We start from the raw sequence: 56864 nt of genomic DNA on the forward strand, positions 1-56864 counted from the left end.
GTCTCCCGAGTCGGCGGTTCTGCGCAGATCAAGGCGATGCGCAAGGTCGCCGGCACGCTGCGCCTGTCGCTGTCGCAGTACCGCGACCTGGAGGCCTTCGCGGCCTTCGCCTCCGACCTGGACGCGGCCTCCCGCGCCCAGCTGGAGCGCGGCGCCCGCCTGGTCGAGCTGCTCAAGCAGCCGCAGTACACCCCGTACCCTGTGGAGAAGGAAGTCGTCTCCGTCTGGGCCGGCACCAGCGGCGAGCTCGACGACGTACCGCTGGAGGACGTGGCCCGCTTCGAGGCCGAGTTCCTTGAGTACCTCTCGTCGCAGTACAAGGGCGTCCTCGACAGCATCCGCGAGACCAAGGACCTGAACGACGACACGGTCACGACCCTCAAGGACGCGATCACGGAGTTCAAGAAGACGTTCCAGACGTCGTCCGGCGAGCTGCTGGTCCAGGACGAGCCGGTCGAGGCGCTCACGGCGGACGAGGTCGGCCAGGAGAAGATCGTGAAGCACGTCCGCAAGACCGAGAAGAAGTAGCTCATGGGTGCCCAGCTAAGACTGCTGCGGCGGCGGATCAGGTCGGTCAAGTCCACGGCGAAGATCACCCGCGCCCAGGAGCTCATCGCCTCGTCCCGCATCATCAAGGCGCAGCAACGCATGGAGGCGGCCGTACCGTACGAGCGCGAGATCACTCGCGCGGTGTCGGCCGTCCTCAGCAACACGGCGGAGGTCGACCACCCGCTGACGGTCGCCAAGGAGCGTCCGGCCACGGCCGGCGTGCTGATCGTGACCAGCGACCGCGGTTTCGCCGGAGGCTTCAACGCCAACATCCTGCGCGAGGCCGAGGCGCTGGCCGGTCACCTGCGTGGCCGCAACGTGGAGATGAAGCCGTTCGTCGTCGGCCGCAAGGGCATCGGATGGCACCGCTTCCGCGGCAGGGAGATGAGCGGGGAGTGGTCGGGGTTCTCCGACAACCCGCTCTACGCCCACGCCAAGGAGATCGGCGACGCGCTGGTCAGCGCCTTCGCGGACGAGAACGGGATCGACGAGATCCACGTCGTGTACACCCAGTTCGTCTCGATGCTGACGCAGGAGGTGCAGGTCAAGCGGATCCTGCCGCTCGAGGTGGAGGAGACCACCGAGGAGCCGGCCGAGGGCCCGCTGCCGTACTACGAGTTCGAGCCGACCGCGGGTGAGGTGCTGAACCAGCTCCTTCCCCGCTACATCGAGTCGCGCATCTACAACGCGCTGCTCCAGTCGGCCGCCTCGGAGCACGCCTCCCGCCGCAGGGCGATGAAGTCGGCGACCGACAACGCCAACGAGCTCATCAGCACCTTCACCCAGCAGATGAACCAGGCTCGCCAGGCCGAGATCACCCAGGAAATCAGTGAGATCGTCGGTGGCGCCAACGCGCTCGCCGACGCCTCAGCGGGGAAAGAGTGAGAAACCACAATGACTGTTGAGACCGTCGCGACCGCCGTAGGTCGTGTGGCCCGCGTCACGGGTCCCGTCGTCGACGTGGAGTTCCCCGTCGAGGCGATGCCCGAGATCTACAACGCCCTGACCACCGAGGTCACCCTCGGCGAGGACACCAAGCTGCTGACCATGGAGGTCGCCCAGCACCTGGGTGACAACCTGGTCCGCGCCATCTCCATGCAGCCCACCGACGGCCTCGTGCGCGGCGCCGTCGTGAGCGACACCGGCGGCCCCATCTCGGTGCCCGTCGGCGACGTCGTCAAGGGCCACGTGTGGAACACCCTCGGCGAGGCGCTGGACACCCCCACCTCCTCGCTCCAGATCACGGAGCGCTGGGGCATCCACCGTCCCTCTCCGGCGTTCGACCAGCTGGAGTCGCGCACCGAGATGCTGCCCACCGGCATCAAGGTCATCGACCTGCTCACCCCGTACGTCAAGGGTGGCAAGATCGGCCTGTTCGGCGGCGCGGGTGTCGGCAAGACCGTTCTGATCCAGGAGATGATCCGCCGGGTCGCGCTGAAGTTCTCCGGTACGTCGGTTTTCGCCGGCGTCGGCGAGCGCACCCGTGAGGGCAACGACCTCTGGCTGGAGATGGAGGAGGCGGACGTCCTCAAGGACACCGCCCTGGTGTTCGGCCAGATGGACGAGCCCCCGGGCACCCGTCTGCGGGTCGCCCTCTCCGCGCTGACCATGGCGGAGTACTTCCGTGACGTCGAGAAGCAGGACGTGCTCCTGTTCATCGACAACATCTTCCGCTTCACCCAGGCCGGTTCCGAGGTGTCCACGCTGCTCGGCCGCATGCCGTCCGCGGTGGGTTACCAGCCGACCCTGGCCGACGAGATGGGCGTTCTCCAGGAGCGCATCACCTCGACCCGCGGTCACTCGATCACCTCCATGCAGGCGATCTACGTCCCCGCGGACGACATCACCGACCCGGCCCCGCACAACGCGTTCGCGCACCTCGACGCGCAGACCGTTCTGTCGCGGCCGATCTCGGAGAAGGGCATCTACCCCGCGGTGGACCCGCTCGACTCCAGCTCCCGGATCCTCGACCCGCAGATCGTCGGCGAGGAGCACTACCGGGTCGCCCAGGAGACCAAGCGGATCCTGCAGAAGTACCGCGAGCTGCAGGACATCATCGCGATCCTCGGCATCGACGAGCTGTCGGAAGAGGACAAGGTCGTCGTCCAGCGTGCTCGCCGCATCGAGCGCTTCCTCTCCCACCCGATGTACGCCGCCGAGGCGTTCACCGGCCAGCCGGGAGAGTTCGTGCCCGTCGAGGAGACCATCCGCTCCTTCAAGGGCCTGTGCGAGGGCGAGTACGACCACCTGCCCGAGCAGGCGTTCTTCATGGTCGGCGGCATCGACCAGGCCATCGCCAAGGCGAAGGAACTGGCCCGCTGACAACTGGGTGCCGGTACGGCCCGGCCGTACCGGCATTCGAGGAAGGTTTGTGATGGCAAAGCTCCGCATCGGCGTCGTGTCGCCGGAACGCGAGATCTGGTCCGGCGAGGCCGACATGGTGATTGCCAAGACCGTGGACGGCGAGATCGGTATTATGCCGAATCATGCGCCCGTGCTGGGTGTCCTCGTAGAGGGCGGTGTCCTCCGCGTGAAGCGCGCGGAGGGAGGCGACATCGTCGCCGCCGTCCACGGCGGGTTCATCTCGGTGGCCAACAACGACGTGTCGGTTCTGGCAGAGACGGCCGAGCTCGGGTCCGAGGTCGACGTGGCCGCGGCTCGTGACGCGCTGCAGCGTGCTCTCGCGTCCGTCGACGCCGACGGTGAGGACACCGACGCGCAGATCGAGGCCAAGCGCGCCAGGGCCAGGCTGCGTGCCGCCGGCGAAGAGGTCTGACCGACAGCGAACATGAAAGTGGGGGGCGACGATGGCGGCGCTGGACATTCTGATAAGCGTTGTGGTGATCGCCGTCCTCCTGTTCCTCCGCGGGCTCGTGCTCGCACGATCGCGGGGGAACGTCGTATGTAGCCTCCGCACGGGAGACCGCGCCTGGAGGAGTGGGGTGGCCCGCTATGCGGGCGGAGAGCTCCACTGGATCCCGTTTCTCGGACTGCGACTGAGGCCGCGCCACGCCATCGCGAGGCGCGGCCTCACCGTTTCCACCCGTCGTCCCCTCGTCGGCGAGGAGGGCCCCGCCGGCTACTGGACCGTCGACTGCGCGGGAGTCTCGCTCGCGATGAGCGAGGACGCCCTCACCGGCTTCCTGGCCTGGGTCGAGTCCGCCCCGCCCAGCGCCCACCTCGACGCGGCGTAGGGGCCCCAGGGGCCGCCTACCGGGTGCCGCCGGGCTTCCAGAGGAGCTCCTCGCCGTTCGCGGCCGTGCGGCAGATGATGAACATCAGGTCGCTCAGACGGTTGAGGTACTTCGCGGTGAGCGGGTTCACGTCGTCATGGACCTCCAGCGCCGACCACGTGGTGCGCTCGGCCCGCCGTACGATCGTGCGGGCCACGTGCAGGAGTGCCGGACCTGGCGCGCCGCCGGGGAGGATGAAGCTGCGCAGCGGCGTCAGCTCCGCGTTGAACCGGTCGCACTGCGTCTCCAGCCACTCGATGTAGGACGGCTCCACCCGCAGCGGGGGGAACTCCGGGTTCTCCGTCACGGGCGTACACAGGTCGGCTCCGACGTCGAACAGCTCGTTCTGCACCCGGGCCAGCACCTCCGCGATCTCGGTGGGGAGACCGCCCAGCGCCATGGCCACGCCGATGGCGGCGTTCGCCTCCTCGACGTCGGCGTACGCGGCCAGCCGGGGATCGGTCTTCCGCGTGCGGCTCATGTCGCCGAGCGTCGTGGTGCCGTCGTCCCCGGTGCGGGTGTAGATCTTGGAGAGCACCACCGGCTTGTCGTTGTCAGCTCGCGTCATGCCGCCCAGCGTAACGGCCGCCCTGAGACGGCCTCCGCCCGGTTTCGTCCCTGAAGAGGCATAGGTAGCGGAAGGGTGGGCAAGGGTCTGAGGCGGCCTGTCAAGGTCGCCGGCCAAGAGGAGGCGGCATGCAACGCCGGAGCGGTCCGGGACACCAGGTCGTCAGCGTCGGGTCGCGTCTCGACGCGGGCACGGTCGCCAGGTTGCGTCCGCGCCTGCACGACGCGGTCGACTCGGGCGACGGTGACATGATCGTCGATCTCTCCGGCCTTGAGATGATCGACGCCACCGGGCTCGGCGTGCTCGTCGGCACGCACCGCCGCGCGCTACGCGCGGAACGCCGCCTCGTCCTGAGGGCGGTGCCCCCGCGTGTCATGCGGCTGCTGGCCGTCACCCGGTTGCACCGGGTGCTCGCGGTCGAGCTTCCGGCCGCCGCGGCCGTCGCCTGAACGGCGCCTGTATGGGGCCTGTACGGGGCCTGATCGGCGCTCAGGGGCCAGATGGGCGCGCCGGAGGGTCAGGCGCCGAAGGAGCGCCGGAAGATGTGGACGGCGGTCTCGACGAGGTGGTCCAGGGGCGGCGTGGTAGGGGCCAGGACCCACTCGATCAGAAGCTCCTGGATGGCGCCCACCATCCCGAGGGCGAGAAGGTGGGTCCTTTCCGGCAGCCCGCCCGGCAGGTCTCCCAGGGTCTCTTCGATCATCTGGGTGAAGCCGGTCACCGCGCGCTGCCGGTGGACGGTGAGGATGTCACCGGCGCGCCGCACCTCAAGGTGCATGATCCGGGCGCGCCGGGGGTCGCGGGTGACGAAGGCGATGTACTCGCGGATGCCCGCCTGGATCCGGCTGTCGGCGTCGGGAGGAGCCTCCCCGATGGCCTTGGCGACCGCGAGGAGGGTCTCGCCGACGCAGCGTTCGTAGACCGCCCGCATCAGGTCCTCGCGCCCGGTGAAACATTCGTAGAAGGCGCGGTTCGAGATGCGTGCGGCCGCGCACAATCGTTCGATCGTGGTCGCGGTGAACCCCGCGCCGGCGAACAGTGTGTACGCGGCGGTCAGCAACCGCTCCCTGCGGTCGGCTAATCGCTGCTCCGCGGTCATTCCCCGGTAGTCGCGTCCCGTCGCCACTGCACACCTCGCGTCCTGCTGGCCCCGTAGGAACCCATCATTATGGACGCAAGATCGTTTTTGGGGAAGTATCGGGACAACTAGCTCTTACGCCGACCGTGGAGAAAGGTGACCATTTTCACGAGTCGGTCCAGGTCAGCGGGGTTTCGGGTGAAGGACGTCAGATTCATACCCGGTATGGCGAAACGCTGCCTGGAGATCGCCTTCGGCCGGGCGAACTCGCGCAACCCGTCCGCGCCGTGGATGCGCCCGAACCCCGACTCGCCCACACCGCCGAAGGGCAGCGAGGGCACGCCCGCGAAGGAGATGACGGAGTTGATCGCCGTCATGCCCGTGAGCATCGCGCGGGCGAGCTCCATGGCCCGGCGGGTGTCGCCCGAGAAGATGGTGCCGCCGAGGCCGTAGGCGACGGCGTTGGCCTTCTCCAGCGCCTCCTCGACCGTGGCCACCTTCCTGACGGTGATCGTCGGCCCGAAGGTCTCCTCGCGCACCGCGCTGGAGTCCTCGGGGACGTCCGTGAGTACCACAGGGTCGACGTACGGGGGCCGGACGGACTCCGCGCCCCCCACGACGGCCTTCGCGCCCTTGGCGAGGGCGTCGTCGACGTGGCGGCGGATGATGTCGGTCTGGGCGGGCATGGTGATCGGCCCGTAGTCCTGCCCGCCGCGCACGGCTCTCGCCCGCTCGGTGAGCTCGCGCAGGAAGTCGTCGTAGACGCGCTCGACCACGTAGACGCGCTCGACGCCCACGCAGGTCTGGCCGGCGTTGGACATCGCGCCCCACACGGCCGCGTCGGCCGCGGCGGCGAGGTCGGCGTCCACGTCGACGATCAGCGCGTCCTTGCCGCCGCACTCGGCCACCATCGGCGTGAGGTTGGCCGCGCAGGCGGCCATCACCCGCTTGGCCGTGGCGGTCGAGCCCGTGAAGGCGATCTTACGGACGCCCGGGTGCGCGGCGAGCGCGGCACCGGTCTCCCCGAGACCGGTGACCACCTGGAACACCTTGCGCTCCGGGACGCTCCGCGCGAACAGCTCGGCCAGCAGCGCGCCGACCCCGGGGGTGAGCTCGCTGGGCTTGAAGACCACGGCGTTCCCGGCCGCGAGCGCGTACGCGATCGAGCCCATCGGGGTGAACAGGGGGTAGTTCCACGGCCCGATCACGCCGACGACGCCCAGCGGGAGGTACTCCAGGGTGGCGGCGAGGTTGACCCCGATCAGGCCGGAGGAGACCCGGCGCGGGCCGAGGACCTTGCGCGCGTTGCGCGCCGCCCAGTCGAGGTGGGTGATGGCGAGCACCGTCTCCAGGGTGGCGTCGCCGATCGGCTTGCCCGTCTCCTCGTGGATCAGCGTGGCGACGCGCGTGAGGTTCTGGGTCAGGACGGCCTTGAAGTCCAGCAGCCGCCGCTTGCGCCGCTCGAACCCGAGGCCCGCCCACCACCTGGCCGCTTCGGCGGCGCTGTCCACGGCCGCCCGTACGGCCTCGGCGTCGTGGACGGGATGGGTGCCCACGACGGCTCCGGAGGCCGGGTTCAGGGAGTCGAAGGTGCGCTGCTCGGTAGCCGTTGACATGGCGTCTCCTTCTCGGGCCGTTCGCTCCCCGGATCCGGGCTCCCGGACCACGCTGTTCCCCGTTCAGGGGATCTGGAGCCACCCTAGCCCCATCGTTGCGGGGCAAACCATCTCTCGGCGAGCCCCGCGCGGTCCCACCGAGGGGCCGACCCCCCTGTCCGTTCGGTGGACAGGGACGCTACGCGGGGGTGCCGAGGGAGCAGTCGGGGGACTCCGGCGGGGCCACGGATTCGTCGAGGTCCGCCAGCAGGGCCGTCCACTCGGCGCCGATGACGTCGAGGTCGTACTTCGCGGCGGTGCCCACGGCGTTCGCGCCGAGCGTGCGGCGGAGCTCCTCGTCCTCGATCAGCCTGTTGATTCCGCCGCCCAGCGCGGCGGCCTTCTTCGAGCGGACGAGCAGGCCGTCGTACCCGTTGGTGATGATCTCCTTCGGGCCGTGCGGGCAGTCGAAGCTGACCACCGGCACACCCTTGCTCATCGCCTCCAGGATCGTCATGCCGAACCCCTCGTAGCGCGAGCTGACGGCGTAGATCGACGACTTGGCCAGCTCCACGCCGATCTCGGGCGTGCTGCCCATGAGGAAGACCTTGCCCGACAGCCCGGCGTCGTCGATGCGGGTCTGGAGCTTCTCCTCACGCTCGGGCGTGCCCCCTCCGTAGATGCGCAGCACCCAGTCGGGATGCGCCTCCGCCACGGTCTTCCAGGCGTTGACCAGCCGGTCGAACCCCTTGGCCCAGACGATGCGGCCGATGCCGACGACGACCTTCTCGTCCAGCGGTGAGACCTCGCCCCCGAGGTCGGGGATGGCGTTGGGGATGCGCAGCAGGCGTCCCGGCGGATGGGACCTCAGCATCTTGGCGTACTGCCTCAGATCAGCCTGGGTGAGCGTGGTGAACGCGTCGAGCCTGCCGTACCGCCTCTTGATCTGGGCCTGGAGGCCGGGCCCGTGGGATTCCAGGGTGACGTGCTCCTGGCCGATGGTGAGGACCTCGGGCGGCGCGAACAGGCTCATGACGAGGTTGAACCCGGGACGGGTCCCGATGACCACGCCACCTCGCAGGGACCGGAGGAATCGGACCAGCCTGAGATCGGTCAGCAGGCTCATGCTGAGATAGGCCTTCTCCTCCTGCGGGACCAGCCTGCTGGGGCGGCGGGAGAGGAACTCCGCGACCCGGCCGCGCGGCACGGTCCTGTCGTCCAGGAAGGACACCTTCACGCCGGGAGGCAGGTCGAAGAACGGATCCTTCGCCGTGCGGATGAGACTGACGATCTCCACCTCGCGCTCCCGTGACAGGTAGGCGGCGAGGTTCAGCACGGTGCGGATCGTGCCACCCATCCCGTAGGCGTGCAGCAGCAGGATCCGGATGGTCCCCGTACTCCGTACCGGTGCCCTGCGCGCCCTCCTCCTGTTCAGCGATTCGAGCAGCCCCAGGGCCGCGCGGGCGAAGGCCTGCCGTCCCCTTGCTAACACGCCAAAGGCTCCTTGCCTGGTGAAGTCATGGTTATGCCCCTCGTGTGTCATATGCCATGTATCGCCGGGAGCATGCCTAATCCGAGGTGAGAGTAGTGAGCCCCATCACCTCGGCAGGTAAGAATTCGGTTAGAGCGCCCCTTACCAACCCCCGCTTGCAATGATCTAGACGACATCGGCACCGGAAACGTTGCACCCGATTTCCACAAATTCGCCGAGTAGTCGGACAACTACCAGTCAGGCGGGGCGTCGGCGGGCAGGCTCGATCTCCGCGAGCGTGACGTGACGCGCGGCCGCCCCGTCGGGTGGCTCACCCGGGATCCCGATGTCAGCGCAGGCGAGAGCCCGCGCCGTCCGCTCGGGGAGCCGTTCGACCAGGCGATCAGGGGCGTGCCGGCGCTGCTCGCCTCCCAGGATCGGTCGCCTGTTTGAAACGACTCGACCTGAAGGTTCGCATGCGTGCCATGCGGTACGAGAAGTCGCCGCCCGCGGATTATGGCATGACCATAAATCCGTCATCGCGGAGAAACGGTTTCCTGTGGGGCGAGGGGTTCCGCGGGCTCAGCGCCGCCGAAACCGCCGGAACCGGTCAGAAGAGCGTGTCGGTGCGCTCGATGCCGCGCAGGGCGTCGTAGTCGAGGGTCACGCATCCGATGCCGCGGTCGGTGGCGAGCACCCGGGCCTGCGGCCTGATCTCCTGGGCGGCGAAGACGCCCTTGACGGGCGCGAGCAGCGTGTCGCGGTTGAGGAGCTCCAGGTAGCGCGTGAGCTGCTCGACCCCGTCGATGTCGCCCCGCCGCTTGATCTCGATGGCGACGGTGCCGCCGAACTGGTCGCGGCAGAGGATGTCGACCGGGCCGATCGCCGTGGGGTACTCCCTGCGGATCAGGCTCCAGCCGTCGCCGAGGGTGTGGATGTGCTCGGCCAGCAGCTCCTGCAGGTGGGCCTCGACGCCGTCCTTCTGGAGCCCGGGGTCGACGCCCAGCTCGTGGGACGAGTCGTGGAGGATCTCCTCCATCGTCAGGATGAGCTTCTCGCCCGTCTTGCCATGCGTGACGGTCCAGGTGCCCTCTTCCTCACGGACCTTGCACGGCGGGTTCATCCAGTTGAGCGGCTTGAAGGCCCGGTCGTCCGCATGAATGGAGACCGAACCGTCCGCCTTGATGAGGATCAGCCGGGGCGCCATCGGGAGGTGCGCCGTCAGTCGTCCCACGTAATCCACGCTGCATCGCGCGATGACCAGCCGCATGACCGCCAACCCTACCGCCCGCCCCGGTGGGGCCGGGCGGTCTTCGACGGGCCGCGCGCGGGTGGTCGTCCGGGGGCGTTTTGGGATGACGGCGAGCCCTCTGGGAGACTGGCCGACAACGGACAGGGAGGGACAGGATGGCGCGCGCGTTTGAGACCGTCGGAGTCGTCGGGCTCGGCACCATGGGTGCCGGGATCGCCGAGGTGTTCGCCCGCGCGGGGGTGAGCGTGATCGGCGTGGAGGTCGACGCCGCGGCGCTGGAGCGCGGACGCGGGCACATCCGCAGGTCCACCGACAGGGCGGTGAGCCGGGGCAAGCTGACCGAGGACGAGCGCGACGCGATCGTCGGCCGGGTGACCTTCACCGGCTCTCTGGACGACCTGGCCGGCGCCGACCTGGTGATCGAGGCGATTCCCGAGGTCATGGACTTCAAGCGCGCCCTTTTCACCGACCTCGACCGCATCTGCGGGCCCGGCGCGGTGCTCGCGACGAACACCTCGTCGCTTTCGGTCACCGCGATCGCGGCCACGACCTCCCGACCCGGCCGTGTCATCGGCATGCACTTCTTCAACCCCGCCCCCGTGATGAAGCTCGTCGAGGTCGTCCACACGGTCGTCACCGAGGACGGCCTTGCGGACGACATCGCCGCGCTCGCCCGGCGCCTCGGCAAGACCCCGGTGACCGTGGGCGACAGGGCCGGGTTCGTGGTCAACCGGCTGCTGCTCGGCTACCTCAACCACGCCGCGACGCTGCTGGAGCGCCGCGTGGCGACTCAGGACGACATCGACACCGCGATGAAGCTGGGCGCCGGCCTTCCCATGGGCCCGTTCACGCTGCTCGACCTGATCGGCCTGGACACCTCCCACGAGGTCTGCGAGGTGCTCTTCCAGGAGAGCCGCGACCGCGTGCACGCCCCGGCCCCAATCCTGCGGGAACTGGTCACCGCCGGGCTGCTCGGGCGCAAGACAGGGCGGGGCTTCCACGACTACGAGCGGCCGGGCGCGCGGGCGGGCACCGCCTCCGAGTTCGCGTCCAAGATGGGCGTGACGTCGGTCTGCGTCATGGGCGAGGGCGCGGAGGAGCTGTCGGCCAGGCTGACCACCGCCGGGTTCAAGCCGGGGGAGGCGCAGGACGCCGACGTGGTGATCGCGCTGTCCCGCACCCCGGTGATCGAGCACGCCGTGCGGCTCGCCCACCCCGAGCGCCTGGTCGGGCTTCACCTTGTGGGCGGCGACGTGGCCGAGCTTGTGTCGACGGCGCTCACCTCGCCCGACGTGGCCCTGGCCGCCCACGACCTCGTCAGGGTGCTCGGGCTGACCCCGGTGCCGTGCGCGGACCGTGCCGGGTTCGTGGTCGACGCGCTGCTGTATCCCTATCTCAACGACGCCGTGCGCATGTACGACTCCGGCTACGCCTCCATCGACGACATCGACACCGCGATGAGGCTCGGCTGCGGCTATCCCGCTGGGCCGTTCGAGACGCTGGACGCCATCGGGCTCTCCACCGTGCGCGACGGCCTGCGCGCCCTCTACGCCGAGTACCGCGAGCCCTCCTTCGCGCCCGCTCCGCTGCTCGACCGCCTGGTGACCGCCGGGGTGACGAGTATCCGGGGCCGGTGACGGAAGAACACCTCCGACATCGACGTTTGTGACGTTATGAGTCCCCGCCGCGCCCGCCGTGCCGACCCTTCAGGCAAGGGCCGGCGCGGCGGCGATCCCGCTCGCCCGCTGGACGGCGTTCTTCGCGGGATGGAACGGGTAGAGGACTGGCCGGACGGCGAGTGGAAGGTCCGCAGGGTCTCGGGCGCGGGCGCGGACAAGGTCTACAGATGCCCTGGCTGCGACCACGAGATCCGGCCGGGCCTGCCGCACGTCGTCAGCTGGCCCAACTGGACCGGAGGCGAGGGCGAGCGGCGCCACTGGCACACCGCCTGCTGGAGCAAGCGCGTCGACCGGGGCCCCGGCCGCTCGCGCTACTGAACGGCCCACGCCATGCGGGGAACGGACGACGGACCGCTACTGAACGGCTCGTGGGCCGCCGACGAGAGACCGCTGCACGGCTCGTGGGCGGTGACGAGAGACCGCCATCGGCGCCCGCGAGCCGCCGACGAGAGACCGCCACCGGACGGACGGCTCACGCCCCCGAGCCGCCGACGAGAACCGCTACTTTGAGGAGCCCGCATTGGAGATCCGCTCGTCGACCGTCCTGCCCGCTGTACGGCAGGACATCGAGTTGCACACGGCCGACGGGCTGACGCTGGTGGGCGAGCTGGCGCTCCCCCCGGAGGGCCGCCCGGTCGCCACGCTCATCTGCCTGCACCCGCTCCCCACGGCCGAGGGCATGATGGACAGTCACGTGCTGCGCAAGGCCGCCTACCGGCTGCCCGCCCTCGCCGGCGTCGCGGTGCTGCGCTTCAACACCCGGGGCACGGCCTCGGAACGGGGCAAGTCCGAGGGGGCCTTCGACGACGGCGAGGGGGAGCGGTTCGACGTGGCGGCGGCGCTGGAGTACGCCGAGTTCCACGACCTGCCGAACCCCTGGCTGCTCGGCTGGTCGTTCGGCACCGAGCTGGCGCTGAAGTGGGGGCACGACCCGCTCGTCCAGGGCGCGATCCTGCTGTCGCCGCCCCTCAACCGGGCGGGGGACGCAGACCTGGACGCCTGGGCGGAGTTCGGGAGGCCGCTGGTCGCGCTGGTGCCGGAGTTCGACGACTACCTCAGGCCCGAGGAGGCGCGGCGGCGCTTCGCCAGGGTGCCCCAGGCGGAGGTGGTGGGCGTCGACAACGCCAAGCACCTGTGGGTCGGCGAGCCCTACGTGCGCATCGTGCTGAACGAGATCGTCAAAAGGGTCAACCCGTCCGCCTTTCCGTTGCCGACCGAGGCGTGACGCCGCGCCGCGCGGACCCATAGAATCTTGTTCGGTTCTAGCGAGGAGGCTGCCGTGCAAGCGTTTGATCTTTCCGGGCGGAACGCGCTCGTCACCGGTGCGTCACGAGGCATCGGGCGGGCGATCGCCCTGGCCTACGCCGCGGCCGGAGCCGACGTCGCGCTGGTCGCGCGGTCGCCGGAGAGTCTGGCCGAGGTGGTCAAGGAGGTCGAGGCCCTCGGGCGCCGGGCGTACGCCATCCCGTGCGACCTCGTCGACAGGGACGCGGCGGGCGCGGCCGTACGGCAGGCGATCGAAAGCCTCGGCCACCTCGACATCGTCGTGAACAACGCCGGCGGCTCCAACTTCATGGTTCCCTTCAAGGACCTGCGGCTGTCCGGGTGGGACAAGCTCATGAAGCTCAACCTCGACTCGGCGATGGCCGTCTGCCACGCCGTCGCGCCGCACCTGCTGGAGCGCGGGTCCGGTTCGGTGATCAACGTGGCGTCCGTCGCCGCGCTCGGCGCCCCCTTCATGGCCCCGTACGCCGCGGCCAAGGCCGGTCTGGTCGCCCTCACCAAGTCCCTCGCGCTTGAGTGGGCGCGCGACGGCGTCCGCGTCAACGCCCTGTGCCCCGGCTGGACCGCGACCGACCTGAACCGCAACCTCTGGGAGGACGAGAACGCGAGCCGGGCCACCATCTCGTCGGTGCCCATGGGCCGCTGGGGCACCCCCGAGGAGATGGCCCACCCGGCGGTCTTCCTGGCGAGCGCCGCTTCCGCCTACATGACCGGGCAGGTGCTGTTCATCGACGGAGGCGTCACGGCCACCTGATCGGCGAGCGGGCCCGCCCTCTGGAGCCGGGCCCGCCCTCTGGAGCTGGGCCTGTCCCTCAGAGCTGGGCCTGGCGGGGGAGGACGACCTCGCGGACGATGAGCGCGACCGCGGCGGCGACCGGGATGGCCAGCAGCGCGCCCACGGCGCCGAGGAGCGCGCCGCCGAACAGGGCTGCGATCACCGACACGGCCGGAGCCACGTCGACCGACCGGCTCATCACGCGCGGGTAGATCACGTAGTTCTCGACCTGCTGGTAGACCACGAAGAAGATGACACAGGCGATGCCGAGGGTTCCCGACTGGAGGAACCCGACGGCGGACACCAGCACCGCGCCGACCGTCGCGCCCACCAGCGGGATCAGGTCGGTGACCGCCACGACCAGCGCCAGCGCCAGCGCGTACTTGGCTCCGGCGATCGTCAGGAACAGCCACGAGAGGCCACCCGCGATCACCGAGATCAGCACGTTGCCCGCCACGTACCCGCCGATGCCGGAGAGGATCTCGTCGCCGATGGCCCGCGTGCGGGGACGGCGGCTGGCGGGCACCAACAGGAGCAGGTACTCCTTGATCACGGGAAGCGACCCGAGGAAGTACAGCGTCAGCACAAGCAGGGTGAACCCGGAGAAGAACGCGTCGAGCACGACCGCGCCCGCCCCCAGGATGCCTCCGGCCACGGTCGCGCCGAGGCCGCCGCTGGTGATGTAGGTCTGGATGTTGGCGAGGATCTGGTAGTCGGCGTCGAGCTGCTTGATCGTGGGGTTCGCCATCAGGGACTGGACGTAGCCCGGCACGGCCCTGACGAAGTCGCTGGACTCCTGGCTGACCGGCGGCACGATCGCCAGCCCGAACAGCACGAAGAGCGCGATCACCCCGAGGAACACGATCGAGATGGCCCAACGCCGGTTCATGCCGCGCCTCTGGAGGGCCTCCACGACGGGGTTGAGCCCGACCGCCAGGAACGCCGCCACCACGATCAGCACGATCACGCTGCGGGAGCTGATCAGGGCCTGGGCCAGCGCCCACGCCGTGAGCACGCCGAGCGCCGCCGTGAGCCCCCACAGGAACGGCCCCCGGGCCAGCGGCTTGCCCGGTACTCCGTACGGCAGCGCGGCGTCCTCACCGTGACCGGCTGATCCGTCCGGTTCCGGGGAGGGCCTGGCGGGAGAGCCGGGCGCCATCCTGGCCTGGGAGGCCGGTCTGGGAGCAGCCGGGGACTCGGGTCTCGGCCCGGCCTGGGGGGCCGCTCCCGGCGCGGTCTGAGTGTCCGATCTCGGCGCGGCCGTCCGGGTCGGGTAGGGCACGCCCGACGCGGCGGGCAGGATGTCGGTCGCCTGCGCCGCGTCCGCGGAGGCGGCGCGAGCGGCTCCCGGCCTCTCATGGGCATCGGGTACGGGTACCGCGTCCGCGGCGGGATCGGGCACGTGTGCTCCTCGGCATCAGGGGGTCGTGAAAGTGAGGTGATGACGGCGGGAGGGTCACCCTGTGGGGGCACCGGGCCCCTCTGCGTGCCGTACGGGGGTGGAAACAGTGCGGACAACACAGGAGAGCCTAGCGACCATGGTTGATCGCCAGGCTCTCCCGACAGCCGTCCCTAACGCCCCTGAAGTGGTGAGGTGCCTACTCCTGCCACCACTCGGACTCGTCCTCAGCCGACGCGGCGGCCCGCTGCGGGGCCGGTGCGGGGCTGGGCTTCTCGGCCGCGGCCGGCGTGGCCGCGAGGGCGGGCTTCGGCGGGGCGGCGGCGACCGCCGGGGCCTCGTCCATGCCCGGCAGGGCCGCGCCACCGAGCAGCTGGCGCAGCTGCGCGAGGTGGCTCGTGATGCTGTCGCGCTGGCGGGTCAGCTCGTCGACCTGGCGCTGGGCGGCGGTCCGGTTGCGCTCGGCCTCGGACTTGGCGTCCGACACGATCGACTCGGCGCTGGTCTTGGCCTCGGCGACCAGCTGGTCGGCGTTCTTGCGGGCGTTCGCGAGCAGCTGCTTGGCGTGGGTGTCCGCCTCGCGACGGCTCTGCTCGGCCTGCTGGGTGGCCTTGGTGGCCCGCTGCTCGGCGGTCGCGGCGCGCTGCTCCGCCTCGGCGACGAGCTTCTGCGTCGCGGCCTGGGCGGTGGCGTGGCGCTCGGACTCCTGGCGCTCGGCCTCCTCGCGGCGGGCGGCGAGCTGGATCTCGAACTCGGCCTCGTCCTGGGCGCGCTTGGCCTCGGACTCCTCCAGGACACGCTGGGCCTGGGCCCGCATCTCGTCGGCCTGGCGCTTGGCGGTGGTCAGCACCTCGTCGCGCTCGCGCTTGGTCGAGGCGCGGAGCTGGGCCACCTCACGCTCGGTGGTGGTGCGCAGCTTGGCGATCTCACGCTCGGCGTCCGCACGCTTCTCGGCGACCTCGTGGTCGGCCGTGGCCCGGAGCTTGGAGACCTCGCGCTCGGTGGTGGAGGTCAGCTCGTCGGCTTCGCGCTTGGCGGTCGAGCGGATCTCCTCGGCCTCCCGCTCGGCCATGGTGCGCATCTCGTCGGTCTCGCGGGTGGCGAGCGCACGCTTCTCGGCGGCCTCGTTCTCGGCGGCAGCCCGTACGTCCGCAGCGTCGACCTTCGCCGCGGCCTTTATCTCGTTGGCCTCGGACCTGGCGGCCTGCACCAGCTCGGTGGCCTGCTCCTCCGCCAGACGCAGCAACTGCTCAATGCGGGCACCCAGACCGGAGTAGGTCGGGCGCTCCTGCTCCTGCAGTTGGCGCTGCGAGTCGGAAAGCTCCCGCTGCAACGCGGAGAGCTGTTCACGGGTCTGACGCAGATCGGTGTCGAGCTGCTTCAAGTGGTCGTGAACCTGGTGCCGGTCGTAGCCACGGAGAACCACGTCGAATTCCCGCGTGGGGGCGTCTTCAAAGAAATTGTTCAGCTGGGCGTCGATGTCGGACTGCATGAGGCTCGATCCTGGGTTGTCGAGACGGCTACACGGGCCGGACGGGGGGCGGACATCCGAGGCGGGGACCCGCTTCCAACGGTCGCGCTCGCTCGGGCACTCGCTAGCAGGGGCGGGCTCTCGCTCACCCCTGGATCCTTGTGCTCGGCTCGCCCGTCCATGGCGGGATCCACGTCCGGATGGTAGGCCAGCGTACTCCGGTGTTGCCGAATTGGAGGTCCCGTCCGACTTTCTGCGCGACTTGTTACGAATAAGCCATTGTTGAGTTTCGTCAGCTAGGACTGGCGCGTGGGGGACTCCACCAGCTCTGTCAAGACTCCTCCCACGTCTTTCGGATGAAGAAACGCGATTGAGGTGCCCATTGCTCCGTGGCGAGGATGTTTGTCGACCAATCGCACCCCCGCGCCGCCGATCTGTTCGATCGCCTCGGTGACGTTCGTCACCCCGTAGGCGACATGGTGGAGGCCCTCACCCCGTCGGGCGAGGAACTTCCCCACCGGGCTGTCGGGGCTCAGCGGCTCCAGCAACTGGATGTAGGAGCCGCCTCCCTCGCCGTCCGCCACGTGCAGCATGGCTTCTTTCACCCCCTGCTCCTCGTTGACCTCCCGGCTGACCACGGTCACGCCGAAGGTCGCCTCGTAGAACGCGATCTTCTCCTCAAGATTCTCGCAGGCGATGCCCACATGGTCGATTCTCAGCAGCATTTGCGTGTCCTCCCTGCTCGTGCGGCGGCCGACGCCGGCCCGGAACCTCACCGGGGGACCTCTTTGAGGCCGTGTGCTCCGTCCTAGGTATGGTGGCAAAGTCGCCGAAGACCCCATCATGGAGGCCCTGGTGTCCAGTTCTCCCGCCGTCCCGTCCGGCCCGTCGCGCTCCGTCATCGTGGCCGGGGCCCGCACGCCCATCGGCAGGTTGCTCGGCTCGCTGTCGGACCTGTCCGCCGTCGAGCTGGGCGGGCTCGCGATCAAGGCGGCCCTGGAGCGGTCCGGTGTCGCGCCCGAGCTCGTCGAGTACGTCATCATGGGGCAGGTCGTCCAGGCGGGCGCCGGTCAGATCCCGTCGCGGCAGGCCGCGGTGAAGGCGGGCATCCCGATGAGCGTGCCGTCGCTCACCATCAACAAGGTCTGCCTGTCGGGGCTCGACGCCATCGCCCTGGCCGACCAGCTCATCCGCGCCGGCGAGTTCGACATCGTGGTCGCGGGCGGCATGGAGTCGATGACCAACGCGCCCCACCTGCTGCCCGGCCTGCGCAAGGGCGTGAAGTTCGGCGGGTCCGACATCCTCGACTCGATGGCCTTCGACGGGCTCACCGATGTGTTCGACCAGGTGTCGATGGGCGAGTCGACCGAGCGGCACAACACCCGTCTCGGCCTTGAGAGGCAGGAGCAGGACGCCTTCTCCGCCCGCTCGCACCAGCTCGCCGCCGCCGCGGTCAAGGACGGCAGGTTCGACGACGAGATCGTCCCGGTGACCATTCCGCAGCGCAAGGGCGACCCCATCGTCTTCGCCGCCGACGAGGGCATCCGCGGAGACACCACCGTGGAGACGCTGGGCAGGCTGCGGCCGGCCTTCGCCAAGGACGGCACGATCACGGCGGGGTCGTCGTCCCAGATCTCCGACGGGGCCTGCGCGGTCGTGGTGATGTCCAGGGCCAAGGCCGAGGAGCTGGGCCTCACGTGGCTCGCCGAGATCGGTGCCCACGGCAACGTGGCGGGCCCGGACAACTCGTTGCAGTCCCAGCCGGCCAACGCCATCCTCCACGCCCTCGGCAAGCAGGGCATGAGCGTGGACGACCTCGACCTGGTCGAGATCAACGAGGCGTTCGCGGCGGTCGTGCTCCAGTCGGCCAAGGAGCTCGGGGTGCCGGAGGACAAGGTCAACGTCAACGGCGGCGGCATCGCGCTCGGCCATCCCATCGGCGTCTCGGGCGCGAGGATCGTTCTGACGCTCGCCCACGAGCTCCGCCGCCGGGGCGGCGGCGTCGGCGCGGCGGGTCTGTGCGGCGGCGGCGGCCAGGGCGACGCCCTGATCATCACCGTCCCCGCGCCCTGATCATCACTGTCGCGTCGCCCTGATCGCCATCGTTGGGTCGTCCTGATCCGAGGTGGTAGGCCCCCTTTCGGCACCTTGTGGCGGAGGCGGGCGGAACTCCCTAGCATCGTTCATCGTGGCGGAACGGCCGGGTGACCGCGTGCGGCGGCGATTCACGGGCACGGCCACCCCCTTGATCGAAGGGAAGCCCCGCCCGCCCGTCGACGTCGTCGTGGAGTGGGGCGGCTCGCCGCTGTTCATGCTCTCCTCTCCTCGCCAGGCCGCGGGCGGCCTGCTGTGGGTCGTCGCCGGCGACGACGACGCGGAGCTGACGCCGGACGAGGCGGGCGTGACGGTGACGCTCGGGCCGTCGCACGCCCCCACGGCGCCTCCGATCTGGTGGGCGGCCGTCGCGAGCCCGATGGGCGCCGGGTTCGACCGGCCGATCGAGGCCCGCACGGGCATCGCCCGGCTGTCCGTACGGGGCGATGACCTCTCCGGCACCGTGCGGCTCTCCGGAGTGGGGCTCGACGGCGGGCATGCGGGCTACGAGGCGACGATCACCGGCCACCCGGCCGAGGACGCGGAGGTCCCGCCGGGACCCGCGACGGCCGAGGGCGCCGGGATTCCGCCGAGGCCCGCGACACCCGGGGGCGCCGGGATTCCGCCGAGGCCCGCGACACCAGGGGACGCCGGGATTCCGCAGGGACCCGTGGCGGCCGGGGAGGAGCCGCACGGCCCCTTCTCACCGATCGAACGGCTCAACGCCCTCTCGCGGCGGATCTCCCTGGACTTCGCCGCCGGTCAGCTCGGCGCGCTCATCGGCCACCTGCGGGACGCCGCGGACCTGCGCCGCGAGCTGAGCGTCGGCGACGCGGCGACCGGGGCGTGGGGCCGCTTCCTGGCCGACGTGCGCGACTCTCTCGCCTTCGACCGGCGGGTGCTCGCGTCCATCGCGGAACGCGGTCATCTCCACGCCCTGATCGCGGCGGCGGACGCGGAGCTGGCGTCCGCCGCCGTGCTGATCGAAGGCCTGGACCCGGCGCCGCACGGCCTGGACGAGCTCGCCGCCGGAGTCGCCGAGGCGGCCGGGGTGCTGGCCAGGACCCCGGAGCGGCTCCGCGAGCTGCCGGCCCGTACTCCGGAGCCGCTCGGCGAGCCGCCGCCCCGGACCCCGGAGCCGCTCCGCGAGCCGCTCCGCGAGCCGCTCCGCGAGCCGCTCCGCGAGCCGCTCGACGGGGCGCTCGACGGGGCGCTCGACGGGGTGCCGGCCGCCGACCAGGCCACGGCGAAGGACGTCGCCGTGGCCCTGGCGGGCGCCGCCGCACGGCTTGAGCACTATCGCGGACACCTCGGCAGGCTCGACCCGGTCGGGCACGCGCGCCGTGCCAGGGCGGGCAACACCGAGGCGATGGCGCGTATGGCCCGCTACGTCGAGCAGTGGCGGGCGCGCGTCGAGACCGACTGGGACCGTGTCCTGATGATGGAGGAGGCCAGGCCGCTCCACGGAGCCCTCGTCGGGACCTTCCTCGACCTCGGCGGCCCCGGGGACGCCCTGGCCGCGTCCGAGATGGCCCGCGCCCGCGCGTTCGCCGACCTGATGAGCGGCGGCGGGCGGCGGGCCCCCGCGCTCACCCCTGCCCGGATGGCCGCGCTGCTGGAGCAGTACGGCGGGCCGGTCGTGGAGTACTTCCTGCACGGTGACAGGCTCATCGTCTTCGTGGCCCGGCCGGACGGCACGATCGAGACGGCAGACCTGCGGGTGGACGGCGGCGCGCTGCTGGGGTGGATCGACGAGCTGCACCGCCGTCTCAGGGCGGAGACGGTCGACCCGGTGCGGTCGCGGGAGCTGCTGCGCCTGCTCGGCGGCGTCCTGTGGGATCCGGTCGCCAGGTGGCTGCCCCGCGACGCCGAGACGGCCGTAGCTCTGGTGCCCCACCAGGAGTTGCTGCTCGTGCCGTTCCACGCGCTGGTCGGCGCCGAAGGGCGTCACCTCGCCGAGCGCCACACCACGGCGGTGCTGCCCGCCGCCTCGATCCTGCCCGCGCTGACGGCCCGGCGTACGGGTGTGCCGGCGGGGCCGCCGACACTGTGCGCGCTGGTCGACCCCGAGCCCATGCCCGGTGGCCTGCCGCCGCTCCCGCTGCTGCGCGAGCGCTTCGGCGTGGTCGGCGACCTGTTCGCCGGGGCGCAGGTCCACGTCGGTCCCGCCGCGACGCGGGCCGCCATGGTCGAGGGCGCGGCCGCACGGCCCTCGGTGCTCTGCCTGGCCACCCATGCCCAGGCGCTGCCCGAGGATCCCATGGCCTCCTACGTCGCGCTGGCCTCCGGCGCGCTCAGGGCCGACGCCGTGCTGGAGCTCGACCTGCCCGCGCGGCTGGTCGTCCTCGCCGCCTGCGAGACCGGGGCGGGGCGGGCGACCGGCGACGGGATCATCGGGCTGAGCCGGGCCTTCCTCGCGGCAGGACCGCTCGCCGTGCTCATGACCCTGTGGCCCGTGCGCGAGCGCGACAGCCTCCGCGTGCTGCGGCGCTTTCACGACCTGCACCTGAACGGCGGCCTCGGCACCGCCCAGGCCCTGCGGGCGGCGCACTGCTCGCTGCTCACCGGTCGCTCCGGCGATCCGCAGGGCTGGGCGGCGTTCACGCTGTTCGGCCTGCCCGACTGACCTGTTCGCCTGTTTTGGGAGGTATCAAGTGACCGACCCCGGGTACGCGGTGGAGGCACGGGTCGACCTGGTCGCCGAGGAGACCCTCCAGGGCGCGGGCACGCGGTTCACCCGTGAGGCGGGGGCCGTGCTCGGCCGTCCCATGGTCGTCGCCGTACGGCCCGGCGACCTGCCGCCCGAGGTGGCGGCGGCGCGCGCCGCCGGGGGGTGGTCCTACACGCAGGTGCTGTTCCCCTTCGACCTGGAGGAGGCTGCGCCGGGCCTCGGCTACGTCGAGGCCGTCTTCGAGGTCGCGCTGGACGACGGTGACGTGGTCGCGCGGCAGCTCACCGCCGTCCGCTACGACGACCCCGAGGCTCTCGGCACCCTGACCACGTTCGGGGACGGCCGGGGCGACTTCCGCTGGCGGATCCGCCCCGCGCCGGGCGCCTCCCTCGTCGAGGGGAGCCGCGTGGCCAGAGTGCTGCTGGAGGTGCCCCAGGGCACCACGTCGCTCACCGGGACGATCGGGGTGTCGGCGAGGCTCGCCGACACCGAGCTTGGCGTCGACGTTCCCGTCACGACCCGGGAGCCCGTGCCGTTCGTGCTCAGCCTGCCGGACGACACCTTCCCGGCGGTCTCGCCGCCGGGTCCGCCGGGTCCGGCGGCCCGCGAGGCGCCCGCACGCCGTGGCGCCCGGCGCATGTGCGTCACGGTCGACGTCGAGGGGTACAGCAAACGCGACGCGGCCGAGCAGGGGAGGGTGCAGGCCGTCCTGGTGCGGGTCCTCGACCTGGCCCTTTCCGCCACGCAGGTCGCCCCGGGCGAATGCGGCCGCCAGGAGCAGGGCGACGGCCACCTGATCGTCATGCCCCCCGGCATCGACGAGCCGAGGGTGATCCGCCGGTTCCTGCGCGAGCTGGCGAGCGAGCTGGCGGAGGCCAACCGCCACGTGCGGCCCGAGTACGCGGTGCGGGTGCGGATCGCGCTGGACGAGGACATGGTCTACCCGGAGGTCAACGGGTTCGGCGGCGACGGGGTGGTACGGGCGCACCGGCTGCGCGACTGCGCGGAGGCCAAGGCGGCCCTGGCCGGCGCTCCCGGCCACCACATCGTGATCGTCTCGGAGGGGCTCTACCTCAGCTCGGTGAAGACGGCATTCGCGGGCGACCCCGGCTGGCGCTTCGAGCGGACCGTCGCCAGGGTCCCCGACAAGGACTTCTCCGAACCGTGCTGGATCCACGCACCGGTGAGCTAGGGAGTGGTGGAGAGGTCCAGTGGGGCGGTGAACTCCAGAGCTGGGGCCGACATGAGGGCGGCGAGGTCCGTGCTCGCGGGGGCCCACTGGGCGTTCATGACGGCCGGCTTCCGGGTGAGGTCCACGTCGCCGCCGATCTCGGTGGTCACGGTCGCGCCCTGCACGTCCAGCTCGACGGCCAGCCAGAAGGTGATCCTTTCGTCCGCGCGCAGCCAGTGGCCCGCCCCCGGTCGCAGGCCCGGACGGTTCGCCAGGGTGGAGAACGTCAGCCGCCCGTCCTGCTCGGCCCGCCATACGCCGCTTCCGAGCCAGCCGGCCGCGATGCCCTTCCACTCCGATGGCCCCGACCGCTGGATGAGCGGGGTGAAGGCCGTGATCCGCATCTCGACGGGGAGCGGACGGCCGTCCCACGGGCGGTCGTCGACCGGGCCGGTCCGTAGGGGTGAGGGTGCGCCCGCCGTGGGGAGGGGCACGCCCGTGGCGGCGGGGACGGCCCCCGCGACCGTTCCCGCCGACGGGCCCCCCGCCGTCAGACCCCCTGTCACCAGGGCCCCCGGGATGAGAGCCGACAGCAGATAGGGCGCGAAACGCTGCCGGACGGTACGTACGGAGGTCCAGATCCTCATCCACAACGGCGCGAGAATCGGCCAGTTGACCAGCAGGACGATCATCTCGAACAGCGTCGCCTGGGCGGACGCCAGATCGGCCCGCAGATCGCGCGCCACCGAGCCGAACGCGTCGCCGAGCGAGTACCCGGTCAGCAGGTACGTGAGCAGCGCGAAGACCGCTATGGCGCCGATCCGGACGACCACCGCGGCGGGCCACAGGGCGGCGAGGGCGACGGCGGCGCCGGGGCGCGGGCCGGTGGCCCACAGCCGCAGGCGAAGCGGCGGGTGCGTGAGGCCGTCGAGGATCCTGCCGATCAGGCGACGGCTTCGTACGGGGCCGAGGGCGCGGCGCAGCGCGTCCGGTCCCGCCTCGTGCAGCGCGAAGCGGTCGGCGCTGAGCTCGGCGACCCAGAGACCCGCCACGGGAAGGATCAGCCCGATGGGGATCAAGGCCGCGTCGTGGAGCAGGGAGGCGAGCAACGCGGAGCTTTCGTACCCCCCGGCGAGCAGCGAGAACGCGGACACCACCACCACGAGGGCGAGGAGGATCACGCTCCACACCCGGACGAACCATCCGAACGGGCCGGCGAGGCCGACGATCAGATGGTCGCCCTGCCGCAGGTGGGCCACCTCGTGGAGCAGTACGGCCTGAGCCGCCTCCCGATCGTCATGCCACAGGCGCAGGAGAGGGGGATAGACGGCGATACGCGCCTCCCGCCGGCCGACGGGGTGGACGCGGGCCGTCCGATCGTGGCGCTCGCCGAGCCGGAGCTCGATCGCGGAGGCGTGGCGCCGTACGAACGCGGACATCTCCTCGATCACCGGATCGCCGCTCGGCTCCAGGTGGTGCCGCCGCTCGGCCCACCGCCCGCGCAGGCCGGGGAACAGGACGCCCGCGATGCCGGCGAACAGGAGGGCGGCGGGGAAGAACTCCAGGAGGCCCGTTCCGGTGAGCAGGGCGACGGCCGCCCGCTGCGCACCGGAGGCCAGGGCCGCGACCAGCGCGGGCATGCCGTCGGTGTCGGCCTGGAAGCCCTCCACGAGCCCAGGTACGGATGGGGCGGTGACGCCGAGGAGGTAGAACCAGAGCCAGGGAGGCAGCATCCATCCGGTGGAGTCGCCACGGACGGCGGGAAGGTGCACGGGCGGCGGGCCGCCCCTCAGCGGCGCGGCGGGAGGGCTGCCCGCGAGAGCCCGGAGGAACGCCTCGATCTCGGGCGTGTCGCGATCGTGCTGGAAGACCAGCTTGAGGGTGTCGTAGGTGAGCTCCCGGGCGCGGTCGGGGGCGACCCCCTGGGCTCGAAGGCGGTCGCCGAACGCCCCGATCACGCGATCGAGCTCCGGTCCGGCGGAGTTCTCCTCTCGCGGCGGGCTCCCCGGTTCGGCGGCGTTCTCGTCCTGCGACGCGGCCCCCGTGATCCCGCGCAGGACCAGGAGCGCGAGCAACTCGGCCAGCGGGTGACCGGAGGCGAGGCCGAGCAGGTGGTCGGCGAGGTAGCGGAGGCCGTCCAGGATGACCGGGAGCTCGCCGGGGCCGAGAGCCCCGCCGAAGCCTCCGGGCTCCGCGCCCGTCGCGGCCCGCAGCAGGTCGCGGCGGCGCCTGCCTCCCGCGAGGTAGGCGGCGGCGATCCGCTCGGCGGACGTGGCCTCCGCGGGGGTGACCCGCTCGGCGATGCGCCGGGACCAGGTGGCGACGGTGTCGGGGGAGCCTGCCATGTGTGAGTCCGTTTGTGAATCCGTCAAGAGAGGTCGCCCGTGAGGGGCGCGGCCGCCGGGAGTTCGCCTCGTGCGCGGCGGGCCGCCCCGGTCATCGGGACGGCGCGCCGCGTGAGGTCAGCCCGAGAAGTCGACACGGAAGGCATAGAAGCCCTCGTTTGTCGCGCCGGTCAGCGTCAGGCGGGCCCGGCTGCTCCCGATCGTGCCGCTGATGCGGGTGCCGGTCTGGAGCGCGTAGACCATGGGGATGGTCCCGAGGCCGGAACGACAGGGGATCAGATCCTGCTGGCCGAAGAAGGTGTTGTAGGTCGTCGACTTGTCGGCGTGCGAGGCCACGAGGCGTCCGGAGAACCTGCCACCGCTGTAGGAGCTGGTCCAGTAGTTGAGCAGCACACCCGGAGGCTTGGCCACCGCCGCCCACCCGACCTGGAACGATCCGGTCGCGCCGATGGACCCGACGTAGAACAGCCAGGTGAACGGGTTGCGCTCGATGTAGCCGCCGTAGGTCTTGCGTGGGCCTGTGCTGAACTGCGCGGAGGTCGTGTAGGAGGTGCGGCCGGTCAGGCGGCCGCCGCCGCTGCCGCAGTAGTCGTAGCTCTCCAGGGTCACGGTGGCCCGGCCCCGGAAGACCTTCGCCGCCGAGGCCCGCGCCGCCGACGCGGGGGCGACCAGTGCCGTCACGAGACTCAGTGCGATCAGGGTGCCTAGGGTGATCAGCCTCTTCTTCATCGGTGTCCTCCAGAGCCGGAGCGGGGGCACGAGCGCACGGCGATGATGTCAGCTCTGGAACGGTTCAACCCCATCAAATGATTGGATTTCCGCGCCTGGATTCCGATGGGCATTCCGGTGGATGGCGATGCCCTTCGGGAACCAGCTAAGGCCGGATTTATCATGACTTAGGGGAGAGTGCTGATCTTTACCGAGTTGTCAATATGTGAGGGAGGTCGCCGTGCATGGCGGCCGGTCGGGCGGTGCCATTGCGCAGCGACGACACTCAGTCGAAAGTCATCGAAACCATGCCAATATGCCCAAAAGTGACCGAATGTTCTGGCTGTCCGCTTCTAGTCGTGAGCCCTTGATCCCGCTCCCGGGGTCGGGGTTTCAGGCGGCGTCATCAACTCCAGTCAGGAAAAATCGCTACTTACAGGGTGCCGGGGCTCATCTGGCTTTCGCTATCGCTCTTGTAACCAGGCGCCGATCCTCTGGGGCACGGGGAACCCATCCGCGTAGGCGCCCGTACGCGGCAGGCATCCCGGATGCCTCGCCGGCGCGACGCCGAGCGTGGCCTGGCCCGGCCGGCAAGGGCGCCGGGTTGTGCGAGGCGCGCGGTGAAACGGGCCGCTCGCGGAATCGACCGTCTGTCTTCGGATGGTCAGGACCGGACGTCAAATCGCTATTGACGGCCGGGGCCGGCTGTTTTATCGTCCTCTCGATATTAAAACGTTTTTGAGTGGGCTGCCCCTGGAGGGCTCATGGTCGGCAAGGCGAGCATGCGCGTGTTCACCTGCCGGCGCCGTGGTCCCACCACGGCAGCGTTCGCGAGGCGACGTCAGAGCCCGGAGCCCCGGCATTCTTCCCAGCGGGCCGGAGTCCCGGCATGGCGGTCCACGAAGGTCGCCTCTGCTTAAACCGTTTTACCAGCCACTGATCCACCTGTTCCGTACCCCCACGGATCTCCAGGAGAGTCGGCATGCCCCCCACATCCGCTCGTCCACACCGGCTACGCAAGCTGGCGACCGCCGTCCTGGCCCTGGTCGCGTTGCTCCTCGGCCCCATCCCCGCAGGATCGACGGCCGCCCAGGCCGCCGCCGTCGTCGACCTGTCGGGCGCGGCCTGGATCTGGTACCCCGAAGGGAGCCCGAGCCAGTCCGCCCCGGCCGGCACCCGCTACCTGCGCCGCGCCTTCACCGTCCCCTCAGGCGCCGTCGGCGACGCCCAGCTCGTGGTCACCGGTGACGACACGGTCGACGTCTGGCTCAACGGCGTGCCGCTCGCCGGCTCGCCCCGCAGGACCGACTCCTGGCAGCAGGCGCTGTACGTCGACCTGGCGCCTGCCGTACGCGCCGGCGCGAACACGATCGCCATAGCGGCGCGCAACACCTCGGCGGGCCCGGCGGGCGTGATCGCCAGGCTCAGGGTGACCACCGCGGGAGGCACGGTCGACCTGGTCACCGACGGCGCCTGGAAGGCCGCGAGCACGGTCACCCCCGGCTGGATCGAGCCGGGGTTCGCCGACGGGTCCTGGCCCGCGGCGGCGGTCTCCGGCACCTACGGAGCCGCTCCCTGGGGCACCGGTGTGGCGGCTCCCGACCTGTCCGCGGCCTCGCCGCTGACCGTCGGCGCCCCCACCGCCGAACGGCGGCCCACCCCCATCGGCATCGACGTGGCCGGCCCTCGCTTCGGGTGGCAGCTCACCGGAGGCTCGGGCGAGCAGGTCCAGGCGGCGTACCAGATCATCGTCGCCTCCACGGAGTCCGCCGCCCAGTCCGGCACCGGTGACGTCTGGAACAGCGGCCGGGTGGTCTCCGGCCGGTCCGTGGACGCGGTCTACGCCGGCGGAGCGCTGGCGTCCGGCACGCGTTACTACTGGCGGGTGCGGGTCTGGGACACCCAGGGCAGGGCCGGTGGCTGGGGGCCGGTCACCTGGTTCGAGACCGGGCTGCTCGACCCGTCGGCCGAGTGGCAGGCCGACTTCGTCGGTGCTCCGTCAGGCGCGCCCGCCCTGGCAGGGGCGAGCTGGATCTGGTACCCCGAGGGTGACCCGGCGTCGAGCGCGCCCCTGGGCACCCGGTTCCTCAGGCGCGTGCTCACGCTGCCCGCCGGGACGATCACCCGGGCCAGGCTCACCGTCACCGGTGACGACACCGCCGACGTGTGGGTGAACGGAACGCAGGTCAGCTCCTCGCCGAGGGCCGTCGACTCCTGGAAGACCGCGGCCGTCGTGGACGTCGCGGCCCGGCTGCGTGCGGGTGCCAACACCCTCGCGATCTCCGCGCAGAACACCACCGTCTCCCCGGCCGGGGTGATCGCCGCGCTGGAGGTCGACGTTGCGGGAGCGGGCACGACCAGGCTCGTCACCGACGCCGGGTGGAAGGCCGCGCAGACCGCGCCGTCCGGCTGGCAGGACGCGGGGTTCGACGACTCGGGCTGGCCCACCGCCCGTGTCGCCGCCGCCTACGGCTCCGGGCCGTGGAGCTCGAACGTCATGGTGGCGGAGCCCGCGCCGTACCTCCGCAAGGGGTTCGCCCTCGGCAAGCCGGTGGCCTCCGCGCGCCTGATGGTCACGGCTCTGGGCCTGCACGAGACCCGCCTCAACGGGGCGAAGGTCGGCACCGAGGCGCTGGCACCTGGCTGGACCGACTACAACAAGCGCCTGGCCTACCGCACCTACGACGTGACCTCCATGGTGCGTCAGGGTGACAACGCCCTCGGCGCGCTGCTCGGCAACGGCTGGTACTCCGGCTCCATAGGCTTCGCCGGAAGCCAGAAGTACGGCAGCCGGCCGTCGTACTCCGCCCAGCTTCGCGTGCGCTTCACCGACGGCACCACGCAGACCGTCCGCACCGACTCGTCGTGGCGCACGGCGCCGAGCCCCATCAGCGTGGACGACCTCTACCAGGGCGAGGAGTACGACGCGCGGGCCGTCCGCGCGGGATGGGACACGGCCGGGTACAACGACGCCGGTTGGGCCCCGGTCACGGTACGCGGCGGCGCCAAGCCGCGCCTCGTCGCCGCCGTCGATCCCGGCGTCACCGTGCAGGCGAACATCACCCCGGTGTCGGTGACCCAGCCCAAGCCCGGCGTGTGGGTCCTCGACCTGGGACAGAACTTCGCGGGCTGGAACCGGCTGCGCGTGCGAGGAGCGGCGGGCGCCACGGTGACGATGCGCCACGCCGAGGTGCTCAACTCCGACGGCACCATCTACACCGCCAACCTGCGCGCGGCCCGCGCGACCGACCGCTTCACCCTCGCGGGGACAGGCGCCGACGAGGTGTACGAGCCGAGGTTCACCGTCCACGGTTACCGCTACGTCGAGCTCACCGGCTTCCCCGGCACCCCCACGACCGCCAGCGTCACGGGGCTCGCCGCGTGGACCGGCGGCCAGGCGACAGGAACCTTCACCTCCTCCAGCGCCCTGGTCAACCAGCTCCAGCACAACATCCTGTGGGGAGCGCGCTCCAACATGCTCTCGGTCCCGACCGACTGCCCGCAGCGTGACGAGCGGCTGGGCTGGACGGGCGACATCGGCATCTTCGCCGCCACCTCGACCTTCAACTTCGACGTGTACGGGCTGCTCGACAAGTTCGCCGACGACCTGGCCGACGCCCAGCACGCGGACGGCGCCTTCACCGACGTGGCGCCCGACGTCTGCTGCGGGGCGGGCAAGGCGGGCTGGGCGGACGCGGGCGTCATCGTCCCGTACACCGTGTGGCAGCGCTACGGGGACGTGCGGGTCGTCGACGAGCACTTCACCGCGATGAAGCGCTGGGTCGACTATTCCAGGAGCACGGCGGGGTCCGACCTGATCCGCAACCAGGACACCTACGGCGACTGGCTCAACGTCAACGACAACACCGCCAACGATCTGATCTCCACGGCGTTCTTCGGCCACAGCGCCCGGCTGCTCGCGCGGATGGCCGCCGCGACCGGGCGGACCTCGGACGCCGCCACGTACGGCACGCTCGCCGACCAGGTGGCGCAGGCGTTCACCAGCAGGTTCGTGGCAGCGGACGGCACCGTGTCCGGGAACACCCAGACCGGCTACGTCCTCGCGCTGGCCTTGGGCCTGGTGCCCGACGCCCGGGTGCAGGCCGTCGCCGACAAGCTCGCGGCCAAGGTGGCGGCGAGCGGCGGCCACCTCAGCGTGGGCTTCCTCGGCGTCGAGAACCTCCTGCCCGTGCTGGCCGACCACGGCCACCTCGACACCGCCTACCAGGTCCTGCTGCAGCCCGGCTACCCCGGCTGGGGCTACATGAACAGCCGCGGCGCCACCACCATCTGGGAGCGCTGGGACGGCATCCGGACCGACGGCTCCCTGCAGGATCCCGGCATGAACTCCTTCAACCACTACGGTCTCGGTTCGGTGGGCGACTGGCTGTACCGCTCGGTGGGCGGCGTCGGCCCCGATGCCCGCGATCCCGGCTACCGCCGGATCACCATCGCGCCCCGGCCGGGCGGCGGCCTCACCTCCGGCAAGGCCGACCTGCGCACACCGTACGGCAGGGCGCTGAGCGACTGGTCCATCACCGGTGGAACGCTGACGCTGCGGGTGGAGATCCCGGCCAACGCCACCGCCGCCATCCGGGTCCCGGCTCCGTCGTCCTCGGCGGTGACCGCACCTCCTCAGGCGGCGCCGATGGGCTACACGGACGGCGCGGCGACCTTCCAACTCGGCGCGGGCACCTACACCTTCACCGCCCCCGCCTGACCGATGGCCTCCGTACCGAGGCAACCGGTGCTCCCGCCTCCTGCCCCGTGTGCCGAGGGGTCAGCGTGAGCGCGCCGGGAGCCTCGGTGGCCGGGGCGGGAAGGACGAGCGGTCCCGCACCCGGAGTGAGAGTGCCGAGCACGCGGGCGGCCCGTGCGCCCGTACCCGCGGGAACGGTTCCCGGCAGGCCGTGCATGGTGTGCCAGCCGATGAGGGCGAAGGCGATCGCCTCCTTGTCGTCGGCGGGGGCGCCGTACGCGTCCGAGAGCGCGACGGTCACGCCGGGAAGGGCGTGGCGCAGGCCGTCCATCAGCACCGGGTTGCGGCACCCGCCCCCGGAGGCGACGACGAGGTCCGCGCCGCCCGCCGTCAGGTCGCCCGCGACCGTACGCACGGTGAGCTCGGTGAGGGTCGCCACGAGGTCGGCCGCGCCGGGCCTGCTGCCGGCCCTCGCCATCGCGTCCTCGACGTAGGCCAGGTGGAAGAGTTCCTTGCCCGTGCTCTTGGGGGCGGGCCGCCGGTAGTAGGGGTCGTCGAGCAGGACGGTGAGAAGGCGCTCGTCGACCGTTCCCGAGGCGGCGATCCGCCCACCCTCGTCGAACCCGGGCTCGCTGAGCCCGTAGCCCACCACGACGGCGTCGATGAGCGCGTTCGCGGGGCCGATGTCGTGGGCGACGAGGTCGCCGGCGCCGCGCACCAGCGTCATGTTCGCGATGCCGCCCAGGTTGAGCGCGGCGGCGGTGCCCTCGTGGCCCGCGAGCAGGAGGGCGTCGAGCAGGGAGACCAGCGGAGCGCCGTGGCCGCCGGCCGTGATGTCGCGGATGCGCACGTCAGAGAGCACCGGCGTCCCCGTGCGCTCGGCGATCCAGGCGGGCTGGCCGATCTGCAGGGTGCCGAGGGCGTGCGCGCCTTCGACCCAATGGAACACGGTCTGGCCGTGGGAGACGATGAGGTCGACCGCACCGGCTTCCGCGATCGCCGTGGCGGCGGCCTCGGCGAAGCTCTGCCCGATGAGGGTGTCGAGCTCGCACATCTCGGCCAGGGTCGTCGCCGCCGGGGGGAGCGCCTCGATGAGGCGGGCGCGGAGCTCGGCCGGGTAGGGCGTGCTCGCCGTGTACTCGACCACCCCTCTGAGCGTGCCGCCGGCCTCGCCGAAGCCGACCAGGGCCGCGTCGATGCCGTCGTGGGACGTGCCGGAAATCATTCCGAGGATTCTCATGACTGTTCTCCGAGTGCGACCCGAAGCCGGCCGCTGCTCGCGACGAGGCGGGCCATGGCACCGAGGAAGCTCAGCGACGCCTCGGTGAGGACCGCCCATGACAGGGACATGCGCAGCACCTGCACCATCGTCCACGACCGCACACCCGCCGGCGGCCCTGACGCGAGGGACACGCCTTGCGTCTTCGCCGTTGACCCCGGCCGCGTGAATGGTCAGGATCGAGGCGACACGGATCGCGGAGGTGTTACACGATGGCGAAGGTGCTGATCGTCACAGGTGACGCGGCGGAGGACCTGGAGGTGATGTACCCCTACCAGCGGCTACTGGAGGAGGGGTACGAGGTGGACATCGCCGCTCCGAGCGCCAAGAAGCTCCAGTTCGTGGTCCACGACTTCGTCGAGGGCTTCGACACCTACACCGAGAAGCCGGGACACACGTGGGCGGCCGACATCGCGTTCGCGGACGTCGACCCGGAGCAGTACGTGGCGCTGGTCGTACCAGGGGGACGCGCGCCGGAGTACATCCGCAACGACCGCGACTGCCTGGAGATCGTCAGGCACTTCGCGGGCAGCGGCAAGCCGATCGCGGCGCTGTGCCACGGGCCGATCGTGCTGGCGGCGGCGGGTGTGCTGAAAGGGCGGGAGACCAGTGCCTACCCGGCGTGTGCCCCGGATGTCGAGCAGGCGGGCGCGACCTTCGTCGACAGCGAGGCTCACGTGGACGGCAACCTCGTCACCGGACGTGCCTGGCCCGACCACCCGGCGTGGATGCGCGCCTTCATGAAGATCCTCCGTGGCGCGACCGGCTGAGAGCCGGAGGCCGCTGTCGGCGGTCCAGCGCGCGGAGGGCCTCCAGGGGTTCATCAAGGACGCGAAGATCGACGGACTCAAGCAGGAAGCACAGCGGGCCCCGCAGGAGGGGCGATCGGTGCGCTTCCGAGGTTGGCTCAGGGCTCGTCGGCGAACTTCACCGTCACTTTCTTGAAGCCGAGGGATTTGAGCATGCCTTCGAGCATGAGCTTGGTGTTCTGGTCGGCGCGGTTGCGGAGGTCGCTGGCCTGGGCGGCTTCGGCGATCTTCTGTTCGGCCAGGACGTAGAGCTCCTGCTGGTTCTGCGGGGAGTTCGACAGCATGCCCTGGACGCGGTCGAGGATGCCGCGCTCCTGGGCGTAGACGTAGGATCTCTTGTTGTCGAGGTTGGTCTTCTCCAGTTGCGCGCGCGGCAGCCGTACGGTGACCTCGGTGCGGTCGGGGGAGACGGTGAGCGCGTCCTTGCCCATCGCGGAGAAGTCGACGTACGCGTCCACGCTGCCGGCGCCGACGAACAGGGTGCGCGAGCCCTTGATGGCGTCCGGCAGGAAGGCGGCGTCCTTCTCCAGGTCGACGATGACCTGGAAGTTGCCGCTGGCGGCCTGGAAGCGGCTCATGTTCTGGATCGACTGGAGCAGCACCGGCTGGCTGCGGTCGACCGTCGTCTCGCCGAAGGGGTTGAGATAGGACCAGGTCAGCCTCGCGCCCACGAAGAGGAGGACCAGCAGTGTGAGGAAGCCCGCGAGGTAGCGCCAGCCGCGTCGGGACCGGGGCCGAGCCGGTTCCGCGGCCGCCGCCGTCTGGGGGGTCGACGTCTGGCGGTTCACGGGCACTCTCCTTCCCGAGATGAGCGTCTTCTCACATCATGTACGGGAACGGGAGTCCGCGTGGCACCCGAGAGCCAGCCCCCTGTGGTGATGGCCCAGCAGGCCGAGTCCGCGCCGGCCCGGGGCCATCGCGGAGCTCTCCCGCCCGCCCGGGGCGATCACCGGGCCGGGACGGCCGGCGGGCCGGCGCCAGTGCCGGCCGGTTCCCGCACCGGCGTCGGTGGCCGGCTCCTCCCCGGGACCGGACGTACCTGGACCGGACGTATCGGGATCGGACGTACCGGGACCGGATGTGGTCGCGGACGGAGGCCCGGAAGGGCCTGGCATCGTGGGGTAGGGGGAGCCGGGGACGGGGGACTGGGCGGGGTAGCCGCCGGCCGTCTGGTCTCCCGGTGGGGAGGTCGCAGGCCCGCCGCTCCCCCGGGTCATGGGACGGGGGAGCGGCTGGGTCGCCACCCCTCCGAAGTGCGACGCCTTCAGCCGGCAGGTGGCGAAGTCGGTGTAGAACATGCGCAGCCAGTCGCGGCGCTGGCTCTCCGTCAGCGCGGAGAACCACGCCGCCGCCGCCTGGTGACCCGGCAGTGGGCCGCTGGGCAGCGGCTCCCCGCGCAGCCAGGCCGTCACGATGGCGCGGTAGCCGCCCGCGGGGCCGTCCCCGCACGGGCTCGCGAGCCGTTCCACGAACTCCGCCGCGGCCCGCGAGGCGAACCCCGGCGACAGGTCGTCGACGTGGATGGGCACCACGCCGGGTCCGGGCACGCCGTCGTCGTCCCGTGGACGCTGCTCGACGCGTGCGAACGCGCCGGGCGTGCCGGTCAGGCGGGCGGCGATCGTGGTGAAGGTGGCGCCCAGCTCCGTGAGCCCGCTGCGCATCCCCGGATGCACGCAGACCGTGATCGGCCACTCCTGGCAGCTGTAGACCATCGGCTCGGTGGCCGCGACGGCCTGCGGCTCGCTCAGCAGCCGGGCCATGCCCGCACCCGCCACGAGGACCGCCACCATCGCCCCTGTCAGCGCGAGGACGCGCCGGGTCACGATCGCGGTCCAGGTGAGCAGGATGGCGGAGGTGACGCCGAGAAGCCACAGCGTCTGGTTCTCGAAGGCGGCCGGGCTCAGCCCCTCGAACGGGTCGTACGGCTCGGACGTGCTCGGCGCCAGCCGGCTCGCCCAGGCCGAGCCACCGGCCAGCGGCGTGAACAGGCCGTAGCAGGCGACCCCCGCCAGCAGTGGAGTGCCGGTCCAGGGCAGGGCCCAGCCCGTGACCCACCCGATCACCGCGTAGAGGGCCAGACCCGCGGCCCCCACGGCGAGCCCGGTGGGCGCCAGATGGCCCGCCTGCTCGGTCAGGACGGCCTTCATCGCCAGCAGTGTCACGGTCGCGCCGAAGGCCCCCACGACGACCACCAGGATCGCCAGCGGGGCTCTCAGCACCTGCCAGGTGCCGAGCAGCCTGCCGCGCAACGCGCGCCGCTTGCGCACCGCCACCCACGCGGCGAACGCGGCGGCGACGGGACCGGTCAGCCGGAGCGAGCCGATGACCGCGACGACGATGTTCTCCCATGCGGAAATGCCCGGGACAAGGACGCTCCAGGCGGCGAGCAGGCCCAGCGCGAGCAGTATTCCTACCGCCACCAGCGCGCTGTGCTTCAGCTCCTCGCGTGAAACGCCCCTCTGCTCAAGCACGGTCCCGCGTGGGCCGGAAATACGGCCACGCCGCCCGTGCGGCTGCACTAATGATCTTCATTCAGGACCCCCCGTGCCTGGATGAGCGGCGCTGACGGCACTGGTGCCGGCCCCCTGGCACCCCGTGCCCGATCCAACCCGCCACGCCGTGCGTCCACGGGATCGCATAGCCGCGCCTCGTGTCGCACGGCGCGGCTTTCCCCATGCTTTGGACCAGGCTTTGCCGCGCCTCACCTCTTGACATGAACACCATAACGGAGCGTGATGTTTGTCGTCCCGCTTCTTGGGTAACCCATGAGACTCAGTCACCCTGCGTCAGAGCTCGGGGCAGGCGCTAGCGTAGCGTTGTGTCCATCGGTGTACCGAAGCCGCTTAACTTGCCGTTCGACCCCATTGAGCGCGCCGCCGAAACGTGGCGTGTCCGTTTCGGGCCGTCATCTGCCATGGCGGCCGTCACATCGATCATGAGAGCGCACCAGATCCTGCTCGGGCAACTGGACACGCTGCTCAGACCGCATGACTTGACGTTCGCCCGCTACGAGGCGCTGGTGCTGCTGACGTTCAGCAAGACGGGCGCGCTGCCCCTGTCGCGCATCGGCGAGCGGCTCATGGTGCATCCGACGAGCGTGACCAACACCGTCGACCGCCTGGAGCGCGCGGGGCTCGTCCGCCGCATGCGCAACCCGAAAGACGGGCGCGGGGTGCTCGCCGAGATCACCGACAAGGGGCGCGAGGCGGTGAGCCGGGCGACCGCCGACCTCATGGCCGCCGACTTCTGCATGACGATGTACGGCGAGGCCGACCTCGCCGACATGTTCGGCCTCATGCGGACAATCAGGGTGGCCGCCGGCGACTTCGAGCCCGCCCCCGAATGACCCCGGTCCGGCGCGGCTCCTCAACACCGGAAGGGACCCACCCCCCGCGGGGATGGGTCCCTCCGTACCGGATTGAGCCGGGTCACAGGCGCACGGCGCGCAGGGCGTCGACGATGCCCTTGCCGTAGAAGCCGTTGGACGGCGTGGTCCCCTCACAGGTGTGGGTGGCCGTGACGGTCGGGCCGGTGGGCAGGATGCGGGTGTAGGTGTAGGCGGGCGGGTTCGGGCAGGACGTCTTGGTGGCCGTGCCCTTCATGATCGCCTCGACGGTGTCGGGGTCGAGCGTCTTGCCGTTCCGCCCGTCGCGGTGCCCGTACTTGCTGACGATCAGCGCCGCGACGCCGGCCGCGCGGGGCGAGGCCATCGAGGTGCCCTGCAGGTACTGGTAGTACGCGCAGGTCGTGCCGGCGCAGTCCTTGACCACGTAGTTCACGGTCGGGTTCCCGTCGGCGTCGATCTCGCCGTTGGCGATGGCGAGAGACTTGGGATAGGCCGACAGGGTGGCCTTGGTGATGTCGCGCGTGTTGTCCGGGGTGTCGTAGACGTCCCCGCCGGGGGAGGCGATGTCGACGAAGCCGTTTCCGTAGCTGGAGTAGTAGGCCTTGCGCTTGCTGATGCCGGTGGCGGACACCGAGATCACGTGCTCACCCTCGGTGGGCATGGACACGCAGCTCGACGGGATGGTCCGGCTGTACGGGGCCTGGCCGGGCACACTGGCGAAGTCGGGGCTGGAGGTGTCGAGGTAGTCCTTGGTGTAGTCGGCGGCCTGGTTGCCCGCGGCGGCCACCAGGGTGACGCCGTGCCGGTGGGCGTAGTTCAGGGCGCGCTGGGTCGCCTTGATGATGGTCGCCTGCTCCAGCCGGCTGTCGGGCGAGTCGGCGGGGTTGTCGGTGCAGTTGAACAGCCACGGGTCGATGTAGTAGCTCATGTTGACCACGTCGACGCCGATGTCGCCCGCGTAGGTGAGCGCGTCCACGGTGGGCTGCAGGAAGAAGTAGCCCGAGTCCTGGCCGGCGCGCAGGTTCACCAGGGTCACGCCGGGGGCGACGCCCGAGATGCCGAGCTTGTTGATCGGCGAGGCGATCGAGGAGGCCACGTGGGTGCCGTGCCCGCCCTCGTCGACGTCGTTCGGGTCGTTGCAGGACTGGTCGGGCTCCTCCTCGCACGGCCCGTCGACCACGTCTCCGTTGGCGTCGTAGGGGACGTCGACGGTGAAGTTGCGGCTGAGGGACCGGCTGAAGTTCGGGGCGATGTCGGGGTGCGAGCCGTCGACGCCGGTGTCGAGGACGCCGACCAGCACCTTGGAGTCACCCTTCTCGTACTTGTGGGCCTCGTCGGCGTGGATCTGCTTCATGTCCCACTGAAGGTCCGACAGCGGCTCGGCCTTGGGGTTGCGGCCCCGCTTGACGGCTCCGTGCTCGCGGCCCTCCTTCTCGACGGCGTTCGCCTGGTCGGTGGCCCGGGCTCCGAACGCCGTCTTCGCGGCCTTCGGGACACTGCCGATGATCCGGTCGCGGGCCACGCCGTCGATCGCGGCGTTGTCCTTGATCGCGGATAAGAAGGCGGCGTTCGTTGTGGTGACCGTGGCGAGGCCGACGGCCGTGTTCACCTTGACGACGGTTCCACCTGCGGCCCTGATCGCCTTCTGGGCGTCCTCAGCGGCGGCTCCTTCCTTGAAAAGTACGACGTACCCTGTCGCGGCCGCAGGGTCGGCCGTCGTTCGGACAGCCTGTGCCGGAATTGCCACGGTCGCGGCGATCACGGCTGCAGCGGCGGTGACGACGAAGACGCGTCTCACACCCACCTCCAAGTGAGCTGAATTCATGCCGAGCCCATCGTTCGCGATAACTGCTCCGCATCACAGTTCCGTGGGAATTTGCGACAAAGGCGTGACATATCGATGGCAAGCCCGTGTGGCACGGTCGCGACCATGAGCACGCGCCGGATGCGCACGATGAGGGTGGCGGCGGGCGACTTCGCGTCGCACGAGGACCGGTGGGCGCGAATGAGAAGGGGACCCGCCCCTCGCGGGACGGGTCCCCTTGATCGTGCTGAGGCCGGTTATCCTCTGACGGCGCGCAGGGCGTCGACGATGCCCTTGCCGTAGAAGCCGTTGGACGAAGCGGTCCCCTCACAGGTGTGGGTGGTCGTGACGGTGGCTCCGCTCTGCAGGTGGCGGGTGTAGGTGAAGGCGGCCGGGTTCGGGCAGGGCGTCTTGACGGCCGTGGACGTGAGGATCCGCTCGACGGTGTCGGGGTCGAGCGTGATGCCGTTCCGCCCGTCGCGGTGCCCGTACTTGCTGACGATCAGCGCGGCGACGCCGGCCACGCGGGGCGAGGACGCCGAGGTGCCCGACATGTACACGTAGTACCCGCACGTGGCGCCCGCGCAGTCCTTGACCACGTAGTTCACGGTCGGGTTCCCGTCGGCGTCGATCTCGCCGTTGGCGATGGCGACGGACTTGGGATAGGCCGACAGCACCCCCAGGGTGAGGTCGCGCTTGTTGTCGGCGGTGTCGTAGACGTCACCGCCGGGGGCGGCCAGGTCGATGTAGCCGTTGCCGTAGTTGGAGTAGTAGGCCTTGCGCTTGGTGACGCCGGTCGCGGACACCGCGATCACGTGCTCGCCCTCGCTCGGCAGCTGCGTGCAGCTCGCCGGGATGTCGCGTGTGTAGGGGGCCCGGCCGGGCACCATGGGGGGCGTCGGGCTGAGGGTGTCGACGAAGTCCTTGGTGAAGTCCGCGGCGATGTTGCCCGCGCCGGACACCAGGGTGACGCCGTGCCGGTGGGCGTAGTTCAGGGCGCGCTGCGTGGCCTTGATGATGGTCGCCTGCTCCAGCCGGTTCTCGGGCGAGTCGGCGGGGTTGTCGGTGCAGTGGAACAGCCACGGGTCGAGGTAGTAGCTCATGTTGACCACGTCGACGCCGATGTCGCCCGCGTAGGTGAGCGCGTCCACGGTGGGCTGCAGGAAGAAGAAGCCCGCGTCCCCGGCGACGCGCAGGTTCACGATCGTGACCTTGGGCGCCACGCCCGAGATGCCGAGCTTGTTGATCGGCGCGGCGACCGAGGCGGCCTGGTGGGTGCCGTGCCCGTCCTCGTCCACGTCGTTCGGGTCGAAGCAGGACCCGTCGGGATCTTCCTCGCAGGGGCCGTCGAGCACGTCTCCGTTGGCGTCGTAGGGGATGTCGACGGTGAAGTTGCGGCTGAGGGATCGGCTGAAGTTCGGGGCGATGTCGGGGTGCGAGCCGTCGACGCCGGTGTCGAGGATGCCGACCAGCACCCTGCGGTCACCCTGCTCGTACTTGTGGGCCTCGTCGGCGTGGATCTGCTTCATGTCCCACTGAAGGTCCGAGAGCGGCTCGGCGGTGGTGCTACGGCCCCGCTTGACGGCGCCCTTTTCGCGGACCTCCAGTCCGACGTCTCTCGTCTGGCTGGACGTGCCTGTGCTCAAGCCCTTCCGGCCGGCGTTGGGAACGCCCCCGATCGAGCGGTCACGGGCGACGCCGTCGATGACGGGGTTGTCCTTGATCGCGGATAAGAATCCTTCGTTCGCGGTGGTGACCGTGGCGAGGCCGACGGCCGTGTTCACCTTGACGACGGTCCCCCCTGCCGCCTCGATCGCCCTCTGGGCGTCCGCGGCGGCAACCCCTTCCTTATAAAGTACGACGAACTCGGTCGTGGCCGTGGGACTGGCTGTCGTTCGGACAGCCTGTGCCGGTACGGCCTGTGCCGGAACTGCCGCTGTCGCGGCGATCACGGCTGCAGCCGCGGTGACGACGAAGACGCGTCTCACGCGTACCTCCATGTGAGTTGAACCCTTGCGAGCCCAATCGTTCGCGATCACACCGACGAACCGCAAATTCAGGCGAATTTGCGATCAAAGCGTGACATTTTGATCGCAAGCCCGTGTGGCACCGTCGCGACCCGGAGCACGCGCGGGATGCGGCAGGATTGGACTATGAGCCCAGCGGACTTCACTCGACCGGCATCGTTGCAGGGGGCTGTGGACCTCGGCGCGCGCAAGCAGGCACTGGAAGCCCAGGCCCGTCGTGAGGCGGCCGCGGCGCAGGCGGCTTCAGGAGGCGCCCCGGCCACGCCGGGCGGCGCCGTGGTGATCGACGTCACCGACGAGACCTTCGCCACGGAGGTGATCGAGCGCTCCATGCGCGTCCCGGTGGTCCTCGACCTGTGGGCCACCTGGTGCGAGCCGTGCAAGCAGCTCAGCCCGATCCTTGAGAAGCTCGCCGCCGAGGCGGCAGGCAGGTGGGTGCTCGCCAAGGTCGACGTCGACGCGAGCCCCCAGATCAGCGGCGCGCTGCAGGTGCAGAGCCTCCCGACCGTGCTGGCCGTCTTCCAGGGCCAGGCGGTGACCGGCTTCCAGGGCGCGCTCCCCGAGGCGCAGGTGCGGCAATGGCTCGACCAGTTGCTGCAGGCGCTCGCGCAGTACCTCCCACCCGAGGGGGAGGCGCCCGAGGGCCAGGAGGCCCAGCCGGCCCAGCCGGCGGCCGACCCCGACCTGCTCGCGGCCGAGAAGGCCATCGACGAGGGCGACCTCGACGCCGCGGCCGCCGCCTACGAACGCCTGCTCGCCCGCGCCCCCGCCGACCCCGACGCCAAGATCGGCCTGGCCGGGGTGGGGCTCGTGCGCCGCACCCAGGGCCTCGACCCCGACACCGTGATGCGCCGGGCCGCCGAGAGCCCTGCCGACGTCGAGGCGCAGACCCAGGCGGCCGACGTCGAGATGCTCGGCGGCAGGGTCGACGAGGCGTTCGACCGGCTCGTCCAGCTCGTCCGCCGCACCTCGGGCGACGACCGCGACCGCGTACGCCGTCGCCTGCTCGACCTGTTCGACGCGCTCCCCGCCGGGGACCCCTCCGTCGCCAAGGCCCGCCGGGGTCTCGCCAGCGCCCTTTTCTGACCCGGGCACTCCTTCCGGCATGCGACGGCTCCCGTGCCCCATCGGGGCACGGGAGCCACTGCCGCGCACCGCGGGGGCCTGAACTGTGATCCTTTGTCGCGGGACGGCGGAAGCTCCCGGCCGGGTCTGGCACGATGGATATCCCCGATATGGAGCAGGCGAGCCGGATGCGCGACATCGAGCACCCGAGCGAGCGCGACCACAAGCACCCGCAAAGGAGCGGATTGACGTGGCCACCGTGCCGAGCGTGTCGTACTCGATCACCGTCCGTCTGGAGGTGCCGGCGGGCGGCAAGGCCGTCAGCCAGCTCACCCACGCGGTAGAGAACGCAGGCGGCGTGGTGACCGCCCTCGACGTGACCAATGCCGGTCACGAGAAGCTGCGCATCGACGTCACGTGTGCGGCCAAGGACACCGACCACGCGCAGGCGATCGTCGACAGCCTCGACGCCGTCGACGGCGTCATCCTGCACAAGGTCAGTGACCGCACCTTCCTCATGCACCTCGGCGGCAAGATCGAGATGCAGTCCAAGGTGCCGCTGCGCAACCGTGACGAGCTGTCCATGGCGTACACGCCGGGTGTGGCGCGGGTCTCGCTGGCCATCGCCCGCAACCCCGAGGACGCCCGCCGCCTGACCATCAAGCGCAACACTGTCGCGGTGGTCACCGACGGGTCCGCCGTGCTCGGCCTCGGCAACATCGGGCCGGCGGCGGCGCTGCCCGTCATGGAGGGCAAGGCCGCCCTGTTCAAGCGGTTCGCGGGCATCGACGCCTGGCCGCTCTGCCTGGACACGCAGGACGTCGACACCATCGTGGAGGTCGTCCGCTGCATCGCGCCCGGCTTCGGCGGCATCAACCTTGAGGACATCTCGGCGCCGCGGTGCTTCGAGATCGAACGCCGGTTGCGCGACCTGCTCGACATCCCCGTCTTCCACGACGACCAGCACGGCACGGCCATCTGCGTGCTGGCCGCCCTGACGAACGCGCTGCGGGTCGTCGGCAAGGCGCTGCCCGATGTGAAGATCGCGATGGCAGGGGCCGGAGCCGCGGGCACGGCCGTGCTGCGACTGCTGCTGGCGGCGGGGGCGCGCAACGTCGTCGTCTGCGACTACCTGGGCGCGGTCCACAAGGGCCGCGACGACCTCGACGACTCGCTGCGCTGGATCGCCGAGAACACCAACGCCGAGGGGTACGGCGGTGACGTGCGGGGCGCGGTGAAGGGCGCCGACGTGTTCATCGGCGTCTCGGCCCCGGGCATCCTCAACGGCGACGACATCGCCACCATGGCCGACAGGGCGGTGGTCTTCGCGCTGGCCAACCCCGAGCCCGAGGTGTCGCCCGACGACGCCAGGGAGCACGCGGCGGTGGTCGCCACCGGCCGGTCCGACTACCCGAACCAGATCAACAACGTGCTGGCCTTCCCCGGCGTCTTCCGCGGCCTGCTCGACGCGCAGTCGCGCATGGTCACCGAGGCCATGCTGCTGGCCGCGGCCAACGCCCTGGCGAACGTCGTGTCGGTGGAGGAGCTCGGGCCGAACTACATCATCCCGAGCGTCTTCCACCCCGACGTCGCGGGCGCGGTCGCGGCGGCGGTCCGGGAGTCCGCCGGCGGCAAGGTGCGGGGCTTCACGGAGGCGTAGGCACGGAGGCGTAGGACCGGTGCCGTGCCCCCCTTACAGCTCGGGGTGGCGGCGCCGGCCGTACGGCGAGCGCGGGCGCATGAGCGGCTCGGCGGGCGTGCGGCGCGGCCAGATCATGCCGACCCACCACAGCATGCCGCCGAAGACCACCAGGCCCACGGCGGTCGCCATCTTGCCGTACAGATCGGCGGGCGGCCCGGTGTAGGGCAGGTGGCGGGCCTGCTGCCCGCGGAGCAGAGGGTTGTACCTGTGGGCGCGAAGGCTGTTGTGATGCTGCTCGCCGCTCTGCCGCTCGTCGCTGTCCCCGCTGCTCTCGCTGTAGACCGACTCGCGGTACTCGCCGTAGGACTCCTCGCCGGTCTCACAGCGCGACCAGACCTGGTACCTCGTGGTGCCCTGGTCGGCCAGGGTGACCCCGATGCGCTCGGTGGAGCGCGGTTCGACGTAGACGGGGATGGTGCGCTCGACGCCCGGCCACAGCAGGCCGTTGCGCACCAGGGTGTTGCCCCGGTAGACGGAGTACTCCACGGTGCCGTGGTCGCGCGGGGCGGTCATGACGACGTTGGCCCTGCTCGCGGGACACTCGACCCGGGAGACGGCGACGTCGACGCGCCCGTCGCCCCCGTCACGGTCGTCCCCGGCTGTGCCGGCGGCGTGTGAGGTGCGGGCCGCGGGGACGCCGACGGCGGCGCCGACCGCCATCAGCGCCACCAGTATCAGGCGGGTCATTCGGGCCCTCCCTTCGCTTCGCGGCTCTCTGCGCGGCGCGGATTCCGCAAACTGATCCTCCAGCGGGTGATCTCTGACACGGAGAGTTCCCACTTGATCGCCATGAGTAACATAAGGCGAGGTGAAAGCCGTCTCTCATGGGGGTCAGGCGCGCGTTTGGGGCATCACGCGTCATGATGGATGCATGGCGGAGGCGATCTACGTCGGCGGGCTGCTGGTGGCGACGCCACTGCTGGACGATCCGAATTTCCGGCGCGGTGTCGTGTTGGTGCTCGAACACGACGAAGACGGAGGGACCCTCGGCGTCATGCTCAACCGGCCGAGCGAGGTCACCGTGACCCAGGTGCTCCCATCGTGGGACTCGCTCGTGAGCGGGCCCCCTGTGCTCTTCGAGGGGGGCCCTGTCCAGACCGACAGCGCGCTGGCCCTGGCCTCGGTGCCGAGCGGGGAGGAGCCTCTCGGGTGGCGAAGGCTGCACGCGGGCACCTCGGCGGTCTCCAAACTCGGCACGGTCGACCTGGACGCTCCCCCCGAGATCCTCGCCGGTGAGATCACGCAGATGCGCATCTTCGCGGGGTACGCGGGCTGGACGGCCGGCCAGCTGGAGGCCGAGATCCGCGAGGGCTCGTGGTACGTCGTGGAGGCCGAGCCCGGTGACACCTTCGACTCGCGGCCCTCGAACCTTTGGCGGTCGGTGCTGCGCCGTCAGCCCGGCGAGCTGGCCTTCGTGGCGACCTGCCCGGACGACCCCAAGCTCAACTGATCCCAGCCGGGGCGCAGCGCGCGCTCGGCGAGGGTCAGGGCCCTGTCGACGTTGGCGACCAGGGTGGCGAGGTGGGCGGCCCCGCCGACCGAGCACTCGAAGCCGACGCGGATCGCCGATGTGATGAAGCCCACAAGCAGGCGGGGTCGCGGGTCGGTCGCCGGATCCGTACCCTGGCGACGGGCCATCTCGACCGTGAGCAGCTTCTCGGTCTCGGACATGCGGGCGAAGCTCGTGGCCAGCAGTGCGGGGTTCCCGTCGATCACCTGCCTGTGCTTGAGGAACCGCTCGGTGTCCTCCTCGGCGGTCCTCTCCATCGTGTGGATGAACTCGCGGAAGGACTGAACGAGGGCCGCCAGCGGGGGCTCGTCGTCGGGCCGGGCCGCGAGGGCGGCGGTGATGAGTTCGTTGTACTCGACGGTGAAGTCGAGCGCGAGGTCCTCCTTGCTGCCGAAGTAGCGGAAGAACGTGCGCGGTGAGACGTCCACGGCCGCGGCGATCTGGTCGACGGTGGTGGCTTCGTATCCCTGGGCCAGGAACAGATCGAAGGCGGCGTCGGTCAGAGCCAGCCGGGTCTGGTGCTTCTTGCGCTCCCGAAGACCCATGCCGGACACCTCCTAGAAACGTTCACTTCACATTCTGCCACAAGTCACCATCTGTCGTATAAAAGAGTTTGTCATCTGTCATGGACTGACATAAATTACCGGTTGCTGACCACTCATCGAAACAGGGGGACCTTTCCATGGCACAAGCGCTGGCCGCGCCACCAGACGCGACGGCTCGACGTGGCCACGGCCATCCGTGGCTGACGCTGCTCGCGGTCGCTTTAGGCGTGATCATGGTAATGCTCGACGGCACCGTCGTCGCCATCGCCAACCCGGTGATCGGCAAGGACCTGGGGGCATCGCTCTCGGACCTTCAGTGGATCACCAGCGGTTACCTGCTCGCGCTGGCCGTCTTTCTCATCACCGCGGGCAAGCTCGGTGACCTCTTCGGGCACAAGAGGGTCTTCATCGTCGGCATCGCCGGTTTCGCCCTCACCTCGCTGGCCATCGGCCTCACCTCGTCCATCGGCGTGCTGATCGCCCTGCGCGTGCTCCAGGGCCTGTTCGGCGCGCTGCTCCAGCCGGCCGCGCTCGCCCTGCTCCGCGCGGCGTTCCCGGCCGAGCGGCTCAACATGGCGATCGGCATCTGGGGTGCGGCGATCGGCGTGTCGAGCGCCGCGGGCCCCATCGTCGGCGGCCTGCTGGTGGAGAACGTCAGCTGGCAGTCGGTCTTCTTCATCAACGTGCCGGTCGGCATCGTCGCGCTGATCGTCGGCCTGTGGGTGATCAAGGAGAGCAAGGCCGAGTCGCTGTCGAAGATCGACATTCCGGGCGTGGTCCTGCTGTCGGGGGCCATGTTCTGCCTGGTGTGGGCGATCATCAAGGCGCCGGGCTACGGCTGGGGGGACGCCAAGACGATCGCGTTCGTCGCCGGCGCCGTGGTCCTTGGCGCCGCCTTCGTCTTCTGGCAGCGCAAGGCGGCCGAGCCGCTGCTGCCGCTCAGCCTGTTCCACAACGCCTCGGTGTCCATCGGCACCGCGTTGATGGTGCTCATGGCCTTCTCGATGTTCGGCGCGATGTTCTTCCTCACGTTCTTCTTCCAGGGCGTGCACGGCCTGTCCCCTCTGGAGTCGGGCATGCGCATGCTCCCGATGAGCGCCGGCATGATCGTCGCCTCGCCCCTGGCCGGCTTCGCGCTGAGCAAGTTCGGCCCGAGGGTGCCCATCGCCGCGGGCATGCTCATCACCGCCACCTCGATGTTCCTGCTTTCCCGCCTCGGGATCGACGCCGGGTACGTGGACACCGCGATCCCGTTCGCGCTGCTCGCCTTCGGCCTGTCGCCGGTCATGGTGGGAGCCACCGAGGTCATCGTCGGCAACTCGCCGGTGGAGCTCAGCGGCGTCGCCGGAGGCATGCAGCAGTCCGCCATGCAGGTGGGCGGCTCGCTCGGCACCGCCGTGCTCGGCGCGCTGATCACCGCCAAGGTGGCGGACGTCCTGCCCGGCCACCTGGCCGACGTCAAGATGCCGGCCACCGGCGCCCAGGTCGACGCGATGAAGGACCTCGTCGCGCTCGGCGTGGCGCCCGTGCCGCCGGGGGCCGCCAAGCCCGTCGCGGACGCGATCACGCAGGCCGCGCACCTGTCCTTCCTCGACGGCATGCACTTCGGCTTCGGCGTGGCCGTGGCGGTGGCCGTCGTCGCGGCCATCCTGGGCCTGTTCGTCAAGGCGGGCCGCAAGGTCGAGGACGCCCCCGTCCACGTGGGCTGACCGCCCGTACGGGCCGCTCTCTTCCGGCCCGGCACTGGTGTCGTCCGGTACGGCTCGCGCCCTTCGCGCGGGCCGTACCGTCATGAGTGAGGCGTTCGTCAGCCTGAGCGCGCCCGCGCGCACGTAGACTCGGATGTCGTGAGCACGAAGATCCTTCCCGAGAGCGAAGTGCGCCCGAACCTCTCGCATGGCGACGAGGGGGACCACGAGCGGTTCTCGCACTACGCCGACAAGAACAAGATCACTGAGAGCATGGTGACCGGCACGCCGATCAGGGCTCTCTGCGGCAAGGTGTGGGTGCCCAGCCGCGATCCCAAGAAGTATCCCGTGTGCCCCGAGTGCAAAGAGATCTACGAAGGGCTCCCGCTGGGCGGCCAACCGGGCGACGGCAAATGAGTGTTGCTCCCGGCTGATCGGCGCCACTGAAGCTACCGTCAGCACTCCGACCAGGAACAACGGGGGAGTGCATGGTGCGGCGCACGGTTGCCGTGTCTTTGGTGTGCCTGTTCACGCTCGCAGGCGTGCCCGGCTCGGCTCGCGCGGCGGCCACGCGCTCCTGCGGGCATGCCCGGCCACCGGGGGCCGAAACCCGGGAGGCCGGGCGGCGCACCCCCGATGCCCGCGTGCCGAGACCCGGCACGCGCGGGGCCGAGCGGCGCGCGTCGCCCTCCCGCGTGATGAGGCCTGAGACGCGCGGAGCCGAGCCGTACACGATCGGCGCCCGCGAGGCCGCCCGTATGCTCTCCGGCATGCGCCGGCGACTACGCTCCCCGCACGCCGAGCCGCCGGCCGTCACGGTCACGGTCCCCCTGTGGATCCACGTCATCACCGACGGTCGCATGGGGGCCTCGGACATCTCCCTGGGCACGCAGGTCGACACGCTCAACGCCGCTTACGGAGGCCGGCTGGGCGGCGTCGACACCGGTATCCGCTTCGTCCTCCGGGGCGTCACCCACACCGACAACCCCACCTGGTTCCGCGAGCCGCTCGGCAACGAGTCGGCGATGAAGCAACGGCTGCGCAAGGGCGGGGCCGAGACGCTCAACCTCTACGTGGCCCAGCTCAGCGAGCTGGTGCTGGGCTACGCCACCTACCCGCACTGGTACCAGAGCCGCCCGAGCCTCGACGGCGTCGTGATCGACTGGCGCAGCCTGCCGGGAGGCGCCCTGCGCGACTTCTCCAAGGGGTACACCGGGGTTCACGAGATCGGGCACTGGCTCGGGCTGCTGCACACCTTCGAGAACGGCTGCGCCCAGCCGGGCGACTCCGTCGACGACACCCCGCCCGAGGCCACTCCCACCCAGGGCTGCCCCGCGCGCAAGGACACCTGCCCGGACACCGGTGAGGACCCGATTCACAACTACATGGACTACGCCCACGACCGCTGCATGTCGGAGTTCACCGCCGGCCAGGCCGCCCGGATGCGCGAGATGTGGAGCGCCTACCGAGCCCCCGCGACCTGACACCGGCGGGCCGGTTTCCATAGTTTTCCTGCTCGATAATCGAGGTGCTCGTTGACGAACGGGTGCCTTCGGTGCCGATACTCAGTGCACGGGAGGAGGCACCGTGGACGAGCACCGCATCGAGCGACGGCCGTATGGCGATCGGGCATGGCCTCCGTCCGAGGCCGAGGGCCTTCCTCCGTCGGCCCGGCTGTACGGCGCGCCCGCCCCGCCGGCGCGGGTCAGGGTGCCCGCCTGGCTCAGGAGGGCGCTGGTGTTCGCCCTGGCCCTGGCGACGGGTGTCGCCCTGGTGGCCGGCACCGTCGCCTTCGCCGTGAACCGACTCAACGCGCCCGGTCCCGCGGTGGACGTCGCGGACCCGGCGGCGGGCGTCAGCTACCCGCTGCCCCAGGGGTGGCGGCGCGGCATGGTTCCTCCGGTCACGGGGTTCACGTCCGTCGCCACGGCCGGCGGCTCGGCGCTCGTCATGACCCGGCCGGGGGAGTCCGTGGCGGTCTCCGGGCCGAAGGCCGCGACGCTCGACCTGGCCGACCTGTACGGGCGGCTGCTGCTGCACGGCGACACGGTCGACGTGGTCGACGACCGGCCCATCACGGTGGGGGGGTACGCCGGCCACTCACGGGCGCTGCGCGCGAGCTACACCGACGTGGTGAACCAGCCGTCTTACCTTCGCGTGACACTTCTCACCAAGGACGACCGGAGCGTGGTGGTCCTCGGCCTCGCCCAGCCCGACGACCCGGCGCGGCGGGCCGAGATCGACGCCGTCGTCAGGGGCCTGAGGTAGCCGGACTCAGGGCGCGTTGGTCACGGCGCGTGAGGACGTGGTCCCTTCTAGCACGGGAAGGGTGGCATGGCGAGAATCCCGGAGGGTCGGCACGTCTTGTCGGTGGTCCCCACTATGGTGGCTTCACTGTGAGGGAGCGAAACGAGCGCAGCGACAAGACGATCAATGGGGGCGACGCCCCGGCGGTCCGCAGAGGCCATCTGGTGAGGAGGTCGGCGTGAGCTCGTTTGCCGCGTCCCATCTGTCACCCTCCTATCCCGACCGCGCCGCGTGGGGCACCGCGCCGAAGCTCCGCGCGTGGCAGCAGGAGGCCCTCGACCTCTATTTCCGGCGCGAGCCGCGTGACTTCCTCACCGTGGCGACCCCGGGCGCGGGCAAGACGACGTACGCGCTGCGCATCGCCAGCGAGCTGCTGGGCCGTGGCGTCGTGCGCGCCGTGACCATCGTCACGCCCACAGAGCACCTCAAGCGGCAGTGGGCCGACGCGGCCGGCAGGGTCGGCATCGCCATCGACCCCGAGTTCAAGAACAGCCAGGGCGCCACCTCCCGCGACTACGCCGGCGTCGCGGTGACCTACGCCCAGGTGTCGATGCATCCCGCGCTGCACCGCGCGCGCACCGAGGCCCGCAAGACGCTGGTCATCTTCGACGAGATCCACCACGCGGGCGACGCCAAGTCCTGGGGTGACGGCGTGCGCGAGGCCTTCGAGCCGGCCGCCCGGCGGCTCGCCCTCACCGGCACCCCGTTCCGGTCCGACACCAACCCGATCCCCTTCGTCACCTACGCCGAGGACGGCGAGGGCGTCCGGCGCAGCCTCTCCGACTACTCCTACGGGTACGGCCCGGCGTTGGCCGACGGCGTGGTCCGTCCCGTCATCTTCCTGGCGTACGCGGGCGAGATGCGCTGGCGCACCCGCGCGGGCGACGAGATCACCGCGACGCTCGGCACCCCTCTCACCAAGGACCAGCTCGGCCAGGCGTGGCGCGCCGCCCTCGACCCGAAGGGCGACTGGATCCGCCAGGTGCTGCTGGCCGCCGACAAGCGGCTCACCGAGGTGCGGCGGGGCGTCCCCGACGCGGGCGCGATGGTGATCGCCACCGACCACGAGACGGCCCGCGCGTACGCCAAGCACCTGCGGGCGATCACCGGCCAGGGCGCCACCATCGTGCTCTCCGACGACCCCGGGGCCTCCGGCAAGATCAAGCAGTTCAGCGCCTCAGAGGAGCGCTGGCTGGTCGCGGTGCGCATGGTCTCCGAGGGCGTCGACATCCCGCGTCTCGCCGTCGGGGTGTACGCCACCAGCGTGTCGACCCCGCTGTTCTTCGCCCAGGCCGTCGGGCGCTTCGTCCGCGCCCGCAAGCGGGGCGAGACCGCGTCGGTGTTCCTGCCCTCGGTGCCGACCCTCATGGGTCTTGCGGGCGAGATGGAGGCCGAGCGCGACCACGTGCTCGACCGCAAGATCCCCGAGGAGGGCCTCGACGACTTCCTCGTCGACGAGGCCCGGCAGAAGAAGGACAATCCCGACGTCCTCGGCGACGAGCTGCCGTTCGAGACCGTGGAGGCCTCGGCCACCTTCGACCGCGTCCTGTTCGACGGCGGCGAGTTCGGCACGGCGGCGGAGACCGGCTCGGCCGAGGAGGAGGACTTCCTCGGCCTGCCGGGGCTGCTGGAGCCCGACCAGGTGGCGGTGCTGCTTCGCAAGCACCAGGCCGACCAGCAGGCCGCCAGGCGGCGTAAGGCGGCCGATCCCGCGCCGCCGCCGGTCCTCGCCCCCCACGAGGAGATGGCCGCGCTGCGCAAGGAGCTGAACGGCCTCGTGGGGGCCTGGAACCACCGCACCGGCCAGCCCCACGGCGTCATCCACGCCGAGCTGCGCAGGGCCTGCGGCGGCCCTCCCATCGCCCAGGCGTCCGGCGACCAGATCCGCCAGCGCATCGAGACGATCCGCAAGTGGGCCACCCAGCGATCCCGCTGAGCGGCGGGCACCCCGCGGCGCGCTGACCGCTCCCGTCAGGGGCCGGTGACGATGGGCGCGCCGGTGAGCTCCACCCCGGCGGACCGCAGCTCGGCCAGGGCCGTCTCCGTGGTCGCCGGCGCGACGCCCGCCGTCAGATCGAGCAGCACGCGCACCGCGAAGCCGTTCCCTGCGGCGTCGAGCGCGGTGGCCCGTACGCAGTGGTCGGTGGCGATGCCCACCACGTCGACGCGCTCGACGCCCCGGGAGGTCAGCCACTCGGCCAGGCCGGTGCCGTCGCCGCTCTGGCCCTCGAAGCCGCTGTAGGCCGCGCTGTGCCTGCCCTTGCTGAAGATCTCCTCGACGGCGGAGGTGTCCAGCGCCGGGTGGAAGTCGGCCCCGGCCGTCCCCACCACGCAGTGGGCGGGCCAGGTGCGCACGTAGTCCGGCCGGTCGGCGAAGTGCGCCCCGGGGTCGACGTGGTAGTCACGGGTGGCCACCACGTGGTCGTAGCCTCCGGCGGCGGCGTGCGGGCCGATGGCCGCCGCCACGCGCGCTCCGCCGCCCACGGGCAGGCTGCCGCCCTCGCAGAAGTCGTTCTGCACGTCCACGATGACAAGGGCTGTGCTCATGAATGCTCCTGAGGCGCGACGGGGGGAAGCTCCACCGTCGCCGAGAATATCCGGCATATCACCCGAAGGCCGGGGTGTGCGCCCACGCGGGAGCACACGAGACGCCCTACGAGAAGACCGTCGGGATCACCGCGTCACCTTGCAAGAGCTGATGCGCGAGAGCGGGCAGCTCGGCCACGGACGTACGGTGCCGTTCCCTGGCGGTGGCAAGGGGCTCGCGCCCGACGATCTCGCCGCCCCGCACGAGCTCGCGCAGGAGCGGCCTCGCGCCCCCGGGGACGGGCGCTCCGGGTGAGGTGGTGACCAGCTCGGCGACCGCTGTGCCGCCCTCCAGGGCCCGGAAGGCGTACTTCCTGCCCCCCTTGCTCGGTTTGCCTACCGACTTCTTCGCCACCGGGCTGAGCGCGCCCTCGGAGTCCTCGCGGGCGACGAGCTTGTAGACCATGGCGGCCGTGGGCGCGCCCGACCCCGTGACCACCGAGGTGCCCACGCCGTATCCGTCGACCGGGGCCGCGGCGAGGGCCGCGATGGCGTACTCGTCGAGGTCGCCGGTGACCACGATGCGCGTCTTCGTGGCGCCGAGCGAGTCGAGCATCTGGCGCACCTCGTGGGCGGCCACGGCCAGGTCGCCCGAGTCGATGCGCACGGCCCCGAGCTCCGGCCCGGCGAGCTCTACCGCCGTCCGTACGGCCTTGGCGACGTCGTAGGTGTCGACGAGCAGGGTGGTGCCGGGGCCGAGGGAGTCGATCTGGGCCTGGAAGGCGTCGAACTCGGAGCTGTGCAGCAGGGTGAAGGCGTGCGCGCTGGTGCCGGCCGTCGGCACGCCGTACACTCTCCCGGCCATGAGGTTGGAGGTGGAGGAGAACCCCGCGAGGTACGCCGCCCGCGCCGCCGCGACCGCCGCCAGCTCGTGCGTGCGGCGGGAGCCCATCTCGATGATCGGGCGCGTGCCCGCCGCGTGGACCATGCGGGACGCCGCCGTGGCGATCGCCGAGTCATGGTTGAGTATGGAGAGGATCACGGTCTCCAGCAGGACGGCCTCGGCGAACGTGCCCTCCACCACCATGATCGGGGAGCCGGGGAAGTAGACCTCGCCCTCGGGGTAGCCGCACACGTCGCCGGAGAAGCGGTAGTTCGCGAGGAAGTCGAGGGTCTGGTCGTTCACCACCCGGTTCTCGCGGAGGTAGGAGATCTCGGGCTCGCCGAAACGGAATCCGGCGAGGGCCTCCAGTACCCGCCCGGTGCCCGCCACCACGCCGTACCGCCGGCCGAGGGGCAGGTGACGTGCGAAGACCTCGAAGACCGCGCGCCGGCCCGCGGCTCCGCCGGCCAATGCCGCCTGCAGCATCGTCAGCTCATAGTGATCGGTGAGCAACGCGCTGCTCATGGCAATCTTCACAAGTCGAAGACTACGACCGGGGTAGGGCAGGATGGGAACGTGGGTAGTACCGCTCCAGCCGAGGTCGAGCGTCCGTCGACGGACGTCCGTCCCGAGCTTCCGTGGCTGACCATCGTCTGGAACGACCCGGTCAATCTGATGTCATACGTCACCTATGTGCTGCAGACCGTCTTCGGCTACCCGAAGCCCAAGGCCGAGAAGCTGATGCTCGACGTGCACCACAAGGGCAAGGCCGTCGTGGCCAGCGGCACGCGTGAGGAGATGGAACGCGACGTGCAGATCCTTCACTCCTACGGGCTCTGGGCCACCGTCCAGCGGGACTCCGCGTGAGCACCGGCTTCAGCTCGGCGGGGAGCGGCGCGGTCACCATCCTGCTCGACGCGGGCGAGGCCTCGATCCTGCGCTCGCTCGTCGCGCAGGTCCTCGGCCTCGTCGAGCCCGGCGCCACCGGCGACGATCCGCTTGAGAGGGCGCTCGGCATCGGGTCCGCCGAGGAGCCGTCCGACCCGGTGCTCGCCCGGCTGTTCCCCTCCGCGTACGCCGACGACGAGAAGGCCTCGGCGGAGTTCAGGCGTTACACCGAGGCCACGCTGCGCGAGGGCAAGCGCGCCGACGCCGAGACCCTGCTGGAGACCGCCGAGCAGGGCAAGGTCGAGCTCACGGCCGAGCAGGCGCAGTCCTGGCTGCGGGCGCTCAACGACGTGCGGCTCGCGCTGGGCGTGCGCCTGGAGGTCACCGAGGAGGTCCACCAGGAGCTCTCCGAGATGGCCGAGGACGACCCGCGCTACCCCGCGTACGTCACCTACGACTGGCTCACCTACCTCCAGGACACACTGGTCCGGGCCCTTTGGTAACTTCCAGGCATGCTGACGATCTCACGGGAACTGGTCGACAAGATCATCACCCACGCCTGGGCCGATCACCCGGATGAGGCCTGCGGGGTGATCGCCGGGCCGGCCGGCTCCGACCGTCCCGAGCGCTTCATCCCCATGGAGAACGCCGAGCGATCTCCGACGTTCTACCGCTTCGACTCCATGGAGCAGTTCCGGGTGTGGCGCGAGATGGACGACCGCGACGAGGCGCCCGTGGTCGTCTACCACTCCCACACCTCGACCGAGGCGTATCCCTCGCGCACCGACGTGAGCTACGCCTCGGAGCCCAACGCCCACTACGTGCTGGTGTCGACGGCCGACCCCGACGACGTGCAGTTCCGTTCCTTCCGCGTGCTGGACGGCGTCGTGACCGAGGAGAAGGTCGAGATCGTCCCGGCATGACCCCTCCCCGCGCGACCATCTGCACGGACATCGGAAGCTGTAGAGTTGGGAACATGCTGACGATTGACCCGGAGTCGGGGAGCGCCCGGGTGCGCCCCGGGCATTCGTCGCCCGTGCAGAACCATCTTTTCGCGCATACTCCCTTCGCCGTCGTCTACGACTGTTCCTGATCACAGGAATCCCCGCCCGACCAGCCTTGTTCGCACTCGTTGGGTGCACCGTGACGACAACTGACCTAGGAGATTGACCCGCGATGGCCATCGAGGTTCGCATTCCGACCATCCTCCGCACCTACACCGACGGAGCGAAGTCGGTCGACGCCGCAGGCGCGACGCTGTCCGACCTCATCGGTGACCTGGAGTCCCGCCACCCGGGCCTGCGGGCCCGCATCGTCGACGACTCCGGCCTGCGCCGGTTCGTCAACGTCTACCTCAACGACGAGGACGTCCGCTTTCTCGGCGGCCTGGACACCCCCGTCGCCGACGGCGACACCGTGACCGTGCTGCCCGCCGTGGCCGGGGGCAGTCGCTAGTCATGCGCTTCGACTCGCTGATCGACTCGGTCGGGCGCACTCCGCTGGTCGGGCTGCCGCGTCTGTCCCCTTCTGAGGACGTGCGCGTCTGGGCCAAGCTGGAGGACCGCAACCCGACCGGGTCTGTCAAGGACCGCCCGGCGCTGTGGATGATCGAGCAGGCTGAGAAGGACGGCCTTCTCAGCCCCGGCTGCACGATCCTCGAACCGACGTCGGGCAACACCGGCATCTCGCTCGCGATGTCGGCCCGGCTCAAGGGCTACAACCTGATCTGCGTCATGCCCGAGAACACCTCCGAGGAGCGCCGCCAGCTGCTGCGCATGTACGGGGCGGAGATCATCTCCTCGCCGGCGGCGGGTGGTTCCAACGAGGCCGTACGGGTGGCCAAGAACCTGGCCGCCGAGAACCCCTCCTGGGTGATGCTCTACCAGTACGGCAACCCGGCGAACTGGCGCTCGCACTACGAGTCGACCGGGCCCGAGATCCTCGAAGACCTGCCGTCGATCACCCACTTCGTCGCCGGGCTCGGCACCACGGGCACGCTGATGGGCGTCGGGCGCTACCTGCGCGAGCGGGTGCCCGGCATCCAGATCGTGGCCGCCGAGCCCCGGTACGGCGAGCTCGTGTACGGCCTGCGCAACGTCGACGAGGGCTTCATCCCCGAGATCTACGACGCCGGCGTGCTGACCACGCGGTTCTCTGTGACCTCGGCCGACGCTCTGAGGCGTACGCGCGAGCTGCTCGGCACCGAGGGCATCTTCGCCGGAATCTCCACGGGCTGTGCTCTGCACGCGGCCCTCGGCATGGCGGCCAAGGCGGCCAAGACGGGGGAGCGGGCCGACATCGCGTTCATCGTGGCCGACGGCGGGTGGAAGTACCTCTCCACCGGCGCCTACGAGGGCACGATCGACGAGGCGGAAGACCGTCTCGAAGGCCAGCTCTGGGCCTGATCCCCGTACGGGACGACGAACGGCCGTCTCCTTTGGGAGGCGGCCGTTCAGACTGAGCTTCGGTTGATTCAGTTGAACAGCACTCGCAGGCTGAAAGAAGTGGTGTCGCCGGACTGCCTGCCGCTGAGGCCCACGGCCCGCAGCGCCTGGAGGTTGGCCCGATCGTCGCCGTGGAAGCCGTCCAGGTAGTACTTCTCGATCTTGTCGAGGTCGACGAAGAGCGCGGCGGTCGCCGCGTCCGCGTCCGGAATCGCGATTTTGAACGTCTCGCTGTCGCCCAGCGTCCCCTGCTCGTTCAGCTTGCCCGCGTAGTCCTGCGAGCTCGCGAGGACCAGCTTCCCGTCCCCCGCCGCCTTGGCGATCCGCGGAGCCCCGGCCCCCGAGTCGGTGAGGAAGCGCTCGATCTTGGAGACGACCTCCTGCGCCTTGGCGGGGTCGGTGGTGAGCACGGCGCCGACGTTGGGCACCGCGCCGTCGAGGCCCTGCGCGTCCACCGCCACCGTGAGGTTCTTGCCGAGAAGTGTCACGAGGTCGGCCGGTAGGGCGATGCCGTACATCTGCTGGGCCTGGGTGACGAAGTCGGTGAAGGCCTGGCTCCCCGCGGGGCCCTCGGCCGCCTTCATGATCTGCGGCCACTGCTTGGCGAGCGTGTCGCCGAGGCCCGAGACCGACAGGGCTCCGGAGGTCGAGGCGGGCAGGGTGCTCAGGCGGATCCCCCCGGGGTCGGTCGGCCCCTGCACGGCCGATCCGCGGGAGATCCCGGTCAGTTCCGCGTAGCCGCTGTCGAACCGCAGGGCCCCGGCGAGGCGCACGTTCTTGATCATGTCGAGCGTGGCGGTGTCGGTGGGCATGGCGGCTCCCGCCGCCTTGGCGATCTCGCCCACGTTGCCCCAGAACGAGAGCACACCGGGCTCGCCGACGGCCTTCAGGTCGGCGGCGAAGTCGGCGTTCTGCGACAGCGGCGCCGCCGTGACGTAGGAGTCGGCCGCCGCCTGGGTCTCCGCGAGGATCGCGTAGTCCTCCCTGAACGCCAGGCCCTTCAGCTCGCCGCCCGCGTTGAGCTTGGCCAGCCCGGTGCGGGCCCCGGCCTCGTCGGTGACCTGGACGGCCACGGCCACCTGGGGCGTCCGCTTTCCTGACTGCGGGGCAAGGAGCCCGAAGCCGAGGCGGGAGCCGATCCAGGGCTCGACGTCGCGGGCGTAGTCGACCTTGGCCAGGTCCTCGCTGTTCTTGCCGAGCAGGTCGAAGAGCGCCTTGCGCGGGTCGTCGCCGGTGAAGCTGTCGCGGGTGGCGGAGAACTTCCTGGCGAGGGTGAACAGCGCCACCTTCTGGTTGGCCGCCGGGTCCAGGTCCACCCGTACGTACGCCAGGGTGCCGGAGGGGAGCACGTCCTCGGGCTGCGTGCCGCCACCGCTGAGCAGGGTGACGGCGTACACGCCGCCACCGCCGACCACGACGACCAGGACGGCCGCGATGATCGCGAACAGCCATCCCCTTCCCGTCTTCCTGGCGGACGGCACGGGCGGGCCGAGTTCCTCCTGCCGCCAGGGAGGCGGGCCTGAGGGCTGGGCGTAGGGCTGCGTGTAGGGGCCGGGGCCCTGGTCGGGCACCGGGTGCCGGTACGACACGGTCCGGTCGGGGTCCTGGTTGAAGGGGTACGGGGGGAGCGGTTGACCTGACATGTTCCACTCTCGGGGCAATTAGGAGGGATTCACGGAGAACCTAAGCCGCCCCGGTAGAGAGACGCTTGCAGCGCGCTTTACACCGGACCCCCTCGGCCGGCGGCCTTCGTGAACCGCTCCCGCCGAGCGCCCGCCCGAGGGCATCGGTAAGGTATTGGGCCAGAACAACATTCCGGTGCGGGTGGCGAAGCGAGGCAAGAAGTACAGATGACGAAGTTCGACGAGGCCACGCAGGCGATCAGGGTCGACGAGACCACGTACGACGTGTGCCTCGATCCCGGGTACTCGATCGGGGGGCCGCTCAACGGCGGCTACCTCATGGCCGTGCTGCTGCGCGCCGTCGTGGACGCCTCACC

51 protein-coding genes (2 of these 51 cut by a window edge) are annotated in these 56864 nt (G+C 70.8%); 30 read left to right on the top strand and 21 right to left on the bottom strand.

The features are described from left to right. The 5 genes in view from atpA to ACGFIV_RS10785 are tightly spaced (at most 52 nt apart) and all read left to right on the top strand, a layout consistent with a single transcriptional unit that may run on beyond the window. On the top strand, positions 1 to 528 hold the 3' end of the coding sequence (atpA, locus tag ACGFIV_RS10765) for a F0F1 ATP synthase subunit alpha (RefSeq protein WP_358551092.1). 1122 nt of this gene lie to the left of the window's left edge; the window shows 528 of its 1650 coding nt (coding positions 1123-1650); the start codon falls outside the window, past its left edge; the stop codon is at positions 526 to 528. Between the two features lie 3 nt (positions 529 to 531). Then, on the top strand, positions 532 to 1434 hold the full coding sequence (locus tag ACGFIV_RS10770) for a F0F1 ATP synthase subunit gamma (RefSeq protein ID WP_358551094.1): 903 nt from the start codon (positions 532 to 534) through the stop codon (positions 1432 to 1434). Between the two features lie 9 nt (positions 1435 to 1443). Further along, positions 1444 to 2871: a F0F1 ATP synthase subunit beta gene (atpD, locus tag ACGFIV_RS10775; protein ID WP_358551096.1), complete on the top strand. Its 1428-nt coding sequence runs from the start codon at positions 1444 to 1446 to the stop codon at positions 2869 to 2871. A gap of 52 nt (positions 2872 to 2923) precedes the next feature. Next, on the top strand, positions 2924 to 3325 hold the full coding sequence (locus ACGFIV_RS10780) for a F0F1 ATP synthase subunit epsilon (RefSeq protein ID WP_358551098.1): 402 nt from the start codon (positions 2924 to 2926) through the stop codon (positions 3323 to 3325). 31 nt (positions 3326 to 3356) lie between these two features. Continuing rightward, entirely contained in the window at positions 3357 to 3743 is a 387-nt protein-coding gene (locus tag ACGFIV_RS10785) for a DUF2550 domain-containing protein (RefSeq protein ID WP_358551100.1), read from the top strand. Positions 3744 to 3759: 16 nt separating this feature from the next. Here the strand turns inward: ACGFIV_RS10785 and ACGFIV_RS10790 are convergent, their stop codons facing one another. After that, positions 3760 to 4350, bottom strand: a complete 591-nt coding sequence (locus ACGFIV_RS10790) for a cob(I)yrinic acid a,c-diamide adenosyltransferase (RefSeq protein WP_358551102.1) — start codon at positions 4348 to 4350, stop codon at positions 3760 to 3762. 128 nt (positions 4351 to 4478) lie between these two features. Here ACGFIV_RS10790 and ACGFIV_RS10795 point away from each other — a divergent pair, with 128 nt between their 5' ends. Next, positions 4479 to 4799 (top strand): STAS domain-containing protein, encoded by a 321-nt coding sequence (locus tag ACGFIV_RS10795; protein ID WP_358551103.1) that lies wholly within the window; start codon positions 4479 to 4481, stop codon positions 4797 to 4799. A 68-nt stretch (positions 4800 to 4867) separates the two neighbouring features. Here the strand turns inward: ACGFIV_RS10795 and ACGFIV_RS10800 are convergent, their stop codons facing one another. The 4 genes from ACGFIV_RS10800 to nucS all read right to left on the bottom strand — a co-directional run bounded on the left by ACGFIV_RS10800 (position 4868) and on the right by nucS (position 9764). Continuing rightward, on the bottom strand, positions 4868 to 5476 hold the full coding sequence (locus ACGFIV_RS10800) for a TetR/AcrR family transcriptional regulator (RefSeq protein WP_358551105.1): 609 nt from the start codon (positions 5474 to 5476) through the stop codon (positions 4868 to 4870). Between the two features lie 80 nt (positions 5477 to 5556). After that, the gene (locus tag ACGFIV_RS10805; protein ID WP_358551107.1) at positions 5557 to 7044 is read right to left on the bottom strand and encodes an aldehyde dehydrogenase family protein; all 1488 of its coding nucleotides are present in this window, start codon (positions 7042 to 7044) and stop codon (positions 5557 to 5559) included. 178 nt (positions 7045 to 7222) lie between these two features. Then, positions 7223 to 8515 carry a glycosyltransferase family 4 protein gene (locus tag ACGFIV_RS10810; RefSeq protein ID WP_392833933.1) on the bottom strand — a complete coding sequence of 431 codons (1293 nt, stop codon included), beginning with the start codon at positions 8513 to 8515 and terminating at the stop codon, positions 7223 to 7225. 589 nt (positions 8516 to 9104) lie between these two features. After that, on the bottom strand, positions 9105 to 9764 hold the full coding sequence (gene nucS, locus ACGFIV_RS10815; RefSeq protein ID WP_358551111.1) for an endonuclease NucS: 660 nt from the start codon (positions 9762 to 9764) through the stop codon (positions 9105 to 9107). Positions 9765 to 9901: 137 nt separating this feature from the next. Here nucS and ACGFIV_RS10820 point away from each other — a divergent pair, with 137 nt between their 5' ends. From ACGFIV_RS10820 to ACGFIV_RS10835, 4 genes are all read left to right on the top strand, one after another. After that, entirely contained in the window at positions 9902 to 11383 is a 1482-nt protein-coding gene (locus ACGFIV_RS10820) for a 3-hydroxybutyryl-CoA dehydrogenase (RefSeq protein ID WP_358551113.1), read from the top strand. Between the two features lie 129 nt (positions 11384 to 11512). Continuing rightward, positions 11513 to 11743 carry an ATP/GTP-binding protein gene (locus tag ACGFIV_RS10825; RefSeq protein ID WP_358551115.1) on the top strand — a complete coding sequence of 77 codons (231 nt, stop codon included), beginning with the start codon at positions 11513 to 11515 and terminating at the stop codon, positions 11741 to 11743. 202 nt (positions 11744 to 11945) lie between these two features. Continuing rightward, a complete protein-coding gene (locus ACGFIV_RS10830) occupies positions 11946 to 12650 on the top strand; it encodes an alpha/beta hydrolase (RefSeq protein WP_358551117.1) in 705 nt (234 codons plus the stop codon). A gap of 54 nt (positions 12651 to 12704) precedes the next feature. Beyond that, a complete protein-coding gene (locus ACGFIV_RS10835; protein WP_358551119.1) occupies positions 12705 to 13463 on the top strand; it encodes an SDR family NAD(P)-dependent oxidoreductase in 759 nt (252 codons plus the stop codon). A gap of 58 nt (positions 13464 to 13521) precedes the next feature. Here ACGFIV_RS10835 and ACGFIV_RS10840 read toward each other — a convergent pair whose 3' ends face one another. The 3 genes from ACGFIV_RS10840 to mce form a co-directional block, all read right to left on the bottom strand. Continuing rightward, positions 13522 to 14886 (bottom strand): AI-2E family transporter, encoded by a 1365-nt coding sequence (locus ACGFIV_RS10840; protein ID WP_358551121.1) that lies wholly within the window; start codon positions 14884 to 14886, stop codon positions 13522 to 13524. A 196-nt stretch (positions 14887 to 15082) separates the two neighbouring features. Continuing rightward, a complete protein-coding gene (locus tag ACGFIV_RS10845) occupies positions 15083 to 16375 on the bottom strand; it encodes a DivIVA domain-containing protein (protein ID WP_358551123.1) in 1293 nt (430 codons plus the stop codon). A 275-nt stretch (positions 16376 to 16650) separates the two neighbouring features. Then, positions 16651 to 17079 carry a methylmalonyl-CoA epimerase gene (mce, locus tag ACGFIV_RS10850; RefSeq protein ID WP_358551125.1) on the bottom strand — a complete coding sequence of 143 codons (429 nt, stop codon included), beginning with the start codon at positions 17077 to 17079 and terminating at the stop codon, positions 16651 to 16653. A 130-nt stretch (positions 17080 to 17209) separates the two neighbouring features. Between mce and ACGFIV_RS10855 the strand changes: the two genes are divergently transcribed. The 3 genes from ACGFIV_RS10855 to ACGFIV_RS10865 all read left to right on the top strand — a co-directional run bounded on the left by ACGFIV_RS10855 (position 17210) and on the right by ACGFIV_RS10865 (position 22311). Further along, on the top strand, positions 17210 to 18427 hold the full coding sequence (locus ACGFIV_RS10855; RefSeq protein ID WP_358551127.1) for an acetyl-CoA C-acetyltransferase: 1218 nt from the start codon (positions 17210 to 17212) through the stop codon (positions 18425 to 18427). A 115-nt stretch (positions 18428 to 18542) separates the two neighbouring features. Further along, positions 18543 to 21074 carry a CHAT domain-containing protein gene (locus tag ACGFIV_RS10860; protein WP_392833941.1) on the top strand — a complete coding sequence of 844 codons (2532 nt, stop codon included), beginning with the start codon at positions 18543 to 18545 and terminating at the stop codon, positions 21072 to 21074. A 28-nt stretch (positions 21075 to 21102) separates the two neighbouring features. After that, positions 21103 to 22311 carry a hypothetical protein gene (locus ACGFIV_RS10865; protein ID WP_392833944.1) on the top strand — a complete coding sequence of 403 codons (1209 nt, stop codon included), beginning with the start codon at positions 21103 to 21105 and terminating at the stop codon, positions 22309 to 22311. Here the strand turns inward: ACGFIV_RS10865 and ACGFIV_RS10870 are convergent. Both ACGFIV_RS10870 and ACGFIV_RS10875 read right to left on the bottom strand, forming a co-directional pair. After that, positions 22308 to 24635, bottom strand: coding sequence for a M48 family metalloprotease (locus tag ACGFIV_RS10870; protein ID WP_358551560.1), 2328 nt, complete (start codon positions 24633 to 24635; stop codon positions 22308 to 22310). The two genes, ACGFIV_RS10865 and ACGFIV_RS10870, sit on opposite strands and share 4 nt — an antisense overlap. A gap of 117 nt (positions 24636 to 24752) precedes the next feature. Further along, entirely contained in the window at positions 24753 to 25364 is a 612-nt protein-coding gene (locus ACGFIV_RS10875) for a hypothetical protein (protein WP_392833948.1), read from the bottom strand. 961 nt (positions 25365 to 26325) lie between these two features. Between ACGFIV_RS10875 and ACGFIV_RS10880 the strand changes: the two genes are divergently transcribed. Continuing rightward, on the top strand, positions 26326 to 30063 hold the full coding sequence (locus ACGFIV_RS10880; protein ID WP_358551556.1) for a family 78 glycoside hydrolase catalytic domain: 3738 nt from the start codon (positions 26326 to 26328) through the stop codon (positions 30061 to 30063). On the opposite strand, the gene ACGFIV_RS10885 is transcribed toward ACGFIV_RS10880, so the two are convergent. After that, a complete protein-coding gene (locus tag ACGFIV_RS10885; protein ID WP_358551554.1) occupies positions 30047 to 31282 on the bottom strand; it encodes an anhydro-N-acetylmuramic acid kinase in 1236 nt (411 codons plus the stop codon). The genes ACGFIV_RS10880 and ACGFIV_RS10885 overlap by 17 nt on opposite strands. After that, a complete protein-coding gene (locus ACGFIV_RS10890; RefSeq protein WP_358551552.1) occupies positions 31279 to 31455 on the bottom strand; it encodes a hypothetical protein in 177 nt (58 codons plus the stop codon). The genes ACGFIV_RS10885 and ACGFIV_RS10890 overlap by 4 nt, the downstream gene beginning before the upstream one ends. Before the next feature lie 78 nt (positions 31456 to 31533). Between ACGFIV_RS10890 and ACGFIV_RS10895 the strand changes: the two genes are divergently transcribed. Next, positions 31534 to 32091, top strand: a complete 558-nt coding sequence (locus ACGFIV_RS10895) for a DJ-1/PfpI family protein (RefSeq protein WP_358551550.1) — start codon at positions 31534 to 31536, stop codon at positions 32089 to 32091. A 137-nt stretch (positions 32092 to 32228) separates the two neighbouring features. On the opposite strand, the gene ACGFIV_RS10900 is transcribed toward ACGFIV_RS10895, so the two are convergent. Together ACGFIV_RS10900 and ACGFIV_RS10905 are read right to left on the bottom strand one after the other, a co-directional pair. Continuing rightward, on the bottom strand, positions 32229 to 32918 hold the full coding sequence (locus ACGFIV_RS10900; RefSeq protein ID WP_358551548.1) for a DUF4230 domain-containing protein: 690 nt from the start codon (positions 32916 to 32918) through the stop codon (positions 32229 to 32231). Positions 32919 to 32954: 36 nt separating this feature from the next. Next, positions 32955 to 34601, bottom strand: coding sequence for a hypothetical protein (locus ACGFIV_RS10905; protein ID WP_358551546.1), 1647 nt, complete (start codon positions 34599 to 34601; stop codon positions 32955 to 32957). A 353-nt stretch (positions 34602 to 34954) separates the two neighbouring features. Here ACGFIV_RS10905 and ACGFIV_RS10910 point away from each other — a divergent pair, with 353 nt between their 5' ends. Next, a complete protein-coding gene (locus tag ACGFIV_RS10910) occupies positions 34955 to 35476 on the top strand; it encodes a MarR family winged helix-turn-helix transcriptional regulator (RefSeq protein ID WP_392834162.1) in 522 nt (173 codons plus the stop codon). A gap of 82 nt (positions 35477 to 35558) precedes the next feature. Here the strand turns inward: ACGFIV_RS10910 and ACGFIV_RS10915 are convergent, their stop codons facing one another. Both ACGFIV_RS10915 and ACGFIV_RS10920 read right to left on the bottom strand, forming a co-directional pair. After that, positions 35559 to 37274 (bottom strand): S8 family serine peptidase, encoded by a 1716-nt coding sequence (locus ACGFIV_RS10915; RefSeq protein ID WP_392833955.1) that lies wholly within the window; start codon positions 37272 to 37274, stop codon positions 35559 to 35561. A gap of 263 nt (positions 37275 to 37537) precedes the next feature. Beyond that, positions 37538 to 39064: a S8 family serine peptidase gene (locus ACGFIV_RS10920; protein ID WP_358551540.1), complete on the bottom strand. Its 1527-nt coding sequence runs from the start codon at positions 39062 to 39064 to the stop codon at positions 37538 to 37540. Positions 39065 to 39433: 369 nt separating this feature from the next. Here ACGFIV_RS10920 and ACGFIV_RS10925 point away from each other — a divergent pair, with 369 nt between their 5' ends. Further along, entirely contained in the window at positions 39434 to 40393 is a 960-nt protein-coding gene (locus ACGFIV_RS10925; RefSeq protein ID WP_358551538.1) for a tetratricopeptide repeat protein, read from the top strand. Positions 40394 to 40622: 229 nt separating this feature from the next. Next, positions 40623 to 42032, top strand: a complete 1410-nt coding sequence (locus tag ACGFIV_RS10930) for an NAD-dependent malic enzyme (RefSeq protein WP_358551537.1) — start codon at positions 40623 to 40625, stop codon at positions 42030 to 42032. A gap of 33 nt (positions 42033 to 42065) precedes the next feature. Here the strand turns inward: ACGFIV_RS10930 and ACGFIV_RS10935 are convergent, their stop codons facing one another. Continuing rightward, a complete protein-coding gene (locus ACGFIV_RS10935) occupies positions 42066 to 42761 on the bottom strand; it encodes a hypothetical protein (RefSeq protein WP_358551536.1) in 696 nt (231 codons plus the stop codon). Positions 42762 to 42945: 184 nt separating this feature from the next. Here ACGFIV_RS10935 and ACGFIV_RS10940 point away from each other — a divergent pair, with 184 nt between their 5' ends. Further along, complete coding sequence (locus ACGFIV_RS10940) at positions 42946 to 43524, top strand: YqgE/AlgH family protein (protein WP_358551534.1); 579 nt, start codon at positions 42946 to 42948, stop codon at positions 43522 to 43524. On the opposite strand, the gene ACGFIV_RS10945 is transcribed toward ACGFIV_RS10940, so the two are convergent. Continuing rightward, a complete protein-coding gene (locus tag ACGFIV_RS10945) occupies positions 43467 to 44129 on the bottom strand; it encodes a TetR family transcriptional regulator (RefSeq protein ID WP_358551532.1) in 663 nt (220 codons plus the stop codon). The genes ACGFIV_RS10940 and ACGFIV_RS10945 overlap by 58 nt on opposite strands. 137 nt (positions 44130 to 44266) lie before the next feature. On the opposite strand from ACGFIV_RS10945, the gene ACGFIV_RS10950 reads away from it, so the two are divergent. From ACGFIV_RS10950 to ACGFIV_RS10970, 5 genes are all read left to right on the top strand, one after another. After that, positions 44267 to 45838 (top strand): DHA2 family efflux MFS transporter permease subunit, encoded by a 1572-nt coding sequence (locus tag ACGFIV_RS10950; RefSeq protein ID WP_358551530.1) that lies wholly within the window; start codon positions 44267 to 44269, stop codon positions 45836 to 45838. A 138-nt stretch (positions 45839 to 45976) separates the two neighbouring features. Next, positions 45977 to 46234 carry a DUF3039 domain-containing protein gene (locus tag ACGFIV_RS10955; RefSeq protein WP_358551528.1) on the top strand — a complete coding sequence of 86 codons (258 nt, stop codon included), beginning with the start codon at positions 45977 to 45979 and terminating at the stop codon, positions 46232 to 46234. A 125-nt stretch (positions 46235 to 46359) separates the two neighbouring features. Further along, positions 46360 to 47301 (top strand): zinc metalloprotease, encoded by a 942-nt coding sequence (locus ACGFIV_RS10960; RefSeq protein WP_392833963.1) that lies wholly within the window; start codon positions 46360 to 46362, stop codon positions 47299 to 47301. A gap of 103 nt (positions 47302 to 47404) precedes the next feature. Next, complete coding sequence (locus ACGFIV_RS10965; RefSeq protein WP_358551524.1) at positions 47405 to 48085, top strand: hypothetical protein; 681 nt, start codon at positions 47405 to 47407, stop codon at positions 48083 to 48085. Positions 48086 to 48302: 217 nt separating this feature from the next. After that, on the top strand, positions 48303 to 50060 hold the full coding sequence (locus ACGFIV_RS10970) for a DEAD/DEAH box helicase (RefSeq protein WP_358551522.1): 1758 nt from the start codon (positions 48303 to 48305) through the stop codon (positions 50058 to 50060). A gap of 35 nt (positions 50061 to 50095) precedes the next feature. On the opposite strand, the gene ACGFIV_RS10975 is transcribed toward ACGFIV_RS10970, so the two are convergent. Further along, positions 50096 to 50671, bottom strand: coding sequence for a nicotinamidase (locus ACGFIV_RS10975; protein WP_358551520.1), 576 nt, complete (start codon positions 50669 to 50671; stop codon positions 50096 to 50098). A gap of 106 nt (positions 50672 to 50777) precedes the next feature. Further along, positions 50778 to 52058, bottom strand: coding sequence for a nicotinate phosphoribosyltransferase (locus ACGFIV_RS10980; RefSeq protein WP_392833969.1), 1281 nt, complete (start codon positions 52056 to 52058; stop codon positions 50778 to 50780). A 51-nt stretch (positions 52059 to 52109) separates the two neighbouring features. On the opposite strand from ACGFIV_RS10980, the gene clpS reads away from it, so the two are divergent. From clpS to ACGFIV_RS11005, 5 genes are all read left to right on the top strand, one after another. Continuing rightward, entirely contained in the window at positions 52110 to 52400 is a 291-nt protein-coding gene (clpS, locus tag ACGFIV_RS10985) for an ATP-dependent Clp protease adapter ClpS (RefSeq protein ID WP_358551516.1), read from the top strand. Next, positions 52397 to 52924, top strand: coding sequence for a DUF2017 domain-containing protein (locus tag ACGFIV_RS10990; RefSeq protein ID WP_358551514.1), 528 nt, complete (start codon positions 52397 to 52399; stop codon positions 52922 to 52924). The genes clpS and ACGFIV_RS10990 overlap by 4 nt, the downstream gene beginning before the upstream one ends. Positions 52925 to 52933: 9 nt before the next feature. Next, complete coding sequence (locus tag ACGFIV_RS10995) at positions 52934 to 53344, top strand: Mov34/MPN/PAD-1 family protein (RefSeq protein ID WP_392833974.1); 411 nt, start codon at positions 52934 to 52936, stop codon at positions 53342 to 53344. A gap of 253 nt (positions 53345 to 53597) precedes the next feature. Next, positions 53598 to 53876 carry a MoaD/ThiS family protein gene (locus tag ACGFIV_RS11000; protein ID WP_358551510.1) on the top strand — a complete coding sequence of 93 codons (279 nt, stop codon included), beginning with the start codon at positions 53598 to 53600 and terminating at the stop codon, positions 53874 to 53876. A 2-nt stretch (positions 53877 to 53878) separates the two neighbouring features. Next, positions 53879 to 54826 (top strand): cysteine synthase, encoded by a 948-nt coding sequence (locus ACGFIV_RS11005; protein WP_358551508.1) that lies wholly within the window; start codon positions 53879 to 53881, stop codon positions 54824 to 54826. 68 nt (positions 54827 to 54894) lie between these two features. Here ACGFIV_RS11005 and ACGFIV_RS11010 read toward each other — a convergent pair whose 3' ends face one another. After that, complete coding sequence (locus ACGFIV_RS11010) at positions 54895 to 56508, bottom strand: DUF3352 domain-containing protein (RefSeq protein ID WP_392833978.1); 1614 nt, start codon at positions 56506 to 56508, stop codon at positions 54895 to 54897. A gap of 207 nt (positions 56509 to 56715) precedes the next feature. On the opposite strand from ACGFIV_RS11010, the gene ACGFIV_RS11015 reads away from it, so the two are divergent. Beyond that, positions 56716 to 56864, top strand: the start of a protein-coding gene (locus ACGFIV_RS11015; RefSeq protein WP_358551503.1) for a thioesterase family protein. Its footprint extends 646 nt past the window's final position; the window shows 149 of its 795 coding nt (coding positions 1-149); the start codon lies at positions 56716 to 56718; its stop codon lies beyond the right edge, outside the window.

It is taken from the genome of Sphaerisporangium sp. NPDC049003, from assembly GCF_043197795.1.
Lineage (GTDB): Bacteria > Actinomycetota > Actinomycetes > Streptosporangiales > Streptosporangiaceae > Sphaerisporangium.

Excerpts from the sequence above, each read along its gene's own strand:
- ACGFIV_RS10895 (WP_358551550.1), top strand. The coding sequence starts at position 31,534 with ATGGCGAAGGTGCTGATCGTCACAGGTGACGCGGCGGAGGACCTGGAG.
- ACGFIV_RS10995 (WP_392833974.1), top strand. The coding sequence starts at position 52,934 with ATGCTGACGATCTCACGGGAACTGGTCGACAAGATCATCACCCACGCC.
- ACGFIV_RS10945 (WP_358551532.1), bottom strand. The coding sequence starts at position 44,129 with ATGGGTCTTCGGGAGCGCAAGAAGCACCAGACCCGGCTGGCTCTGACC.
- nucS (WP_358551111.1), bottom strand. The coding sequence starts at position 9,764 with ATGCGGCTGGTCATCGCGCGATGCAGCGTGGATTACGTGGGACGACTG.
- ACGFIV_RS10880 (WP_358551556.1), top strand. The coding sequence starts at position 26,326 with ATGCCCCCCACATCCGCTCGTCCACACCGGCTACGCAAGCTGGCGACC.
- ACGFIV_RS10875 (WP_392833948.1), bottom strand. The coding sequence starts at position 25,364 with ATGAAGAAGAGGCTGATCACCCTAGGCACCCTGATCGCACTGAGTCTC.
- ACGFIV_RS11010 (WP_392833978.1), bottom strand. The coding sequence starts at position 56,508 with ATGTCAGGTCAACCGCTCCCCCCGTACCCCTTCAACCAGGACCCCGAC.
- ACGFIV_RS10925 (WP_358551538.1), top strand. The coding sequence starts at position 39,434 with ATGAGCCCAGCGGACTTCACTCGACCGGCATCGTTGCAGGGGGCTGTG.
- ACGFIV_RS10885 (WP_358551554.1), bottom strand. The coding sequence starts at position 31,282 with ATGAGAATCCTCGGAATGATTTCCGGCACGTCCCACGACGGCATCGAC.
- ACGFIV_RS10770 (WP_358551094.1), top strand. The coding sequence starts at position 532 with ATGGGTGCCCAGCTAAGACTGCTGCGGCGGCGGATCAGGTCGGTCAAG.
- ACGFIV_RS10935 (WP_358551536.1), bottom strand. The coding sequence starts at position 42,761 with ATGACCCGCCTGATACTGGTGGCGCTGATGGCGGTCGGCGCCGCCGTC.
- ACGFIV_RS10780 (WP_358551098.1), top strand. The coding sequence starts at position 2,924 with ATGGCAAAGCTCCGCATCGGCGTCGTGTCGCCGGAACGCGAGATCTGG.
- ACGFIV_RS10785 (WP_358551100.1), top strand. The coding sequence starts at position 3,357 with ATGGCGGCGCTGGACATTCTGATAAGCGTTGTGGTGATCGCCGTCCTC.
- ACGFIV_RS10975 (WP_358551520.1), bottom strand. The coding sequence starts at position 50,671 with ATGAGCACAGCCCTTGTCATCGTGGACGTGCAGAACGACTTCTGCGAG.
- ACGFIV_RS10845 (WP_358551123.1), bottom strand. The coding sequence starts at position 16,375 with ATGCAGTCCGACATCGACGCCCAGCTGAACAATTTCTTTGAAGACGCC.
- ACGFIV_RS10790 (WP_358551102.1), bottom strand. The coding sequence starts at position 4,350 with ATGACGCGAGCTGACAACGACAAGCCGGTGGTGCTCTCCAAGATCTAC.
- ACGFIV_RS10820 (WP_358551113.1), top strand. The coding sequence starts at position 9,902 with ATGGCGCGCGCGTTTGAGACCGTCGGAGTCGTCGGGCTCGGCACCATG.
- ACGFIV_RS10950 (WP_358551530.1), top strand. The coding sequence starts at position 44,267 with ATGGCACAAGCGCTGGCCGCGCCACCAGACGCGACGGCTCGACGTGGC.
- ACGFIV_RS11000 (WP_358551510.1), top strand. The coding sequence starts at position 53,598 with ATGGCCATCGAGGTTCGCATTCCGACCATCCTCCGCACCTACACCGAC.
- mce (WP_358551125.1), bottom strand. The coding sequence starts at position 17,079 with ATGCTGCTGAGAATCGACCATGTGGGCATCGCCTGCGAGAATCTTGAG.
- atpD (WP_358551096.1), top strand. The coding sequence starts at position 1,444 with ATGACTGTTGAGACCGTCGCGACCGCCGTAGGTCGTGTGGCCCGCGTC.
- ACGFIV_RS10805 (WP_358551107.1), bottom strand. The coding sequence starts at position 7,044 with ATGTCAACGGCTACCGAGCAGCGCACCTTCGACTCCCTGAACCCGGCC.
- ACGFIV_RS11005 (WP_358551508.1), top strand. The coding sequence starts at position 53,879 with ATGCGCTTCGACTCGCTGATCGACTCGGTCGGGCGCACTCCGCTGGTC.
- ACGFIV_RS10870 (WP_358551560.1), bottom strand. The coding sequence starts at position 24,635 with ATGGCAGGCTCCCCCGACACCGTCGCCACCTGGTCCCGGCGCATCGCC.
- ACGFIV_RS10825 (WP_358551115.1), top strand. The coding sequence starts at position 11,513 with ATGGAACGGGTAGAGGACTGGCCGGACGGCGAGTGGAAGGTCCGCAGG.
- ACGFIV_RS10940 (WP_358551534.1), top strand. The coding sequence starts at position 42,946 with ATGGCGGAGGCGATCTACGTCGGCGGGCTGCTGGTGGCGACGCCACTG.
- ACGFIV_RS10980 (WP_392833969.1), bottom strand. The coding sequence starts at position 52,058 with ATGAGCAGCGCGTTGCTCACCGATCACTATGAGCTGACGATGCTGCAG.
- ACGFIV_RS10795 (WP_358551103.1), top strand. The coding sequence starts at position 4,479 with ATGCAACGCCGGAGCGGTCCGGGACACCAGGTCGTCAGCGTCGGGTCG.